This window comes from Microcoleus sp. AT8-B5, from assembly GCF_036705565.1.
Taxonomy (GTDB): Bacteria; Cyanobacteriota; Cyanobacteriia; order Cyanobacteriales; family Microcoleaceae; genus Microcoleus.
Genome location: NZ_JAUBUY010000026.1, coordinates 30050 through 87720 on the forward strand (window position 1 = coordinate 30050; position 57671 = coordinate 87720).

Sequence of the window (57671 nt, forward strand, 5' to 3'; positions counted from 1 at the left end):
ACCACCAAATTTATGAATTGTGGAACAGGCATCTTGCCTGTTCTTCCAAGCTTGTTGATAATGATACAACATATGAGTTTATCCTCACCTACTGAAAGCCAGAAATATTTTTTGCACTAAATTTGGTTTTTCCTCATTGAGATAACGATAATGTTTCCAAAGTTGCCAATAAGGACTACCCGATTTAATCGGTATTCCAGCCCAGTGAATATATTTTAACCTTTTGCCTTTGTCATAAAGAACATAATCTATTTCTTGAAAATGTTTAGAACCAGCCCAGCTTCCAGGTTCGGTTGCTGAATCTTTAACCAGGTTGCAGCGTTTGGGAATCAGTTTAAGAATGATATAATTTAGTATAGGTTGATCGGTGACATTTTGAGTAAAGTCAAAATATTCTCGATGCTGCGAACATTCTTGCAAAATTTCATACATTTGCGATTCTGTAATCGTTCCTTTTCTCGAAGCCCAAAAGCCGCTGTTGAATACATCTTGAAGCTGTGAGTCTGTAAAGATATTTTGTTCTTTTACAGCGGGTGAAAATACATTTCGCAGTTTTTCGCTGAGGTGGTGATAGTCGCAGCAAAAAAAGTCTACTTCTGATAGTTTGTTTAAGTTGGCTGCGATATCTTCAAAGACGATGATATCGGTATCGATGTACAGAAATTCGTCAAGGGGGCCAAACCAGGCGGCGAGTTTTCGCATTTTGTTGGGGAGGGCTAAAAAGTTGCGATCGAACATTTGGCCAATTTCTCTGGTAAACTGTTCCACAAACTCCAGATTTGGGAACAATTGCACACCGTGGAGACTGCTGAGTGCGGCTGCGACTTGCTGATAATTGTCGTCGAAGGGAATCAGAAAAACAGGTACTTGACAATTGTACAGACGTATGCTGTTTAAAAGGGCGATCGCACTTTCGATCACCTTATCATTCGCCACAATATAAATACCGCGATTCATACATTTATCCTCAACCTTCTCAATACCCTGGTTAACAAATTCGCCCCAGAAATCTCAGTATAAGACTTTGGCGGTTGGGCAAAAATCGGCCGCTTTTCCGGTTCCCGGAGATAGCGGTAATGCAGGAACAAATCGCGATAGGGAAACCCAATATTTTCGCCCGCACAAACTCTCCGAATTAAATCCGGCTGCACGCCAATATAATGAATGTAAGTAAGTCGGTTTCCCTTATCGTACAAAATCCGATCGCGCTCTTCAAAATGTTTGGAAGTGACGCTGCACCCGGTTTTTTCGCCATCGGGGAGGCTATAAGCAAAATTATAGCTATTCATCCCCGTTTTCATCACCATATAATTGAGCAACGGCTGTTCTCCCGCACCTTCATAGAGAATTTCTGCCTCGCCCGATTGCAGTTGAGCTAACAGCCATTCCCTAGTATCTTGCTCAAACAATCCTTGCTTGCTGGCGTAAAATCCAGAACAAAATATTTCCGAGTCTATCCGATTTTGCTCAAAAACTTCGAGCAGTTTTGGTGACTGAATATTGTATACTTTAGTTGAATCGCGAAATTGAAAATCATAAACCACAAAATCCGATTCCTCTAACTTATGAAAAACCGCCTCAAGGGAATTCATCACCAAAGTATCCGCATCCATATAGATAAACTTTTCAAACGGGCCGTCGAAAGCGCAAAAGCGCCGGTGTGCGCCGTAAAGCCGGAATTTTTTGCGGTTCAAACGCTCTGGTGCGGCTGCTTGCATGAATTTGTCCCATCGCTGAATTGAGGCGCTATCTTCATAAATAAAGACGTTGGAACGGTTCACAATTTCAGCTTTGATTTGCTGTATCTGGTCGTCGAAAGGATAAATACAGACAGAAGTATTTGAGCCTAAGATAACTTCAATACTGTTGAGCAAGGCAATTAGTTGGTCGTAAACTGTGTCGTTGGCTAGGGTGCAAATTCCGTTCATATCTATTAGTCCGCGAAGGCGGACTTGGTTTATGTAGTTGCGGTGTCCACCGCCGAACCATTTAGTAAAATGGTAGAGAAGTGCGATCGGGGAAGACTAAAGCATAGAACCGAAAACCAGAGCGACGCGAAAACCGATGTAATATTGGCGGTTGCCCGTCGAGTCCCTGACACGATAGGCACTGCGGCAACTGAACGCAGGGCTGTGCAAGGAACCACCACGCTGCATTCGGTATTCAGATGTGCCAGTTTCCCAGGAACTTCCGTCAGTTGGTGCCCCGTTATAGTTTTCGTGCCATCTATCACTGCACCACTCCCAAACCTGACCGTGGAGGTCGTAAAGTCCAAAGGCATTGGGGAGACAACCCCCGACATAAGTTGTGTGTCTGCGATATCGGACTAATTCCGGGGTAATAGTTTCCCCAAAATGAAATGGGGTTGTCGTACCCGCACGACAGGCATATTCCCATTCTGCTTCACTCAGGAGGCGATATTTTTTCCCGGTTTTTTGCGAGAGTTGGCCACAGAATTCCACTGCCATATCCCACGATACTTTTTCTACAGGACGTTTTTCACCTTGAAACCATGATAATGATGATGGGTTGTTTCCCATCACTGCTTGCCACTGTGCTTGGGTGAGAGGGTATTTGCCTGCAAAAAAAGCGGGTACTGTTACTTGATGCTGCGGACTTTCACAACTGTCTCTACCTTCTTCTGTTGCTGGCGAGCCCATCATAAATGTACCCCCGGGAATATAAACCATTTCCAGCACCACTTCGTTCCCTAAGTCTTCAGGAAAGAAATGAGCATAATGACGGCGACGACTGTTTTCTTTTCCTTTAGCATCAACTGTTATCACATCAAAGTCAAAAGTAGGCAAATATTTTTGGAACTGCTCTTTTAGATTTGGTTCATCTCTATCTTTCAGCAGCGAATAGGCTGCAAACTTCACCTGCATTGATTCATCTTGCAGCGCCCCAATTATTAAATCTAAACCTGCGCGCCCATGTCTGAGTGCTTCAGACAGTGCAGAAATTTTCACCTCGACAATCGGTGAAGCCAAACGACTCTTAACGCCGGGAATCCCGCCTAAGACAGCAGCACCGAGGGGGGGAGGATTTTGACCGCCGAGTACGGCATCGTATTCTCTGGGTTGATTTTGGTTTTCTGTCATTGCGCTATTTCCTAAGATGCAAACTTAGACAGCCAATTGAGCAAGTTCAATTCATGGAGAATGATTTGTCTGGCTTCGGCAATTTTTTCCCTCGCTTCATGCCAATAATCCGGCGTAGCAACAACCTCTTTAATAAATTCTACTCCTTTCTCATCCAAACTCGGCAGCCGCAGGAAACTCCCTGCAGGCAACAATTTATCGGCCGCCGAACCGCCGTAATAAATTGGCAAACACCAAGCTAACAAAGCATCCCAAAGCTTCTCGCTGACATACCAATCATTTTCGGCATAATTTTCAATAGCTAAGTTGTAATAGTATGGTGCGACGGCGTGCCATTTATTGTTTACAGTGCCGTTTCCACGCGCCCAAGTTGGCAAGTTTCGCCCGTAAAGGTCAAAATCTAATTCTCGTTCTTGCAGCAATTTGATAAAATCTAATCTCTGGCGGTGATTGGCGCTGCGGCTAACACCTGAAGTAATCCAAGAACAGGATTTAGTTTTCGGCAGCGCAGGCATTTCATTCAGTTCTCGAAACGAGTTAGAGTGATACCAAATCGCGGGCATATAATCTGGTTTTGGTGCGAAATTGTCTGGCCCGGAAACGTAACCGCAATAAAGTTTTGCTTGTTCGTAGTTGGCTTTGGTAATTTCAATAACTTCGGGTAATGGCGGCTCGCGGATCAGGTAAATTATGCGTTCTTTGGGGACACCGCGCAATTTGTCTCGAATGTCATTTTCTGGATTTTTGGGGCTTGGACGGCGAATTTTGTCGAGCCATGACTGCTTTTTGGGCGGCTTGGGAAAGTCGAATTGATACATGAGTAGAAAGTCTGGTTCTGGGTGGTTGGCTAGCATTTGAATGTTGCCCCATTTGCCGAAGTTTTGGGGGGTTTGTTGCCACAGCCAGTCGCTTTGATTCATGCCTGGGTAGGTGGTGATTGTGCCGATGATTTTTGGGTTCATAATTAGTCGTATGTAGGGTGCGTCAGCTTGGGTGATTTTCGCAATAATTGATAATTTAAAAGCTGACGCACCGCACAGTTAATGGTGCGTCAGTTTTGATAATTTTATCAATTGTCTGTCGCCTGCGGACTGACGCACCCTACCAATGACTCATCCACATAACTTAAAATTCTTTCTATCCTATTTTCCCACGAAAATTGCTTGACAAAATTCAATGTTTCTGCATAACCTTCGATTTTCCTCGGATATTTTGTTAAACAATCTCGAATGCTTTGCGCGAAATGGTGCGGGTTATCCGGTTCGCACCAAGTTGCTGCTATATTTCCCGATTTAAATTCCATTAAAGATGCAATCTCCGTCGCAACAATCGGAGTTCCCGATGCCATGTAATCAAAGAATTTTAAAGGAGATGTGAACGTCGCGGCTTCTGTCAAACAGTGCGGGTGAGTCAAAACATCGGCTGCTTGCAGCAAGCTAGCCAGTTGATTTTGAGGGATGTAGCCGAGAAATTTAATGTTGTTAACTTGCTTGTCTTTTGCTAATTGCTGGTATGCTGTTACTTGGGATGAATCACCGCCCGCGATCGCAAACTGAACCAGTGGCAATTCCTCAGCCACATCCACCAACATATCAACACCTTTAAACGGGTAAAGTCCTCCCGCATAAACTGCTAAATGCTGTCTGTCATCTTCTAATAATTTCTGTCGCCAATTCTGGGCAGCTTCTGTTTGTCTCGCGAGAAACAAATGATTGAAACCGTTGTGCAGTTTAATTACTTTTTCCGGCGGCATTCCATTCTTAATCATGCTGTCTCGGACTGTATCTGCAACAGTTACGGAAATCTGAAACAGAGGATTGCGGACAATTTCTGATTCAAATTGCTTGTTTTCATGGTGGTGCTGTTCGTAGATAGCGGGAATTCCGTTTTTAACTGCTGCTTTGACAAAGTTCCAGTCGCGGGTGTGGACAATTTTAGTTGATTTAAGCAGGTGAATCGGTAAGTAGTATTTTGATACTATTGTACTGGAACTCGTCCACTTGCTGTCCCAAAGGTCGATCGGCCACGGCATCGGTAAATCTGCTACTTTTAATTTATCTTGAATATTGTAAATATTGGCAAGTTTGTCATCTGGTTTCCTGGGTTGAAAAGGAAAAAGCAAATCAACCGGATTCAAAGCACTCCAGCCTTTACGGAGGTATACCAAAACGGCTCGATAACCGAGGTTTGCTGCGGCATTAGCAGAGTGTGCAACTTGAACTAAGCTCGCTACATTGGGTTGTGGCAAGACATTTCTGGTGAAAAATACATAATATTTAGACATGGTAATTGGGAATTGGGAATTTTTCCTATTGAATGTTGACTGTTGACTGTTAACTGCCAACTGCCAACTGCCAACCGACTAATGACTAATGACTACTTTTTAACAGCCTGACGCTTAATAGTCTTTTCTATAAATTCTAAAGTCGTGAAAATATTAGCAGCAGAATGAAATGATTCTCTGATTAATTCGTCTCTTTCTTCGGGAGAGTCTACCATTTCATCTACTAGCAATTTGAGGTAAGCTATCATGGGAGTCAGGCGGGTGCGAATTTCGTAAGAACCTCTAATTAGAGCTTCATCGCGAGCGGTTTCTTCGGCAAATTGCACTGAATACAAGCGAGTGTAGTATCCTCCTTTTGCTAGCAATTCTTCGTGGGAACCCATTTCTACTACTTGCCCGCGATCGATCACGGCGATTTTGTTGGCTTTTTGGACTGTGGAGAGGCGGTGGGCGATGACTAAGGTGGTGCGATCGCAACTCAATTTCTCGATCGCCGCTTGTACGTACCTTTCCGAAACCGTATCCAGCGAACTCGTTGCCTCATCTAAAATTAAGATTTCCGGGTTTTGCAGCAGGGCTCTAGCAATTGAAATTCTCTGACGCTGCCCTCCCGATAAAATCACGCCCCGATCGCCAATTTGAGTATCCAACCCCTCCGGCAACAGTTGGATAAACTCGTAAGCATTAGCTCCCTTCGCCGCTTCCACAATTTCTTCCTCAGTCGCTTGAGGCCTAGCGTAAGCAATATTTTCGCGCACTGAAGCATTAAACAAAAACGTATCTTGGCTAACAATACCCATCGCTTGTCTGAGACTTTTCAGCTCAAATTCGCGCAAATCTCTACCATCGATCGAGATATGACCTTCAGTTGGATCGTAAAATCTCGGCAGTAAATCTGCCAAAGTTGATTTGCCAGAACCCGAAGTTCCTACCAAAGCTAAAGTAGTGCCGTGAGGTAGAAATAAATCAATTCCTTGCAGAACTAAATTCTTGTGATTGGGATAACTAAAAGATATTTTATTAAAATGAATTCCCGATCGCAAATGAGTGTAAGGCACAGAACCGTTCAGCATAAATGGCTTGTCCTCGCAGCTCAAAAAATCATTAACCACCTCTACACTAGCCGACGTATTAGCAAATTGACTGCGCCCGCTATTCAACTGTGAAATTAAAGGAATTAACCTAAAAAGTACCAATAAGTAGGTTAATAAAATTGTAGCAATAGACTCTATCTCATTCGCAAATATGGTGCGGCCTATAAATACAATCAGAATTATAACTATCAAATTAACAACTTCGTTAATTGGGGCGATCGCCGCATAATTTACCTGAGCCTGAAAATCCGCTTGTTCTCGCCTTTGAATTAAATACTTGATCCGCTGATACTCCCTTTCCTCGTTCCCAGTTGACTTGACGAGCCGAATCCCCGTAATGGTTTCCAGCACCCTAACCGAATAATCTTTCGACATTTCAGAAAGCAGGTGGCCAAAATGCTTGGAACGGTTAATAATATATTGATTTGCCCAAGCAACTAACGCCAGCAAAACTGTAGCTGTCACCGTCAGTTTCCACGAGATAGAAAGTAGCAGGCCCAGAAACACCAAAACCGTGATTGACGTAGTAAACATTCCGATGGCCGTACCAACTGCACTAGCAGTCCGACCAATCTCTCCGCCCAATCTATTAATTAAATCCCCGACTTTTGTTTTAGAGTAAAAATCTAAATCTACTTCTAACAACAACCGCAAACCTGCTTCTCGCAAATCAAAAGTCAGAGAGCGCGTCAGAGAAGTAGCTACTAAAGTATTGATATAACTCGCAACATTTTTTAAAAAAATTGCCAGCACAACCGCCCCGGTCATCAACATTAAACGCTGATTTCCGGGCATTCCCTCAAAGGGATACATCAAAGTTTTAATTAGAGGTGGAGCACCCCGCAGCTCGATAGTTTCCTCTAAAAAACTTAAAAGCACTGGTACAATCAGAGTAGTGCTGATACCGTTGAATAAAGCGCCAGAAAAGCCCAGCATCACAGTTAAGAGAATCCTGCCGGGATATCGTCTGGCAAATTTTAGGAGTAGCTTATTGGCAGACATGAAGCATTCCCAGCTAAACAGTACGGCATCTTAAAATATTCTTTAATAACAGCCAGCTTTTCTTCCTCCATTGAGTCGTTTTAAAATAACATTTACATACCTGCGATTATCTCTGAAAGTATCGGTTTCATTGCTTGAATACTATATTTTTTCACACATCTTTCCCTAGCTTTCATTCCTTGTAAATTAGCCGCTGTCAAATTTTGAAATATCCATTGAATTTTTTGTGAAATTTGAGCGAGAGAACTCGGATCGACTAAATAACCCGTTCCTCCTAAAATTGATGGAATATCCCCCACTCGCGTAGATAAAACAGGCTTAGCCATTGCCATACCATCTGTCAGCTTGAGCGGAAACTGAGCCACGGCTGTGAGAGTTTCTCGCTGAGGAACAACGACAACATGAGCCGCCGCTACAACCGACGGCATCGTCTCCACTGGAAACCTTGGCAGTTTAATAATCCAACGTCCCCATTGTTTCACAAGTTTATCATCATAATCATCATAAGGACTCCCGCCGACGATCGCTAATTTTAAATCGGGTTCATTTAACTGTTCGAGGGCCATCAAAACATCCTCAACACCTTTGTGAGGTCGCGGCGCACCGGGAAACATTAAGATTCTATACCCGGACAAGCCGTAACGCTGTCTGCTCAATTCAGGATTGTATTTAGCAGGGTCGAACATTGCAGTATCCTTACCATTAGGCAAATATACACCACCAAAACGCTGTTGTAAAAACTCAGTATCAACGGTGACTGCATCCGCACGGTGAATGAGACCTTCCATCCACTTGAGATAGAGGGGATGATCTGGTTCTCTCAATTGACCGTTATGTTTAAAAATATCTCGATAAAGTTGTTTGAAAGAGGGACGGTATTGCCATTCATCTCCCCCGTACCAGCTCAGTTCCCAGTCGTCTATATCTAAAATTATAGAGTGGCGAGTCGCCAGTTTTTTTAGCAGTGATAATCCAAAGCTTGTAGGTTTAGGTTTAACTGCATAAATAATATCCCCATCTATTTTTTTCCAAAGTTTTTGAGCATCCATTAAAAACCCCGGATAATTTTTCCCCGGTATCGCACATACCGGGATGTCTCTGGGAGGAGTAGCGTACAATTCCTTGCCAAACTGAAATCCAACAACTTCTACATCACATTTAAGCTCTATCAAGACTTGAGCTAATAAAAAAGCACGAATTGCACCTCCTCCTGACAAATCGCTCACTACTAATGAAACTTTCACTGAGTATTTTGTTTAAAACATTTGTTTAATTTTCCTGCTTAACCGAGCTTTTGTCAAGGCGATGGGGACTCACGCACTCCCGACCAAAGCAACCAGGTTTTTAACCACGGGAAAGGGCAGCAACGCGTCTTTTGGTAAAAAAACACAATAATGAACCCAAGACTGTTATTCAAGCCAGCAATAATTCTTCTAGGTAAATTTTCGGATATGTTGAGGCTAATTTTTTTGTGTTTGGGCAAAACTTTGTTGCTTTTGATGCAGTTTGCCAACAAACTTTAATTATTTTAAACGCCAGGGATTGTTAAGTTGATTTGGTAAAAATATTTTAGCCGTGCGATCGACTATTCTAGTAAAGAGCGATCGCGTCACGTTCTTCGCGTACTGAGGGCGGTAAGGATAAGTGCAGTGCATTACTTTAATCGGTTTGTCGATCGTATAAACATCTTTCCACTTATCCAAGTAGTTGTAAACCGGGGACAAAGTTGTCATTTTCGGTTTCACTGATTCAACAGCCGCCGCAAAAGCTCCCTGGTCTTTCAACAGTAGCACATTTTGATGCGCCACTACCATCTCGAAATATTTCTTAAAGTTTATAAACAATTCCTGAGTTTTACTGCTTTTCGTAAAACCGATAAATCCGCCATTGTATTGAACGCTATTTTCATTTAGCGGCAACCCGACAGACTGCAAAGTTGACAGAATATCCTGCTTGACTCTTAATAAATTTGCAGCTTTAGCAATCGCAGGCTGCACATCTTCTGTTATCAGCAAATCTACTTCATCAAGATAGTCAAAAACTTCATATATTGGCGATAGCAAACAAATATCGCAGTCCAGATAAATAGTTTTCTCAAAAGGAGATTGTTGATACAAAGCCAGCTTAGCTAGCCGCGACGCTAAAACAGGATTTTCGTGAGACGGTGCAGGTTTCAATATGACATTTCCAAACACCTGAAGTAAAGGATATAAAATTAGAGGGACTCTATCTATTAAAATAATAATTGGTTCGCGGTGAAACTTCCTGACTGAAGCTAGAAAATGTATGCAGTCTTGAAATGAGTACAATCCAATTAAAATGGTGATAAATCCTCTATACATCTCTTTTCTCTAGCGATAGTAAAAATTGAAATTTAATAAGGCAATTAACTGTGTTTTTAATAACCTATAGAGATATTGCCAATGCTCAAACTGCAATTTATCCCAAACTTTATCCCAAAAGGTTCTTACTTGATTTTTTTGCCAGTCCCAATGAGCAAAAGAATGCTCCATACTTTGAGCGAGTTCCTGCCACCCGTCATTACGAATATTCCACCCAACTTTAGCAGTTGCTAACCCAATGGGATTACCGTCTTTTGTTTTGACTTTTTGCACTTCAAAAAATCTTCCAATCTTTCCCCATTCTTGAATAAACTGAATTTCTTTCCCATTGTCTCTCGCAATTACGAACAAATTTTCTTGAACAAAACTTACAGGTTCCAATGGTATTTCTAGCTTTTTTGCTAATTTATCAATTGCCTCTTTTCTACCTGGCAAAGATTGATTAGGTGGATGTTCTAGAATGGGAATAAACCCTTTACAAGTAATTCCTGACATCCATTCTCTCTCCGGCACTTTTCCTATGATTCTTGTATCTGCATCCACAAAGATTGCCACTCGGAATAATTCTAAGGCTTTTTTTAGTGCAAATCGTTTATCATTATAACAATAATCTACACCTTCGCGACTTTTTTTAAAAGCAAAAACATTCGTCAAATTCTGAAAGTCATTTGGGTAGTCAGTACAAACAACTAGCATCGTCCCTAGAGAATGAGTTTCTAAGTCTGCTGCTAGTTGTTTGGCTAATTCGCAATACTTTTTCCCAAAAGCTAAGGTGCAAAAACAAAAATCTTTGTGACTGTTTAACATTATTTTAGACTCAATTTTTGCACTTTTTTTATTTGAGTTTATGCTAAGTGTGACGCTTTTGATGCCACTGCCAAGCATGGGAGATAATATCCTTAATGTCGGGATATTCTGGAGACCAACCCAAGATTTCGATCGCCTTTTTGCTGCTGCCAACTAAAGCAGGCGGGTCTCCTGGACGCCGATCGCACTCAACAGCCTTAATCTCTTTTCCAGTCACTTGGCGAGCCGTTTCTATCACCTCTTTCACCGAAAACCCGCCCCCATTGCCCAAATTAAAAAAATCTGATTTGCCACCATTTAGCAAATATTCTAATCCCAAAATGTGAGCAGATGCCAAATCGTTAACGTGAATGTAATCCCGAATGCAAGTACCGTCAGGAGTATCGTAATCCGTGCCAAAAATCGCGATCGAATCTCGTTTACCCAAAGCCGCGAACAACACCAGCGGGATCAGGTGAGTTTCTGGATTGTGATCCTCTCCTAACAACCCGTTCGGGTCAGCCCCAGCCGCGTTAAAATAGCGGAAACAAACAGACTTGAAATCATACGCAGCGTCAAAATCCGACAAAATCCGTTCTACCATTAACTTAGTAGCACCGTAGGGATTGATCGGGTTTTGCGGGTGGTCTTCTGTGAGCGGGATTTTCTGCGGTACACCGTAAGTCGCGCAAGTAGAAGAAAACACAAATTTCTTCACGTCAGCAGCGATCATTGCTTCCAAAAGCGTAATAGTGCCGATGACATTGTTGCGATAATATTTAGCTGGGTCGGTAACAGATTCGCCCACGTAAGCGTAAGCCGAAAAGTGCATTACCGCATCAATCTTGTGCGTAGCAAACAAGTTATCGAGAAGAGTGCGATCGTTCGTGTCGCCAACTACCAACTCCACCTGCAAAGCCCGATCTACTAAATCTCTGTGACCGTAAACTAAATTATCCAAAATCACCACACCGTAACCGGCGTTTTTCAGCGCTAATACTGCGTGAGAGCCAATATATCCAGCTCCGCCCGTCACCAAAATAGTTGGTTTGTCTGCACTCATTTTATTCTGCCTGTTTTTGTAGCTGGGATTGCTAAGAGCCTTGTTAATTTGAGACTGCCACAACTGACGCCTTCACACTCCGCGTGAGCCGGAGAATTCAAGCGAAATATATAGGCTTTGCTGTGCCCGACGGGACGATCGCACTCCTAAAAAACGCTTTTTATACTCCAGATAGATGCTGACTGTGCAAGTCTTTGTTTTCAATCGATAAACTTGAGGCGACCAATTTGGATATAATCAAATATCCGATTGATTTGATGTCGATCCTCTTCTGAAATTTTATCATCTGACAGGATAGCCGAAGTCAAAACTAAGTGTTCCCTGCGAGTTATCTTACCAGACGCTACAATCCGATCGACTTTTTGAGAAATTGTTAAGTTTGATTTGTTGTGAGATGTTCGCATTTATTCGATCGCTTTTATGCCAAAATAGTTAAAGCCGATTGTAGTTATTGACTCAAAAATGGTGCGTACTCGACCGCAAATCAATTTGCTGGCACAGCAGAAATAACGTATCCGAGTTTTACATCCCAAGTTTTACATCCCAAGTTTTACATCCCAAGATAGATATGCGGACTTAATAAATCTGCAATCAGCCTTCGGATAGCGTTCAGAGTAACTTAATTATATAATATTTTTCCGAGAGAGGCACTTTTCTATGCAGGTTTATCGGCTTCCGGTACTGTCCGACAATTACATTTTTTTACTGCACGACCCCGATCGCCACACCGCAGCAGTCGTCGATCCAGCACGATCGCAGCCAGTATTAGAGCAACTGCGATCGCTCGGAGCCGAATTAACCGCAATTTTCATTACCCACCACCACAGCGACCACGTAGGCGGCAATCAGGAACTGATCGATCGCTTTCCCCAAATTAAAGTTTATGGTGGCGCAGAAGATAGAGGCAGAATACCCGGACAGCAAGTGTTTTTACAAGCGGGCGATCGAGTTTCTTTCGCCAACAGAACCGCCGAAGTCTTCTTCCTACCCGGCCACACAAAAGCTCACATCGCCTACTATTTCCCCCCCAGCAACCCCAGCGAAACCGGCGAATTGTTTTGCGGCGACACCTTATTTGCCGGCGGCTGCGGCAGGCTCAAAGAAGGCACTCCCGCCCAAATGTTAGCCTCTCTGCGGCAACTCCGAAACCTGCCCGATAGTACGAGAGTCTGGTGCGCCCACGAATACACGCTGAACAACCTGCAATTTGCCTTGAGTGTGGATGGCGACAATCCCGATTTACAGCAGCGCTTCGCCGAAGTCAAGGAAGCGCGCAGTCGATCGCAACCTACAATACCATCATCGATCGGCATCGAAAAAAGCACAAACCCATTTTTGCGCTGGGATTTTCCCAACCTCCAATCAGCCACCAACACCTCCGATCCAGTGCAAACCTTCGCTCGATTGCGCGGCATGAAAGACCAATTTTGACCCCCTCGCATCCAGGATACCCGCCACGTGATTCATCTCGCGCAAGTCAATGCTTCAATTCTAAAATCTAAAATCTAAAATCTAAAATTGATTGACCTTAACGTTTTTGTTTCTTCAGGTAACTCTTAAACTTGGTTGTCGGTTCCCTCAACCACTGGCCAAATGCTCTGTATTTTATCTTAAATCTCGACAACCAATTAAAATTCTTGGGAATTTTTTCCACTTCGTCCTTAAACGGTGTCTGAGACAACATATCGAGCCATAATTGATTGGGGGTTGAGCTTTCCCACGGTTTCGGTCTTGACATAAAGTGCATCACTTTACTTGACATATCATCAGTCTTGTGGTTTTTCCAGATTTGGTCTAATTGCTTCCACCTTCCCGCTAAAACAGAATTTAATGCACCCTGATCGTGATCCCCCCAAAGGTTTAATCGAGCGTTTTCCATCAACTTTTCGGACAGTTGCTCTTCCTCCCAAAGCTTCATGTTGTAAACTAAAACACCCGTATTGAAATAAGGGTTTCGATCTTGAGAATTGTTCGTATTTCCCCAGACATTGGGTGCGGCTGCTATCGGCATTGTTTGAAGATCGAGGTTCCACAGTGGATCTAAACTTCCCAGAACGATCGTGTCGCTGTCGAGCCAAATCAGCCTTTCTGTTTCCTTGGTATATTTTTCAGGCTGCAATTTAACGTAAGCAAGTTTAGAACCTGACAGAGAAAGAAGTTGGTCGTAACTAGATTGCAATTCTTGCCATTCAATCTGGTATTTGCAGCAATTCTGTAACTGTTCCTTTTGCTGTGGAGCTATGCCGGTAGATACAATGGTAATTTTTACCTGCTCCTGTCCCGATTTACTAACATTCAAATCTATAGACTTAAGAAGTGCTGCCAACCCCAGAATATAGTTGCGATCGCCGGCGGTGAATATGTGCATAGGATTAAGTTTGTGAAATTAACAAAGGTAAAAGGCGCGCGGTCAAACTTGACACAAACGTCGGCACGGGAGGAAGCAGGCTGCCCTGTATTGGGTAAATACGATCGCCCGTTTACCGTTGAGACGAACAGAACCTTGCCTAAATTTACCATCTGGTTTACGCAAAGAAACCGGGTTTTTAAGTAGGTAGGCGCAAATAAAGTTTACCACAATGTAACAGAAGGTAACGCGGGCGTAACCAGAGCGATTGCTTCGTTTCACTCGCTGCAAGAGAGGGCTTATTTATTTTCCAGCTTAATCTACTTATTTATCTGTGTGCAAGTGCCATCTGTTCGCGCGAAAACCAGCAACAGCAATGGGTAATATGCAGCAACACGGAAAACTGATGAGACGGACTAACCTGGTATTTGAAACAGCCAGAAAATTCCCCGTCGCCTCTGCCGAATCCCGCAAATGGTTCAGACGTGGGACTCTACGATAAAATAAATTGTCTAGATATCGATATTATTACCGCAGAACGATCGACATCCATCTTAGGTTTGAAGTGTCACCCTGCTCAAGTCAAAAGTTCCTCTGGTTATTTCCCTATTATTGAGCGCGATTTGCTTTTCCAAAAGTAAAATGATCGTTGTTAGAAACCGATGCAAAACCCACGCAATACTGAACCCCAAGCAAAAATCGACCCCTCTGTTTCAACGGATTCTAACAAAGCGTTTTACCCAGCCCCGCCTTTGCCAACTGATGTAGGGATGGTTCTGCAATTGGCAGATGGTAGCATTCAGGGGTGCAATTCTCACGCCCAGGAGCTATTGGGGATGACAGCAGAACAGATGCTCTTATGCACTTCAATCAACAGTCGCTGGCAGACTCTGCGTGAAGATGGCTCGGATTTTCCCGGCGAGACGCATCCGGCGATGGTGGCGCTGCAAACCGGGCAACCATGTTTAAATGTCATCATGGGCTTTTATCGGCCACAGGGAGAATTGATTTGGTTGACGCTCAATTCTCAACCTTTATTTCAGGGAGATCGATCGACTCCCTATGCGGTAGTAACAACCTTCACTCCTATCGCTCAACCTCAACCCGAACCAGTCTGTAACGCGCCCGCGGCCCAACTGTCAGACACCCTCGAAAGTATTTCCGACGGGTTCTTTGCTTTGGATCGAGACTGGCGATTTACCTACCTCAATTCGCAAGCGGCGCGGTGGCTGAATCGACCCTCGAAAGATTTGATTGGCAACAGCATTTGGGAAGAGTTTCCCGAATCAGTGGGCAGTTTGTTTGAGATCGCATCTTGCACCATTCTCAAGAACGGGCAAGATGCCCGTTTCACAAAAGATGAATTTTCTTCTTGTGGAACAGGCATCTTGCCTGTTCGGGAACAAATTACGGTGAGTTTTGAATTTTTTGATCCGCCACTCAATGCTTGGTATGCGGTACGAGCTTATCTCATCCCATCGGGACTTGCCGTTTATTTTCAAGATGTCACCGAGCAGAAAGCGGATCGGGCTGATTCAATTAAACAAGCACAAACTTCGCAGCAACAACTAACAGAAATCGAGGCGATTTATGCTAGTGCGCCGATCGGACTTTGCTTCCTCGATACCGAGTTGCGGTTTGTCCGCATCAACGATCGGCTAGCAGAAATAAACGGAGTTCCAGCCGCCGCCCACATCGGCAAAACATTGCGCGAAATCTTGCCAGAAATGGCAGATGATTTAGAGCCAATTTACCGACAAGTTATTGAAACTAAAGTTCCACTTCAACAGCTCGAACTTAGCAGGACGAACTCAGCACAGCCGGGAGTCGATCGCGATTGGCTGTTGAGTGTCTATCCACTCAGGGCCGAGGACGATCGCGTCCTGGGAGTGAATGTGACGGTGCTAGAAATTACCGATCGCAAAGCTACCAAAAAAGAAATTGAACGGCTCAACCAAGAACTAGAGCGACGAGTCAATGAACTGGAATCGATACTTGATGCTGTACCCGTCGGCATTACGATCGCCCGCGACCCACAGTGTAAAGTAATTCGCGCTAACCGATTTGCCCAGTCGATGTTGATAGTGCCGCCGGATACCAATGTTTCTGGAACCGGAGAGCAAGCCGCAACCCTTCCGTTTAGACGATTCCGCAACGGAGAAGAAATTCCAGGAGAACAACTCCCAATGCAACTAGCTGCGGCTTCCGGCGTCCAAGTGCGAGATGTGGAAATTCAAATGGTGCGCGAGGACGGGGTAGCCTTTGATTGGTTGGTGAATGCGGTGCCGTTATTTGACGAAGAGGGCGCAGTTCGCGGCTGTGTGGCGGCGTTTATGGATATTAGCGATCGCAAACAAGCTCTTGCTGCTTTGGGTCGTTCCGAGGAACGCTATCGCACTTTGTTTGAGTCCCTAGACGAAGGTTTTTGCGTCATCGAAATGCTGTTTGACGCCAACGAAAAGCCGATCGATTACCGCTTTTTGGAAGTCAATCCTGCTTTTGTGAAACAAACCGGACTCGAACAAGCTACAGGTAAAACGGTGCGACAGCTCCTTCCAAATCACGAAAATTATTGGTTTGAGATGTACGGCAAAGTCGCGCTCACGGGGGAACCATTGCGCTTTGAACACGGCTCGGAAGCCATGAACCGCTGGTTTGAGGTTTCGGCGTTCCGCACTCCTGAGCCGGACAGCCGCAAAGTTGCCATACTTTTCAAAGACATCAGCGATCGCAAACAATCGGAGAATCTCCTGCGGCAACAGTCCGAGCAACTGCGACTGTTCGTCAAACATTCGCCTGCGGGGGTGGCGATGTTTGACCGCCAGATGCGGTATATGCTGGTGAGCGACCGCTGGCTATCAAGTTACGGGATCGGCACTCAAAACATTGTGGGCCGATCGCACTACGACATCTTTCCCAATTTGCCCGATCGTTGGAAACAAATCCACGAGCGCTGTCTGGCGGGAGCAGTCGAAACCTGCCCTGAAGATCGGTTTACCCGCCCTGATGGCTCCATCGACTGGGTGCGCTGGGAAATTCACCCTTGGCGAACCAACACTAATGAGATTGGCGGCATCATGATTTTTTGCGAAATCATCACCGAACGCAAAAACGCTGAACTCGCGCTCTCTGGGGCCAACCAACAAGTCAGCAATATTATAGAAAGTATTACCGATGCCTTTATCGCGATCGATTCACAATGGCGCTTTACCTACGTTAATGCCACAGCAGAAAAACTGCTTTCTCGATCGAGAAACGACTTGCTAGGTCGATCTATCTGGGAGGTATTCCCCGCCGAAAAAGAATCCTATTCAAGGGCATATCAAGAATTTCATCGAGTCGTTAACGAGCAAGTTTCTGTCAAGTTTGAAGAGTTCTCGCCCTCGCTCCAAATGTATATAGAAGTGAGCGCCTATCCTGCGGCCGAAGGACTTACGGCTTATTGGAGCGATATTAGCGATCGCAAACGCACGGAAGAAGAACTGCGACAAAAAAATGCGATTTTGAACGTAATTAACGAGTCAGCACCCACGCCCATTTTTGTCAAAGATCGAGAAGGACGGATTATTTATGCCAATCCAGCCACGCTGGAAATAATGGGCAAATCTGCTTCTGAAGTAATTGGTGGTCGCGATATCGATTTATACCCAGTAACAGAACTTGCAGTCGCAGTCACGGAAAACGATCGGCGGATTATGGAGTCGGGACAAACAGAAGTCCTCGAAGAATCTCACGATGGCATTCGCACATTTCTGGTAATGAAAGCTCCCTACCGCAATCAGGCGGGAGAAGTCATCGGCCTGATTGGCATCTCCAGCGACATCACAAATCGCAAACGAGCCGAAGTCGCCCGGGAAGAACAAACTAAGTTACTGCAAGTCATCATTGACAGCATTGGCGATGGTTTAATTTTGGCAAACCAACAAGGGGAGTTTGTGTTGTTTAACCAAGCCGCAGTCGGGGTATTCGGTCAGCTATCGAATGAAAAATCTTGTGAGGAATGGTCGAACACCTACGGACTATTTTTGGCAGACCAAAAAACCCTTTTCCCCGCCGCTGAACTACCTCTAGCCAGAGCAATAAAAGGTGAATATGTCAATGATGTAGAGGTATTTGTCCGTCGCCAAGATACCGAAGGTCGCTGGATCAGTATCAGCGGTTATCCGGTAGTTGATATTAGCAACGAAATCAAAGGCGGAGTGATTGTCTGTCGGGATATCACAGAACGCAAACAAGCTTTATCAGCGCTCCAAGAAAGCGAAGAACGATTCCGCACTATGGCTAACAATGCTCCTTTTATGGTATGGGTAACAGACTCCACAGGCTATTGCACTTTCTTGAGCGAAACCTGGTATGAATTCACAGGTCAAACTGAGGAAACAGGTTTAGGATTTGGTTGGATAAACGCGCTGCATCCAGAAGACCGCGAACAGGTCAAGAACGCATTTTTTACCGCCAAGGAACGCCAGGAACGGTACAGCGTTGAATATCGCGTCGGGCGCAAGGATGGCGGATATTCTTGGGCGATCGATGCGGCGGCTCCCAGATTTTCCGAAAGCGGACAATTTGAGGGTTATATCGGCTCTGTAATCGACATTACAGAACGCAAACAAGTGGAAACCGACCGTGATATAGTTCTCCAATTAGAACAAACTGCCCGCACGGAAGCCGAGCGAGCTAACCGCATTAAAGATGAGTTTCTGGCTGTGCTTTCTCACGAGTTGCGATCGCCCCTGAATCCGATTTTAGGCTGGTCGCAACTGCTCGTCGGCGGCAAGCTGAACGCCAGTCAAAGTGCCAAAGCTTTTGAGACTATTGAGCGCAACGCCAGACTGCAATCTCAATTAATCGAAGACTTGCTTGACGTATCTCGGATTCTGCAAGGAAAACTCAGATTGAATGTTGCTCCAATGAATCTGGCAACCATTATTCCATCTGCTGTGGAAACCGTGCAATTAGCAGCGGAAGCTAAAAAAATTCAAATCCAAACAATCTTAAATCCCGATGTCGGGCAAGTTCTCGGTGATACAAGTCGCTTGCAACAAATTGTGTGGAATTTGTTATCAAATGCTGTGAAATTCACGCCAGAAGGCGGTCGAGTAGAAGTTCGATTAGGGCAAATCGAACACCAAGCTCAAATTAAAGTTACGGACACGGGTAAAGGTATTCTTCCCGATTTCTTGCCTTATGTTTTTGACCATTTCCGACAAGAAGATGGCGCAACAACTCGCAAATTTGGCGGCTTGGGACTGGGATTGGCGATCGTTCGCCAACTGATCGAACTTCACGGCGGAACGGTGTTTGCAGAAAGCGCAGGAGAAGGTCAAGGAGCGACGTTTACGGTGAGATTACCGCTATTAAATGATGATTCTAGAAGGCAGGAGGATGAAGCCCTCAATTGGTCTGCTTGTCCCGCTCTCTCATCCTTGCCCCTAGCTGGATTGAGAATTTTGGTGGTAGATGATGAACTCGACTCGCGAGATTTTGTGGCTTTCGTGCTTGAGGAAGCGGGTGCAGAGGTGATTTCCCTGTCATCTGCTGCTGAGGCGCTAGAGTCGATCGAACAAACTGCACCGGATTTGCTCGTCAGCGACATCGGAATGCCCCAGATGGACGGATATATGTTGATCCATCGCATCCGCACTCAGCTTGCGCCTGAGTATCGGCAGTTGTTGGCGATCGCCTTAACGGCCTATGCTGGAGAAGCCAACGAGCGCCAAATTTTGCAAGCCGGATTTGACAAACACTTAGCCAAGCCGATCAATTCGACCCAGTTAGTTGCTACTGTAGCGCGATCGATCGCCCGTGAGCGCCTTGAAAATAAAGCCTGAGCGATCGGTAAGACATGGCACTGTAGTTGATTTAGCTCATTACAGCACCCGCGTTTTGCGTAATTTCAAACTGAATTTGCCCCTTAAAAATATTATCCCTGTTTCTTCCCTCGAACGTCGAATCTCGAACCTCGAATCTCAACATCCATCCATTAAATCCGTTAAATCCCTTACATCCGCTACATAATCCGTTGCCGAACTCCCTTGCGATCGCCCCTAAAACTTCGCTATTATAAAAAGTTGCAGTTAAAACCCCACAACCCACGATCATGGCCAAGCGCGTTCAATTAGTTTTAAATAAAGATGTCAGCAAACTCGGCAAAGCTGGCGACGTAGTAGAAGTAGCCCCAGGCTACGCCCGCAACTACCTAGTACCCCAAGGCATGGGATTTAAAGCCACTCCAGGCATTCTCAAGCAAGCAGAGCGCCGCCGTGAAGAAGAAAGACTGCGCCAGCTAGAGCTCAAGCAGCAAGCTGAAGTCCGCAAAACCGCCCTCGAATCGGCTGGGCCTTTCATCATTTCCAAGCAAGTTGGCGAAGCTGACGCGATTTTTGGTACTGTTACCAACCAAGAAGTAGCAGAACTAATTTTCAACTCTACCAGTCAAGAAGTCGATCGGCGCGGCATCACCCTACCCGAAATTCGCCAAACTGGTACATACAAAGCTGAAATCAAACTACACGCAGAAGTTACCGCCGAAGTTGATATTCAAGTGGTTCCGATGTAATTAAGAGTTATCAGTCATTAGTTGTTAGTCATTAGTCATTAGCTAACAACTAAGCACTGCTAAGTAAGGACTCAGTAACGCTAACTTGCAGATTGAGAACCGGAGCATCTCTGCAGAGAGTAAGAAGCATTTTTTCAGGAGTGCGAGATCGAGAGAGCGTGAGTCTGGTATAAACGCGAGCTCGCGACAGATCGCACTCCTACAAAACCTTACACTGATAATAACTAATGACCCCGCCGGAAAAACGGACACAAGCCCCGACGCTCCTGATGGTCGAACCTACAATTTTAGGATATTGTTCAAGCTCCCAGATTCATCTGTAGAGTAAATCTAAAATCGAAAATCGAAAATCGAAAATCTACAACCTAAAACCTAAAATCGAAAATCTACAACCTAAAACCTAAAGCCGAAAATCTAAAACCTAAAACCTAAAACAGAAAATCTAAAATCTAAAATCTAAAATCTAAAATCGACTGACTGAGGACTATTGACTAATGAGCGATTTGATGCCGACAAATATAGAGGCAGAAGAAGCAATTTTGGGCGGGATTTTAATTGACCCCGAAGCTATTTCCCGAATTGCCGAACTGCTGCGCCCGGAGTTTTTTGCCATCACCGCTCATCAAGTCATTTATCGATCGGCATTAGGGCTATTTTTACAGGGCCAACCTACCGATTTAATGACGGTAACAACTGCGCTAACCGACCGCAACCAGTTAGAGCAAGTAGGAGGACTAACTAAATTAGCACAATTAGTCGATCGCACAGTTTCCGCAGTCAACATCGACCAATATGCAGTTTTAGTTGAAGACAAATATCAGCGCCGCAAATTAATCGAAGCTGGCAACAACATAGTACAATTAGGTTACGAGACAGCAGTACCGCTAGAAACAGTCTTAGACCGCGCCGAACAAGAAATTTTCAGCATAACTCAAGAACGCCCGCAACAGGATTTAGTGTCGATCGGCGAAACACTAAACCAAACATTTCAAGACCTAGAAAATCGCAATGAAGGCCTCACACTTCCCGGTATTCCGTGCGGTTTTTATGACTTAGATGCTATGACAGGAGGCTTTCAGCGATCGGATTTAATCATCGTTGCAGCCAGGCCGGCGATGGGCAAGTGCCAAGCAGCCTCTACCGTAATAGTAGAAAGTGATGGAACTGTTTCTAGTATAGAACAAATCTATCAAAAACGTCAAGCTGAATTACTAACATTAGGAGAAGATTGGCAATTTCACCTAACTAGACCATCAGCTTTTATAGATGATGGAATTAAGCCTGTATTTCGGGTTACAACAAGACTGGGACGATTTATAGAAACTACAATTACACACCCATTTTTAACAATTAAGGGCTGGCGGCAGTTGAGGGAAATACAAGTAGGCGATAAGATTGCTGTTCCCCGCAGGATGAATGTTTTTGGTAAAGAAACCATCCGAGACTGTGAAGTTAAATTATTGGCTTATCTAATTGGCGATGGGTGTTTGACACGCAGCGCGCCACACTTCACCAATGGAAATACTGCTATACTACAAGATTTTGCTGAAGCTGCTACTAGCTTCGGAGGTCTTAAGCTGCGATTTAACGATAAAGGGAGACGCGCACCAGAATATTATGTCATGGGCGATCGAGAAAGTTACACAGATAGTATAAAAAACTTTGGTTATAATTTAGAACTAATCCTTTTAAAACGAAATTTTGACTCTAAAAAATTAGCGCTAGAATTGAAAGTTCCACCGCGATTAGTCCGGTCTTGGGTGGAAGGAATAGCATTTCCCAATCAAGAATTATTTAGTGGCATTTGCAGAGTTTTAAGAGTAGATCCAGAACACCTTGCCGATGAGGGAATGGATGTTATTAATACAAGTCATAAAAATCCCCTGAGAAATTGGTTAGAAAAGTTAGGTCTGATGGGAAAAAATGCTCATGAGAAAACCGTACCGGACATAGTGTTTAGATTGCGGCGATCGCAAGTTGCCCTTTTCCTCAACCGCCTCTTTTCAACTGACGGCTGGGCAACCCTACTTACCAGCGGTCAATCTCAACTAGGCTACTGTTCTGTCAGCGAAGGACTAGCCAGACACGTACAGCATCTACTGCTGAGATTTGGCATCATTGCAGCCCTCAAAAAGCGTTCTGTCAAATACAAAAATACTCGTAGACCAGCTTGGCAAATCGATATTACTGATGCAAAATCAATCAAAACATTCATATCAGAAATTGGCATTTTTGGCAAAGAGGTAGCCTTATTCAAAGTAAAAGAAGCATTAGAAAATAAAGAATCTCACAATAACCGCGATTTGATTCCTGTAGAGGCGTGGGAATACCTAGCATTAGCAAAAGGCAACGAATCTTGGGCATCCTTAGCAAAACGCGCAGACATCAAAGGTCACTCAAATATCCACGTTGGTAAACGTGCGCTGTCCAGAGAAAGATTTTTAGTTTTAGCAACGGCTTTAGATAATTTATGGCTGAAAAAACTGGCAGATAGCGAGGTTTACTGGGATGAAATAGTTTCTATCGAACCGATGGGAAACAAGCAAGTTTACGACTTAACTATCCCGGAGACACACAATTTTGTGGCTAACGATATCTGCGTTCACAATACAGCTTTCTGTACCAACATCGCCCATCACATCGCCGCCGGACAGCAAAAATTGCCGGTTGCCGTTTTCAGCTTAGAAATGTCGAAAGAACAGCTAGTGCAGCGTATCCTGTCGAGTGAAGCCAAAATAGAAAGCAACAGGTTGCGATCGGGTAGAATCAGTCAAAACGAATGGGAACCAATCAGTACAGCCATTGGCAATTTATCAGAACTACCACTATTTATTGACGATACTCCCAATATTACCGTCACAGAAATACGATCGAAAGTCCGCCGCCTCCAAGCAGAACAAGGCGGAAGCCTAGGATTAGTCTTGCTAGATTACCTGCAATTAATGGAAGGTACTAGCGACAACCGTGTGCAAGAACTATCTCGAATTACCAGAAGTCTTAAAGGTTTAGCCCGCGAACTCAACGTGCCGATTATTGCCTTATCTCAGTTGAGTCGGGGTGTGGAAGCGAGGACAAACAAGCGGCCTATGATGTCTGATTTACGCGAAAGCGGATCGATCGAGCAAGACGCGGATTTAGTAATTATGCTCTACCGCGATGAATACTATAACCCTGACTCGCCCGATCGCGGAATTGCAGAAGTAATTATTACCAAACACAGAAACGGGCCCACAGGAATCATCAAACTATTATTTGACGCCCAATTTACCTGCTTTCGCAATCTGGCATCTCCGAAGCGATCGTAAATCAACCAGAACATACACAGAAACCCGGTTTCTTAAAAAAAACCGGGTTTCTAAATACCGTAAAAGTTTTACGTTGAATGAGATTGAGCTACCTAGCCACCGATTCTCAACAATTCCACATCAAAAATCAGCGTAGCATTAGGAGGAATCACCCCGCCCGCACCGCGAGCGCCGTAACCGAGTTCAGGGGGAATAATCAACTTGCGCCGGTCTCCAACTTTCATCGTACCGACACCTTCATCCCAACCCTTAATTACTTGACCCACGCCAATTTTGAACTGAAAAGGTGAATTGCGATCGCGCGAACTGTCAAACTTCGTGCCATCCTCCAAAGTTCCAGTGTAGTGTACGACAACCGTCTGCCCGGTTTTTGGAGTCGCCCCCTTACCCTCTGTCAATTCAACATATTTCAGACCTGAATCTGTGGTGACAGTTTTCTCAGTATTAACAGTTTTCTCAGTATTATCAGTCATGTTATTGCCAGCGATAGTAGCTGGTACCTTCGGTAAAGTAGCATCAGCTACTAGCAAGCTATTTTCATTCAAAGACTGCGCTGACAACTTCTCAATAGCAGTCTCGGGTAAAAGATTGTTCAATTCGGCTGCAACTGCTTGGGACCCAGAACCGCCCATTTGAGCGACTATCAAAAACAAAAAGCAAACCAGCATTACTCCCAAGCTGACTAGAACTCCTCGCAAAATTAATCCTCCTAATACTTTTAACCGCGATATCTCAGATATCTAAGACATCTAGTACAACAAGAACTACCAAATTTTATCTGAACTTTTCCACCAAAAAACGGCAGGTATCAGATAATTTTAAAGGCAAAAGTATGAAGTCAAAATGTTTGTTATTCTACATAAATGGCTTCTACATAAGTGCCTTTTTTAGCCTTCTGCCTTCGGGTGACAATCTTATCACAAGATAGCAGCCAACTTCTCGCGGGCGTTAGCGAAGCTTGCAGAAGAGGAGCGAACTCAGCGCCAGTTACGGTTTTCTAAATCCCGCATCTGACGTTCCAAACGATCGAGCCTTCCCCGCAACTCATCCATTTCGGACTGTCGGGGGACTCCCATATCTTGCAGCATATTCCGTAGTTGCCGCTGCAACTGCGTCTCCCAATTCCCCTGTTCAGACTTGATGTGCTCCGTCATGTCATCGACAAAGGTTTTGGCTTGCTCAGGATTGATTTTGCCATCTTTGACCCATTGCTCGCTGACTTCCTGCAATTTCTCTGCCACCAGAGAGGTAGTACCAATGCCCAGCATTACCAGTTGTTTGAGTAAGTTGCTATTGTTATCCATAGATTTTTCCTAATGTTTGCCCTTTGATACCCGATCGGCTCAGGTCGCCTGCAGTCGCTGCGAAACCATCTGTAAACTTAAAGTTACATCAGCGCACACCTACCTTTCTATTTTGGAGCATCCAGCCGCCTGATGGCGAGCCGATCGCCCATTCTCGGCGTTCGGAAAACCCGCTAATGAGCCTACCCACCACATTACCCCATCACCCTGCTGTCTATGCCTGATTGCCCCCGCTGTCACCAACCTGTAGACGCCCAAGCGCTCGCCTGTCCACACTGCAAAATCCCCCTCAAAGCTTTCGGTCATCCGGGTATCCCTCTTTATCGATCGAAACCCGAAGAATTTCTGTGCGCTACCTGTATTTATCACGAAGACGATACTTGCAACTACCCGCAGCGTCCTTTTGCCAAAGAATGCACGCTTTATCACGATCGAGCTGAGCCACTTGTGCCACAGACGATTCCTTACAGCAGCGGCGACGGGCTGCAATCAATCAAAAATTGGTGTCAGCGCCATCTGGTTTGGTTAGCATTATTAGGTTTAATTATTATTAGCATTGCTCTGTCGATTTAATCTCACATCTTGCACCATTCTGAAGAACAGGCTTTCCGGTCTGTTCCACAGGAGATTAATTTTCTTGTGGAACAGGCCGGAAAGCCTGTTCATAAAAGGCTTATTGACAATGGTACAACATCTCAGTTTAATCTGATTGTACAAAGCGTAGAATAGAGAGATATCTGTTAATCTGGGTTGCTCTATTATTCTCTAAATTATTCATGAGCTACGTATTCGGCATCGACGGCGGCGGCACTAAAACAATCTGCCTTTTAATGGATGACAACCACCTTGTTTTAGGACGGGGTGAAGCAGGGCCGTCCAATTATCAAACCCTGGGAATTGAGACAGCCAAAGAATCCATCCAATTGGCGATCGAACGAGCAGTTCTGTCCGCTAAAATCGAGACGAATAGCAATCTCAACATAGAAGCAATTGGTCTGGGACTAGCAGGCGTCGGGCGTCCAAAAGATCGTGAAATAGTGCAATTTGTAGTGCAGAACTTGCAGTTGACGAATACTTTACCAGTAACCCGATCGTTCCTGCCCAGGAATATAGTAATTAGCAGCGACTGCGCGATCGCACTTGCTGGCGGTACAGGTTATCCAGTAGGTATCGCCGTTATTTCAGGAACAGGTTCGATTGTTTTCGGGCAAAACCGTCAAGGAAAAACTAAACGAGTCGGCGGTTGGGGATATATTTTAGGCGATGAAGGCAGCGGATATAACATTGCCCTTCAGGGTTTGCAAGCTGCTTTGAAGTTCTATGACGGACGCGAAGATTTTACCGTGCTTGCGGAAAAATTTCAAACGCATTTAGGCCTCAATAACCTAGAAGAATTGGTAGAAGTCGTTTACGGGCGCGGTTGGGGAGTCAAAGAAATTGCTGCTTTAGCGCCGATTGTCCAACAAGCCGCAGCAGAGGGCGATCGCGTCGCTGACTGCATTATCAATAATGCTGTAGCAGAATTAACCTATTCAACCAAAATAGCCATTTCAGCGCTATTTAACCAAACAGAAGAATTTGAAATTGTGATCGTAGGAGGTGTGTGGGGTGGAGAGGCAAATTGCCGAGGTCGGTTTGAAGCAGCCATAAGTGCGATCGCCCCAAAAGCTAAGGTAATTTCGCCCCGATACGAACCAGCTTTCGGTGCTGGATTGCTAGCCTTAAACGCTCTCAACAATTAATTGTTGACTGTTGACTGTTGACAAGCGAAATATTTTACACCTACTTTCCAGCTTCCAGATTCATCTGTGGAGTCAAGTCTAAAATCTAAAATCTAAAATCTAAAATCTAAAATCGACTGGCTGTTGACTATCTTCCTTATCTTCCCGATCGCCCCTGTATTGGGGATTTTCTCGATTTTTCCAAATTTTCAACTTCTTGATTATCAACCTTATCTTCCCAACTGGTAGAATTCCAGCCTGCCATAATCAAAACATCAGATGAATGCGAAACCAGAAACAAATTTAGCAGTAGTGCGTTCCTAAGTAAACAAAAACCGAAGCAAGGAGACAATTTATATGATTACTTCTCAAAAATGGCGTTCAGCAACAGCAGCAATCCTCGCACTGGGCATTACAGTGGGAACCAGCGCGCCGCTGGTGGTAGCTACTCCCGCAGAAGCCCAACAAAGAATTTCCCAATTTGATAGCATCCGAATTCCGTCGGGCAGTGTAATTCCAGTTAGGTATGAAAAAGACAAAATAGTTGTCACCCGCGAAGAAACTTCACCTTTAACTTTAACAGTAGCGCAAGACATCCGCACACCTCAAGGCAGAGTGTTAATCCCCGGAGGCAGCCAGATAGTCGGGGCACTGCAACCTGTCAGAAGAGGCAATCAAATCGGTACTCAATTTGTTGCCAGAGAGTTAATTATCAGCCGCCGCCAACGCTATCGGATTGATGGCTATTCGGGAATTATTACCCGAACCGAAAGAGTCCAAAAAGGTGCTGGCACAGGTTCAGTAGCGCAAGGTGCAGCCTTGGGTGCTGCTGCTGCGGCTGCACTCGCAGGCATTACCGGCGACAAAGCGATCGCGACTGAAGAAGTATTGGGAGGCGTTGGGATCGGCGCTTTAGCTGGAGTATTGTTGGGGCGGCGCAGCGTTGACGTGCTGGTGATTCGCCCGGAACAAGATTTGGCAGTGAGATTGCGATCGGACATCGTGCTCCGCTAATATTGGTATCTTCCGAATCAATTATTTGCAGTAAAACATTGTCGATCGCTAACTTGTGGTCTCCCGATAATTGGCTAGGCATACTTTTAAGGTTGTGCCTAGCCATGTTTGTTGGCGGAATTATTGGATGGGAGCGCCAACTCAGAAATAAACCAGCGGGATTGAGAACTCATATGCTAGTTAGTATGGGTTGTGCGCTGTTTGTTTTAATGCCGCTGGCAATGGGGAAAAATGAAAACGGAGGAGATGCTGTAGCGCGCGTAATTCAAGGCGTTGCTGCCGGGATTGGGTTTTTGGGAGGCGGAGAAATCCTGCGGCAAAATCGACATGAAATAGGCAAAGTTGAAGTTCACGGGCTCACATCTGCCGCCGCTATTTGGGTGTCAGCAGCTTTAGGAACGGCTGCAGGATGCGGGTTGTGGCAACTGGCCTTAATTGGCGCTTTAATGTCGCTCTTTGTTCTGAGAGGAATTAAAGAGTTAGAGCGTCGAAGTCGTAGGAAATAGTCTCAGTGATGATAGAAAATCGGGTATTATAACCGTTATAACGTTTGGAGTGACGACGGAAGTACGAGCTAGTTTTATGACGGTTAAATTACTCACTACGAACTAACTTTATTACGGTCGATGGAGGGAAAATAATATTAGCTGTTTCATACCAACCCCAGTTAATCATTGATCGTAAATTGTTTGCCATTATCCCAGCCATATCTGTCAATAAGGTGAAAAAGGAGCGTTACACAATTTGAGGATGATTATTGTGGGCATTGGTGTTAACTTAACGTTAAACCCTTATTCCAGCACGGGTTTCAACAAGAGTCTCCATCAAAGCGAAAGTCCTCGCTATGAGGACTAATGAGTTCTTCAGTCCTCTTTGAGAGGACTTTTGCTCTCTCGACAGGGAATTCATTCCCTGGCGGACTGACGGGTAAGCGGGAGGACTGGCGGACTAAAAGCTTAAGTTGACACTAATATATTGTGGGGGGTTCCGCCTGCGGTGAAAATACACGCTTTCGGGCTAAGCTGTCGCGCATTTAAATTGTATATTCAGGGCGGGCGGGACGCCCACCTCACAAGACTTTGATTTTTTTTGACATACAATTTAAATGCCGCAACAGCTTACGAGAGCCCATTCCACAAAAAAACAATCAAAATCATCCCGCAATTATGCAACGGCTAAAAAGTGGCTAAAACGCTGGAAATCTCTGCTTGGGGCGAGCGAGAAATATTCTCGATTTGATAGATAATTAACCATAAGCTGTCGCGCATTTAAATTGTATATTCAGGGCAGCCAGGACGCCCAACCCCTACTCCCCACAAAACTTTGATTGTTTTTTAACAGACAATTTCAAGGTAGAACAGCTTAAACAACATCTCAATAATAATGCTCAAATTTTACGAACCAAACACTGTGACTACGCCTTGACAGGTCTGGTCATCCGGTCATCCAGCCTGACCTTTGATGAGTGAAGTCCTCACTATCCACTTAAATCTTCATTTTAATATTTATTTCAATTTTAGTGAATTTGCTTAACACCCCTTGAAGCAAAATACCAATATTTTTTAAATTAATTAGTATATAAATCAGCCAATAATTATATGCTTTCACCCTTTATTTTAAATAAAGCTTAATATTTATATCCCCAGATGATTGAATAACAAATTAATTCCTATCATGGAAATTTGGCATTTTAATCACTTCCAAAGACTCTTGCCTCACCCGACCCGCCATCGCAGCTAACTGCAAGCTCATAAAAGCATTCAAATCTTCCAAATCACACTTGGCTGAGGAAAAAATCTTCTGCATTTCATTTTCTGCTTCCAAACTCAGATATCCAGCGGCAATAGCTTGTTTTACAACTTCACGAACCTGCACGGTAAAAATGTCCCTTACTAAATTTTAACTAATCAAAAGCCAACTAATTACTAACAGGAAGTTTCGGAAGCCGTCTCGCCAAAGATTTCAAACTTTTTTAGCTCGCGAGACTCTTGTTTCACTCCTCCAGACATAGCTGCTAGTTGCAAAGCCATAAAAGCATTTAAGTCTTCCAAGTCATAATGGGTGGTAGTTAACATCCGCCGCAGTTGATTTTCGGCTTCAAGGGTTAGATAGCCCAGAGCCAGAGCTTGCTGGGCGAGGTCGCGAATTAGTACCATAACACTTCGGGATTTTATTGGTTCAAGCCTAAGTATCGAATGTTTTCACAGAATCAGCAGTGACGGCTATTGCTCAATAGGTGTGACATTGTGACGGGCCACTCGTGACAGCCGGAGTCGCAGAGTGTGACTAAGTATTTGCACTGTTGTGACGGAGATCACGCGGGGGATACCAGAGGAGGAGTCGGAGAGTGGGGAGTCGGAGAGTGTCCGGGTGTCTGGATGGGGGAGTCGGAGAGTATCCGAGTGGAGGAGTCGGAGAGGGGGAGCATTTTTCTTCTTCCCTGGGACTAATGACTAAGGGTGAGAATTAAATAAAATCCACTTTTCATGACTGTTGTGGGATGGGCCTAAGAGCCCGTCCCACAAGAAAAAAGGGAAATTATTTAATTGACGATCCTAATGACCGAAAGCGTCTAGGATACAAGCCCCCGGGTTCATCCGTCCAGAAATAAAAAACCTGTATCCGATAAAGGAGCCCCCGAATTTATCCGTGCGGTCAAGGCTTCAATCTAAAATCTCAAATCTAAAATCTAAAATCCATTGACTACTGCCTTCTACCTTCAGAAGACGCTCAACGTCTATAATCAGCAAGTTAAATATTTACTGCAAGACATATGGAAGCACCACATAAAGATTTGCTACAACAAATAGCCCGACTATCGGAAACTTATGCTAATTTGGCCGATCGCCTATCAATGGCAGCAAAACAACTGCAAGACTCCGGCCTTCCTCCCTCCGACAGCTTGCTGCAAGAAGTTGCCGCCTACAGTCGCAACTTTGCCGCAGTCCAAAAACAAGCTCTCGATCTCAACAAATCCGGTATCGCACCGGGGGAAATTACTTCCCTCAAAGACATTCAAAACTTAGTCGAGACTGCCTCCGCTTCTGAAGGTAAAGCAGAAATTCGCGATGCAGCATTGAAAGTGATCGATCGAGTATTGGCGATCGCCCACCGCGAACAAAGCGACTTCGCACCCTTACAATCAGTTCATGCCAGAGCCCGCGAACTGCAGCGCGCGATTTCCGAATCCACCCCAACTCAACTGCATTCCGACGCAGAATCCTTAGTCAGCGGCAAACACCCAGTTTCAGCAGTCCTCGCCCTGGTGGAACAGCAAGACAAATTAGACGACGAACAGTGGGTAATTCTCGAAGAAACAGTCAGCGCCGCTTTTGGCAAACAAATAGCCGTAGCCATTTCCAGAGGCAAATTAACCATTGCTGAGATGGTAAAAGCAGCACCTGCAAAAGTCGAACCCGCATTTAAACCAGCGCCAGAACAAAAAATCAGCGCCGAACCTTTGCCAGAAGTGATTGTCATCCCGTCAGGAAATGTGGCACCGAAACAAGTTACAGTTGCGCCACAGATCCAGATTTTGGAATCCCCCGCGCCTTCTGTCCCCATGCACGAGGTAATTATTGTTCCCAGCGTGGAAGTACCTAAGTCTCTTCAGACAACCGGTTCCGGGAACATTGTTTTTGGGGCACCTCGGGACATTCAACAACCGGTGGCAGTAGAGGGCGGTTTGGGAATCAAAGTTTTGGTGCACATTCAGGGAATTGGCGATCGAACTTTCGGTTCTCAAGAATACGCGGGTTCTAAGGGTCAAGGGCGGCGCGTCGAAGGATTTCAAATTAATATCGATCCCCCAATTCCCGGCTTAAATGTCGAGTACATGGCTCACGTCGAAGGTGTTGGCGACACTCCTTGGCTCAGCCAGGGAGAATTGGCGGGTTTTAGGGGTCAAGCGAAACGAATTGAAGGATTTGCGGTGCGGTTGAGCGGGCCGCAAGCTGATAAGTACGACGTATTTTATAGCGCTCACATTCAGAATATCGGCGACACCGACGTGTCCTCCAATGGCGAATATTGCGGTACTCGCGGTAAAGCTTTGAGAATAGAGGGTATCAAAGTTTGGATTGCTCCGTCTGCCAGTGCCCAAAAAGCTGCACCTGTGGGTTTAAAAGTGTTGGCGCATATTCAAGGAATTGGCGATCGAACTTTTAGCGATCGAGAATATGCGGGTACTAAAGCTCAAGGCCGCCGCGTGGAAGGATTTCAAATTAAAATAGAGCCGCCCGTTGCCGGTTTAAATTTGCAGTACATGGCTCACGTTGAAGGAGTTGGCGATACTGCTTGGATCTCGGAAGGGGAGTTAGCTGGATTCCGGGGCAAAGCCAAGCGCATTGAGGGATTTGCCGCCCGCCTGACAGGGCCGCAAGCTGATAAATACGACGTATTTTATACGGCTCATATCCAGAATGTGGGCGATACTCCTGTTACTGCTAACGGTCAATATTGCGGCACTCGCGGCAAAGGTTTGAGGGTTGAGGGGATGACTATTTGGGTTGAGCCGAAAGCCTAAAAAGTGAGAATGAATGGAAAATTTGCAGGGGATTTTCCCTTCATTGAAAACCGGGTTTTTTCACCAAAATATGCCATGACAGTCAGGGGTATTAGGTGAAAAAATCCGGTTTATCGCCATCCAACGACAGGAATTATAGCGCACGATCTCAGAAACCGGGTTTCTGAGTGTATTTTTCGTACTCAACCGAAATTTGTCGCAGAAACCCGGTTTCTCGTCACCTGCAAAGTCTTGGCGCACGCTAATCTCACTACTATTTGTTAAATTGGTTGAAAATAATGCTTGAACAATAGGTAAAAGCTTCAAAAACAATAGTTAAGTTTAATCAAATTTTGTATATTAAACTGATCAAAGTGCTATGACACAAAATCATAATGAGCCTAAAGAATACGATGCCGTCCTTGGCGGTCAATCCTCAATACCAACTAACGCTGCTGTTTTGGGAGGTATTGAAGGTGTAAAAAAACGCTTGGTGAGTACAATTATTTATCAAAAAATTGCCGCTGTTTCCGAAGCGCTTAAGTATGGAGAAGCTGGTTTAGATTTGATAATTCGTGCTTTAGAAGATGAATCAGAGCAAGTAAGAAAAGCTGCATATTTGTCGCTTCGAGATAGATCGGAACCGAGAGTGGAAGATATTTTAAAAGAATACAACCTGTGGAGGACGGGAGGGCAATCGTATACTTTTGGTTGGCATCTAGGCTTAATTGATTTCGTTGTTATCTGCCCGGACGGACAAACTTTTGTCAGTGGAGGTCGCGACGAAAAAACCATCAAAGTTTGGAACTTGCATACTGGAGAATTGATAAGAACTCTTACAGGACATTCAAACTCGGTTACATCCATTGCTATCAGCCCGGATGGGCAAACTCTTGTCAGTGGTAGTTACGATTGCACCATCAAAGTCTGGAATCCACACACCGGAGAATTGATGAGAACTCTTACCAAACATTCATCCCCCGATACAACATCTATTGCGATCAGCCCAGACGCGCAAAGTTTTGTCAGCGGTAGCCGTGACGGTACCGTCGAAGTCTGGAACCTGCATAGCGGGGAATTGATAAGAACTCTTACAGGACATTCATCTTCGCCATATTCATCTAGGGTTACATCCATTGCTATCAGCCCGGATGGGCAAATTTTTGTCAGTGGGAGTTACGATTGGACCATCAAAGTCTGGAATCTACATACCGGAGAATTGATAAGAATTCTTACAGAACATTCATGCTCGGTTTATTCTCTTGTCATTAGCCCGGATGGGCAAATTCTTATTAGTGGGAGTAATAATAATACCATCAACGTCTGGAATTTGCATAGTGGGGAATTAATAAGAACTCTTACAAAAAACCCACGCTTGAACTCGGTTTTTTCCATGGCTATCAGCCCGAATGGGCAAACTCTTGCCAGTGGCAATGACCGTACAATCAAAGTCTGGAATTTGCATAGCGGGGAATTGATAAAAACTCTTATTAGAGAACATTCAGGCTCGGTTTTGGCTTCTTCCCTTGCCATCAGCCCGGATGGACAAACTCTTGTCAGTGGGAGTTACTATAAAATCCAAGTCTGGAATCTACATAGCGGGGAATTGATAAGAACTATTGAAGGATATTTAACATCGGTTAATTCTGTGACTGTCAGCCCGGATGGGCAAACTTTTATCTGTGGGAGTCGCAACAAACTCGGAATTTGGAATCTGCATACTAAAAAATTTAGCGCAATTATAGAAGGACTTTCAACTTCAGTTAATTCTTTAGCTATTAGCGCGGACGGGCAAAGTCTTATCAGTGGGAGTAAAGACTGCACTATCAAAGTTTGTAACCTGCATAGCAGGAAATTGATAAGAACTCTTGCAGGACATTCAGGCTTAGTTAATTCTGCCACCATCACCCTGGATGGACAAATTCTTCTCAGTGCAAGTAACGACAAAACCATCAAAGTCTGGAACCTGCATAGCGGACAATTGATAAAAACTCTTGAAGGACATTCATCTTCGGTTAAATCCATTGCTATCTGCTCATACAGACAAACTATTGTCAGTGGCAGTAGGGACAAAACCATCAAAGTCTGGAGTCTGTATAGTGGAGAATTGATAAAAACTCTTGCAGGGCATTCAGGTTCAGTTAATTCCATTGCTATTAGCGCGGATAGGGGAACTATTGTCAGTGGCAGTGAGGACAAAACCATCAAAATCTGGAATCTGCATACTGGGGAATTGAGTAAAACCCTTACAGAACATTCAGGGTCAGTTAATTTGGTAGCCATTAGCCAGAACGGAAAACTTATGGTCAGTGGAAGTAGCGATCAAACCATTAAAATTTGGAGCTTGCCGGACAAAAAATTGATAAAAACTCTTTCAGCTTCAGAGTTGGGTAAATACATTGCCATGAGTGCCGATGGCAAAACTATTGTTAGTGGGGGTAATGATCGAACAATCCAAGTGTGGGAAGTGCCGTAAAGTTTCAATCACCCTTTAACCATCAAACTCAGAAATTAAAAAACAATGACATAAATTTCCTAGCATAATTAGGAAAGTTCCTTAATGAAGCGCTGTATTGAAACGCTCGAAATCAAACCTATAAAGTGTGTAAAATAAAAAAATCATGCCATACAGTCAATTTACTACGATCGCCAAAGCGAAACAAGCTTTCGGTCTCACAGTCCAAGAGGGATCTCGCTTTATACCTCCGCTAAACCCGATCGCACCCTCAGACATCCTCAGCGGTACTCTCAAAGATAGCCTCCCCATCGTCGCCACATCGGGAAGTGAAAAAGCGCGATCGGAAGGAATCATCTATCCCGTACTGCTGGAAGTGAGGCGGATTCTCGATCGCCAAATTAGCCTTTTTTCCGGCGAAGATTTCACCATCGACGAAGCTGTCGGACTGAATGGAGTGTTTGATTTTCTACTGACGCGATCGTCCGAAGTGCTAGAAATTGAAGCCCCCGCCGTTGTAATTGTCGAAGCTAAAAAGACCGACCTCAAAAGCGGATTGGGTCAGTGTATTGCCGAAATGGTTGCCGCTCAACGCTTCAATCAAGCCAAAGAAAAAAACATCCCCATCATTTATGGGAGTGTGAGTAATGGCATTCAATGGCAATTTATCAAACTCGAAAACCAAACTGTGACGATCGACTTATCCGTCTATCCTCTGCCCCCTGTCGAGCAAATCCTCAGCTTTTTCGTTTGGATGATGCAGAATGATGCCGTTAACTCAGAAACAATGTAACCGTTAATCAACCTTCCAAAGCAGCCAACAGACACAGCAACAAAGCCTCCGTCCACTCGACTACAGCACCGTAAGTATCGCCCGTGTGGCCGCCCAAACGGTAGTTAAACCAGGCTCCGGCAAAAATTCCGATCGCACTTCCCCCCAAAGCCATCCCCACCGCCAACAGCCACCGATCGCCATCCAAGACAACTTGCACCACGCTCAAACTCAGCAGCAACAGCACTCCCGGTATAAAATCAAAAGGAGAATAAATCGATTCCTTGTGAAAAGCTCCCTTACCCTCGGCCCGGAGATAGGGATAGCGGGCGATCGCCACCAGTTGGGCCCACCTCCCCCAACCCGCGACACCCATCAAAGCCAGCCACCGATAGTTATTCAAGTCCGAGAGAGCGGCAGTTTTCAGCAGCACGATCGCGATCGCAGCCATCGCCCCAAAGGCTCCTGTAACGCTGTCCCGCATGACTTCCAGCCGACGCACGGGGTCGGGTACAGCCAGTCCGTCCGCCGCGTCCATTGCCCCGTCTAGGTGCAGCCCGCCAGTCACGGCGATGCCCAAAACTACCACCAAGGCCGATCGAGTCAGAGCAGGCATTCCCAACAACTGCAACCCAACATCCCCCAGTCCCAGCATCCCCCCAATCAAAAGCCCGATCGCCGGTGCCAAGCGGGCAATGCCCCGAAACTCCAAAGTCCAGGACACCGGTACCGGCAAACAAGTATAAAAAGCGACTGCGGCTGCGATGGCAGCGCCTTGATTCCGGAAAAAGTCGATCGTAGAGCGAACCCATTTATCATGCACCATAAGATAGAAAATTTTTCATCAGGTATGCAGTTGTCAATCGATTAGCGTGTGCCAGAATTGGACTGTAACACCCTAGTTTTTTGGATCGAGCATTCCTCCTGTCGCCGGCTCTTTTCCCAGGAAAACCTCTGTCGGCAGCGATCCCCAAGCTCCCTATCTAAAAAGACTAAACTCAAGATCCGCGTTTCCCGTACCAAGAATTCTAGCTAACTCCCTGATTTTCAAGACGGGAAAATACTACAACAGAGGCTTTTACTCCATGAGTCACGATCAATTGAATAACAGGGTAGTTGCTCCTTGCATCATCGATACAGGGATCGTCGTCAACAAACGCGATATCAAAAGATTGCTGTTTGATTTAGGACGTGTCCGCTACCTTCACATACAAGATGGCCAGATTTATAGCGAAGGGGAAGGTTATGTACTCGAAGTCTTCGCCAACCCCCAGCGTTCTACCCTGATTGCCAACCATGCGCTTTATTTGAACGTGTATAGTTTTGATTACCTGGAACTGAAACAGTCTCCTGAAGATGGTGCTTATTTTGACCTGGTTCAAGACGGACGGCTGTTGCGGTTAATTCCCCTCTCCAATCCTTTGCAAGAGCAATTCGCCCGGAATTTAAATGCTGCGGCTTTGGATGCGGTTGTCGATCAGGTACTCTCAGGCAACTGGGATCTGCAATTGGACGAAGATGATTCCCCCTTTTAATGGTCAGTCAGTCGATTTTAGATTTTAGATTTTAGATTTTAGATTTTAGATTTACTCGCAGCGCCGTGAATCTGGGAGATAGAACTAAGGTCTAAAATTTTTTGCCCTCCACGACGATTGTCGGAAAGTTGTCTCCGTTTTTGGGCGGGGTCATTCGATTTTAGATTTTCGATTGTCGATTTTGGATTGACTTGCGCGAGATAAATTCGGGGGACGCAAGGATTTTCGATTGTCGGTTTTGGATTGATTTGCGCGAGATAAATCACGTGGCGGGTACCATCTAGAAATTCTCGGTCATGAGTTTTTTGTCGCGATGTCATCAACAATAGATTAGATAACACTCACATCTTGCACCATTCTCGGTTAACAGGCTTTTCGGCCTGTTCCACAAAGAGTGAATTTTCTTGTGGAACAGGCCGAAAAGCCTGTTCCTAAACAAGTAATTGAGAATGGTGCAACATCTCAAATAACACGGACGGCCGAGTAGCGGTTAACGAGCATCGAGGACTAATGACTGAGGACAAGGCGAAATTTTCTTTTAAATGTCAGGCTAATTGCAGCCATACCCAAGCGCGTGCAGGGGTTTTTGCCACTCCCCACGGTGTGGTGGAAACACCTAAATTTATGCCAGTGGGGACGCTAGCTAATGTCAAAACTTTGACGCCGGCACATCTTGAGGCGGCGGGTTCTCAAATGGTTTTGGCAAATACTTATCACTTGCATTTGCAGCCGGGGGAAGCAATTGTCGCAGGCGCAGGTGGATTGCATAAATTTATGGCTTGGCCGGGCCCGATGCTGACGGATTCGGGCGGCTTTCAGGTGTTTAGCTTGAGCCAAATGCGGACTATTTCTGAGAATGGGGTGACTTTTCGCTCTCCCCGCGATGGCCGCATGATTAATTTGACGCCGGAACGATCGATCGAAATTCAGAATCAGTTGGGCGCCGATGTGATTATGGCCTTTGACGAGTGTCCCCCTTACCCCGCTACGCGGGAGGAGGTGGAGGCTGCCACAAATCGCACTTACCGCTGGCTGCAACGCTGCATTCAAGCTCACTCGCGCCCGGATCAAGCTTTGTTTGGCATCGTCCAGGGGGGCGTTTTCCCCGATTTGCGATCGCGCGCGGCGAACCAGTTGGTAGATTTGGATTTACCAGGCTATGCCATCGGCGGGGTTAGTGTGGGGGAATCGGGGGATTTGATCGCAGAGATTGTGAAGGTGACTGCGCCTCTGTTGCCGGCAAATAAACCGCGTTATTTGATGGGGATTGGGACTTATCGGGAAATGGCGCTGGCGGTGGCGAGTGGCGTAGATATGTTTGACTGCGTGATTCCGACTCGGCTGGCCCGCCACGGGACGGCTTTTGTTCGTGGGGAACGCTGGAATTTGAAAAATGCTCGGTTCCGGGAGGATTTTGCTCCGCTGGATGAGTCTTGTCCTTGTTATACCTGCCAAAAATTCAGTCGGGCTTATTTGGCTCATTTGGCGCGGGCTAACGAAGTGCTGGGCTATACTTTGCTGGCGATTCACAATGTGACGGAGTTGATTCGCTTTACTGGGAGGATGCGGGAGGCGATTTTGGCAGATCGATTTACTGAAGAGTTTGCCTACTGGCTTGCACCGACAGTCGATCGATCGTGATTGCCTTGGGTGAAGATATGCGACAATTATCTGAAAATTGGGTTTAAAACCCAGTCGTTGTAGGACGGCTTTTTCCACACCGTGCGAAGTCAGAAATCCTAGGTATTTGGGTAAACATATCCACGCGCTTTGTGTGGTATGCTATCGAGATCAGACAAGATTTAAAAACCTACCCCCGGACTGGGGGAAAGTCTACGCCCAAAACATTCTTGAGGAGACATGACTACGCACGTAACGTGCATACGTGGTCAGCCTGGGAACCCTAGCAATAGGGATATTAACTACCAGCCGGGAAGTCCCTCGGTATATTTAGAGGGGATTAATCAGAGCGCTGCGCGAAGTACCCCGAATAAATTACGCCCGCGTGATGAAAGGCGTGTTGGGTGTAGGTACGGAAACCGACAATTATTCTTGTACACCCCAAGATGATCTGGAAATACTCTGATACTATATTAGCAAGTGGGGGTGGAACTACCTCACTATAAAAAGCCTTTGAAAAAAAGGAAAAAGAAGCCTCCGGTCTAACTGTACTCAGTTGACCGTCAGGTTTGTTCACGACTCAAAAGTCTTAAAAATCCTCACGCCTTTAGGCTGAGGAGTGTCAAGAAAATTCTGTTGGATAGGTAGGTTGATTCATGGAAGCTGCATTACTCTTAGCAAAACTGCCCGAAGCTTATTCGATTTTTGAGCCTTTGGTTAATGTTTTGCCAGTCATTCCCGTATTTTTCTTGCTGCTGGCTTTTGTTTGGCAGGCGGCTGTCGGATTTAGATAAGTTTGATTTTAATAAAAGCAGGGGCAATTCTGGAATTGCCCCTGATTTTACGTGTTGAGTTTTTGGGCTGATCTCGTTTACGGTTGTTTCGGAATGATTTAACCGCAGAGACCGCAGAGACCGCAGAGGAAGAGAAGAGAGAGATGAATAATTAATCCGTGTAGTGCCTTCCTTCAGCTACCGCCGATCGCACTTTTGAATGCCGGTCTTTCTGAGATCCGCTTGATGTAATCTACAACGGCCGGATAAGCACTGAGGTCTAGTTTTAGCATCATCGGAATGTAGGCCAACATTGAGCCGACTGCTGCGTCAGCGACGCCAAATTCATCGCCCATTAAAAATGGCTGTTTCTCGAAGATTTCATTTAACGGTTTTAACAACTTGGGAGTTTCGCGATCGCGAGTTGCTTCTGTAAATATTCCCGGCCCCAACGTAGCGTTAGCAAACGTTACCCACTGCACGATTTGAGCTTGCTGCTCCAAAGTGTCTGGCATCTTACCATATTTTTGAGCTAAATACAGCAGAATTGCGCCGGATTCCCAAAGTTTAAAATCTCCGTCGGCGATCGCTGGTACTTTGCCGATCGGGTTAATTTCGAGAAACTCTGGCTGCAAGTGTTCCCCTGCTTGCATATCTAGGGTGACGAATTCGTAAGGAATTCCTATTTCTTCTAGATACCACTTGACAATTGAGGCCCGGCTGCGGGCTGCTCCGTAAAGTTTCAGCACGAAATTTTTATCCTTTAACACAATATTGCTGTTATAGCATTTTTTGGTCAGTTGTCAGTTGTCAGTTGTCAGTTGTCAGTTGTTAGGAAAGCAGTTGTCAGTTGTCATTTGGGAAAATTCCCAATTACCTTTTTGCCAATTACCTTTTTCCCAATTACCCATTCCATTACCAATGACTACTGACTAATGACTACTGACTAATTACTAATTGCCGATAACTAATGGCACTTCTGTCAAGTGCATAAACAAGATTCTGCTGCCAATGAAAATCAAAATTGCTCCGCCCAATATCTCAATCTTATTAGCAAACAAGTTGCCGCACTTGTGTCCGATAAACACGCCAGCAAATACGACAAAGAAAGTAATAAATCCGATCGCAGTCACCGCAGGAGCAATAGAATCTTTCAGGACAGCAAATCCGAGGCCAACTGCGAGGGCATCGATACTCGTCGCCACCGACAGCGTTATCAAAGTCCCAGTATCTAAGGGATTGAACTTTTTCTCGCATTCTTCGCCTTGCAGCGATTCGTAAATCATTCTCCCGCCAATGAAACTCAAAAGCCCAAAAGCTATCCAATGGTCGATCGGTGTTATCAAAAAACTAAAACTAAGACCGATGAGCCATCCTATTACGGGCATTAAAGCTTGAAAACCTCCGAAAAATAAGGCAATTTTTAAAGCTTTATTGACCTTCATGTGTTTGATTGCTAAACCGCTCGAAACAGCGACAGCAAAAGCATCTGCTGCTAGTCCCAAGGAAAGTAATATGGTAGTGGCTGCATCCATTTTTGTAAAGTGTTAGGTGTTATAAATAAAGTGTTCCTCTTGACTGTTTTAGTTTACACTAAATTTTGATATAAGTGCGTTTTTATCATAATCTATTCATTTTTGACTCACATTTATTTCACAATTGGCGAAGGTTGAAAAAATCAGCGGTTAGCTGTATTGTGTAAAAGATTATTTATCAAGTAGCAGAATTGACTATGCCGCAATCTAGACCCTACCAGCCATTGCTGCTCAGGTTACTGCACGGGGTTAACGCTGCGATCGCCCTTTTAGCAATTTTGAGCGCATTTCTGGTTTACAACACCTACGATGGGCGGTTTGGCAAAGTCCCCGTGCCTCAAATTGCAGATATTATCGGGATTCACGGCACTTTTGGCAAGATGTTGCTGTTAGGAATAATGCCGGCTTTTGCATTGTACAGTTTCCACGCAGGTCAAAAACGCTTGGTGCAGCCGGATTCTTTTGGGAAACTAACGCAGTTGGGAAAACCGATTTGGTGGTACAGTTTGCACCGGATTGTGAATACATTGATGTTGCTAGCACTGACTTGGGCGATCGCTTCTGGCAGTATGGTTAAGGAAGAATGGCTGCCGGCTGGGGAATTGACGCGGGTTTGGTATTATTTACACGCTTCTGGTTGGGTGGTATTGGTATTTTGTCTGGCAATGCACTTGTTGATGAGTGCGAAGGTGGGGGGTTTGCCGCTAATTTTGTCGATGTTTGATGCCGCCTATCGCCCGGAAGATTCGCCTGCTGCTTGGTGGAAGAAAATTCGCTCTTTTGTCGATCGCTCTTAATGTGAAAATGCTTAATGTGAAAATGAACAGAAATAATTTATTAATTGTTGCGGAAGTCTTGGTAATGGGAGGCTGGTTGTTTGCTGTGGTTGCACCTTTATTATTTCCCTAATCCTAGGCTATCAATTTTTCTTAACAAATGATAGTTAGCTCTATACTGAGGACTTCAGCCCTCCGTTTTATGACGACTAAAGTCTTGACTATGGGATGAGAATTAAATAAAATCCACTTTTCATGACTGTTGTGGGATGGGCGTCCCGCCCGTCCTTTCTGGGCGGGCGGGACGCCCATCCTACAAGAAAAAAGGGAAATTATTTAATTGACGATCCTATGAAGCCAAATTAAGCTTTTCGCGCCGCTTACTAGCAAGATTTGCGACGGGTTTTCCTGGCGGCAAAATGCGATATCAAACGATCGGCAATTTTACCATAAACTCAGCACCGCCCCCAGTTTGAGATTTAATTTGAGGTTGCACCGGAGATTCAACTTTCAGCCTGCCACCGTGCAATTCTACAATAATTTTATAGCACACCGACAGATCCAATCCTGTAAATTTTTTAAAGGATTTAGTAGGGCCAAACTCCTCAAATATTATTTGTTGAATTTCCGGCGGAATTGTTGAACCATTGTGGGCGATCGATACAACAATAAACCTACCTGTATCATCCTCGAAAATATCGGTTTTGATAGTAATAATTTGAGCCGAGTTTTCAATACTTTTAACTGCATCTATAGCATGGCAGATCAGACTCGCGAATACCTGGCTCAGTTGAGCGGGATAACACAAAATTGGCGGCAGGTTGTGGTATTCCTTGACTACTAATATTTTTTGCTCCAGTCTGTGAGCCAGCAACAGCAAAATATTGTCGATGCTCTCATTAACGTTGGCGTGTTCTTTGTTGGCTTCGTCAGGAAGTGAAAATTTTCGCAAAGCTAGGACTATCTGGCGAATGCCATCGGCTCCTATTTTCAAAAAATTGAGGATTTGTGGCAACTCTTTGCTGATAAAATCTAGGTCGCAACGCTCTATTTTTTTGGCAATTCGCGGCACAGGTTCGGGATATTGTTCGCGATAGAGGCGAATTATACTAAGCAAATCTTTGATATAATCGTTGAGGTGTATCAGGCGACCGTAAATAAAGTTAATTGGGTTATTGATTTCCTGGGCAACTTCGGCGGCTAGTTGACCCACCATTGTAATTTTTTCGCTTTGTACTAAATGCTCTTCGGTGATTCTGAGTTTGGCTAATACTTCTTCCAAAAGTTTGAGTTCTTCTTGAATTTGCCCGTGGAGTTGGGATTGGGAAATTGCGATCGCCAGCGAGTCGGCAATTGCTTCCAAAACTTGCACCTCGTCGGGACTCGCAAATCGGCGGTTTGCACAGGCGAACAGATATCCAAGCCGATGATTCTCGGTTAGTACGGGTACTGCTGCGTAGTGACTATTTGTAAGTTCGATATGGGCGTGTTCCTCAGACGCTGTGGCATCAGGGGCGGCGGTTTTATGTAGCAGTATCGTTTCGCAGCGGTGAAGCCGTGCAGCTAAATCTCCAGAGGGCCCTCCTGGAACACCAAAGATTCCCAAGCGCCCCGGCAAACCTTCCCGGCAATATTCCCAGCTAAATTCTAAAGTATCTTGTCGGGGATCGTACCAGGCGAAAATTGCTCGATCGAGCTTCAGTAAAGTACCGAGTTCGTCTACTGTAGTTTGGAGGATGCGATCGAGGCCCAAGCAAGCGCGAATGCGGCCAGTCAAGCGGTGGAGAAGGGCTTCTGTGCGACTGCGAATGCCATTTAGGGCAAACAGCTTGAGCGCCACAATTGCACAGAAAATAGCTGCTGCTGCAAGTACGCCGGCGGCTACTGCTAGTATCTTGAAAGGAAGGAGTTCTTTTTCGAGATTGTCGCGGGGAATTACGAGGGCGATCGACCATTCAGCTTGTTCTAAAGGAAGATAGGCAACATAAACTCTGGCGTCGTTAATTTGAGTCAGCACAATGCCAGTTTTTTGATAAACCATCTCCCGCGCTACATTTGCCAAATTAGCATCTGCAGACTCTAAAAGACTGGGAGCCGAATTGTCGATATTTCCGATTAATCGAGCGTCGGGATGCACAATCGGCACTCCTTGAGAATTGAGAACAAAAGCGTAAGTTCCGGGGCCATATTCCAGCTTTCTTACTACTTGGGCAATTCGAGCCATGCTAATGACGCCGTTCATTACGCCGATCGGCTTTTCGGTTGTTTTATCAATAGAATTTGCTGAATTTGACCACACAGGAGCCGAAATGGGAACAATACTTTGTCCTTTGAGCGTGCGAGAAATGGTAGGATCGGAAACATAGACTTCCCCAGCCATTGCCTTTTTGAAGTGTGCGCGGTCGCTGACATTAATCAACGCTCTGCCGACTTTTGTGGTGAAATAAGAACCGTCAGGATCAATTAATGTGAAGTATTGGAATTTTTGTAGTCGATTTACTTCCGATTTTAAATAAGGCTCTGCCACTGACCAATTCATCGAACGAACGGGAGCAGTATTGGCGAGGACTTCGATCTCAGCCTTTCTAGTGCCGAGCCAGCGATCGATCTTGTTGGCCCGCTCCCTAACTTCTAACAAAGCATTTCGCTCTAAATTTGTGATAATCAAGCGACTAACGCTTTGATAGCTCATACAACCAGTGATGCTAGCTGCCAGAATTGTTACGCCCAAAATTAAGAGCGCAGTTTGGTACCCAAGAAGGTATTCGCCCTTTAATCCCGCTGGCAATAGTCTAGTTAATTTCCACCACTTTACTCTCGCAAAGCTTCGCATGGTTTGACCAATTTGTGAGATTGAAATCTTTAGCTCACCTACGATCTACTCGCCCGCCTGCCAGTAGTCTTAAACTACTAGCATTCAATAATTGCGGGGATTTTTTAATTTTTTCCCGCCGAGCGGCTCCTATCGTTTGCGGTTACACTCCTTATGATATAAAGGACACGGCCGTGCCGTTTCCCTACCCAGATTAATTGTAAGGACACGGCACTGCCGTGTCGAAAGCGGTGGGTAATATTAATTCTGATGCTACTCGATTTGATATCACTTTGTTAAACAGGAATAATATTATACCACTTCTTTGACAAAATAAAAAAAATCATCAACTACTTAATTCTTTTTGACAGGCGTTAATAATTGATGTTATTTAGGTGATGTGAGAAGTAGACTTTTTAGGTTGAGATGCTTGGTGTGTGTCTTAATCAAAAGTCCTGACTGTTTTTACTTCGTAGTCTGAAACCCTAGATTTTCAGTTGATAGTTCGATTGCTGAATCGCCTTAAAACCCTTATTCTACGGTTGTCATCAAAAACTGTCAGCACTATTGCTTGATAACGAAATATTGAAAATTTTTCGTTCATTATTAATGAAGGAAAAACTTGTTAAATATTTTATTTACATCTCAAAAATCAAAACTTTTTGCGGTGCATCCGCTGGCTGAGGCACTGTTAAATTGCCCCAGTTGCGGGATTTGTTTAAAGAACCTTGTGAGTGTGTTCGTGCTGTTTCACATTATCTTCAGTGCGAATGACGCGCTCGGAGTTGAGCACCCTTTTGCGTTCTAAGGAATAAGTAAAGTCGTTGCGAACTGTTCCCAAGGGAATGTGAAGTTGAGCTTGGGGGCGGATTTTGTAAGTGCGGGCAGCAGCGATCGCCCGAAAGCCAAATTCTTCACTAAACTGAGATGATGTCGGGAATTCTGGCAACATTTTGGGTGTTTCGCCGTCGAGCACTGCTCCCAAAGTCGTCCCGCAAATCATTAAATAGGATGTGGGAATTCCCTTCAAAATTGCTTCTAAAGCTGCTGAGGGAATAGCTTCTATTACTTGCACTTCAAAAACTTCGCCTTCTTCTTTGATGAAGCAGGTAGCTACACCGACTGCTATGTAGTCGTCGGTGCAGAGATCGGGAGCGTTGGGATAAACTGTTGCAGTCGTCATAAGAAAAGCTTGGTAGTGTGGAAACCGGAAACGAGAAATTAAGCGATTTTAGATTTGAGATTTGAGATTTATTCCACGATTTTTTTCGGGGATTTTACGTTAAAAATCTCAAACCGGCGGTTCTAATAGCTAAAATTTTTGGTTAAGCTCCAAGGAGCCGATCGCACGATTGTGTCGATCGTACCACATCAAGGTAGATGCCGGATGATTCGGCAAGGATTCCCCGCCGCCACGACGTTTGCGGGAATATTTTTGACAACAACACTGCCTGCGCCGATCGTGCTATTGTCGCCAATAGTGACTCCTGGACAAATAATACTGCCGCCGCCAATCCAAACATTATTGCCAATATTAATTTCAGCGGCGATTTCCCGGCCAGAAAGTCTAATTTCCGGGTCTGTGGGGTGAAAAGCGGTGTAAATTTGTACATTTGGCCCGCACAGCAAATTCTCGCCAATGTTAACTCGATTGCAGTCGAGAATCACGCAACCAAAATTCATGTACAATCCGTTTCCCGCATAAATATTACTGCCGTAGTCGCAGTAGAAAGGTGGCTCGATTTCAACTTTTGGGCCAACTGCACCGAACCATTCTGCGAGAATTTCTAACCGTTTGTCTGGTTCGTCTTCGCCGGTAGAATTGTAAGTTCTGGCGAGGCGGCGGGCTCGCTGGCGCTCTAAAATTAATTGCTCATCAGCAGCTAAATACAATTCACCGGCGAGCATTTTTTGTTTTTCGGTTTTTTCCACAGTTTTTTCCACGGTAAGAATCGGCGGTTTCAACCGCTACTTCACCAACGAACTTCATCTCTAAGAGACTGAAAAATAATGTAGGGTGCGAAGGGCGCACCTTACCGCTATAAGCTGTTGCGGCATTTAAATTGTCTGTCAAAAAAAAATCTTGTGGGTGGGCGTCCCGCCCGCCCTGAATATACAATTTAAATGCGCGACAGCTTAATTAGCGCGTCAGATCATTTTTTGATGTTGTAGCATACATTTAGGGTTCAGGTTTTGACTGCAAACAAACAGCTAAATCCAGATTGGCTAATTTCTCAAAAGCTCGATCGATCGATCCTTTTCCCCGCAAAAAACCAGTATTTGCACCGGGGCAAATATATTGTAAAGTTTCCGGCGAAAATCGATCGATAATTGACTTCACGCTGTTAATTTGCCTAGGCCAGTGAAAAGTTTTTGCCGTCAACAGCGGTACTGGGGCGGCTTCTCGGTTGGGGAGCAAGTGCCTACCCGAAAACAGCACTCCACCGCTGCCACTATGATAAAGGCAAGAGGAACCAGGAGAATGGCCAGGAGTCCAAAATGCTTTGATTCGATCGCTCACAACAAATTCTCGCTCAAAAACCGTCACCTTCAAACCCGGCAGTAAATAAGCTTCCTGCTCTTGAATCAGGATCTCGCACCCCGTGGCTTCCTGAATCTCCCGCGCCTTGGCGATAGCGCCACGGTGGGTGAGAAACAGCAGTCGCACGCCGCCGTGTTCCCGCAAAAATGTTTGGTTAATCTCATCCCAAGCGGGACAATCCACCAGGATGTTAGTTTGGTTTTCTACAATGAAATAGGCTGTTGCACCCAGGGTATCCCGGTTAGGGGGGAAAGCCAGGATATTGTCGAGCACGGGCCTGGGTTGTTTGGAGACTGAACTCTGTTGTTTCAAGGAAGTATTTCAGAAGGGAATGGGATAAATATTATGTTCTTTTTACTATGGTTGTTCGTATTGGGGCTGATATCCTACTACTTGTTGCAAAACGGCACCAGCCGCATCACCAAGACTCCGATATGGCTGCTGTGGCTGGTAATGATGGCGCCCGCGCTGATTTGGGGTGGTTGGATGTTAGTTTACGGCACGAGCAAAACTGTACCGCCGGAGTTGGTAATTATACCTTTTCTGGTTTGCCCTTTTTTGTATTGGTTTTTGGTACAGTTGGGGCGCAAGAAAATTACCGCCGAAACTGCACAGCAGGTAGCAGACTCGGAGACTGAACCTGCAAAGCCAAAACCGCCCGTGCGGCCGATCGATGCAGCAGAAGAAGCGAGTTTGCGCGATTGTTTTCCTTGGTCAATTTACTTTTTGCGAGATTTGGAATTTCGGCCCCAGGCTGTAATTTGTCGCGGACAGTTGCGGACGAACCCGGAGGCGGCTTATGAGGCAATTCGGGAGAATGTGGAGAGGCTGTTTGGCGATCGCTTTTTAGTAGTATTTCAAAACAGCTTGAGCGGTCAACCTTTTTTTGCTATAGTTCCCAATCCCAGCCACCAATCAGGCGAAACTCCTGTCAAAACCGAATCTGTAACCAGGCCATTTTTTGCATTAGCTTTGCTGCTGATCACGGTGTTTACGACTACACTTGTCGGGACGCGACTTGCCGGAGTTAGTGAACAAGCTTTGCAGTCTAACCCATCAATGTTGCTGCAGGGTTTGGCTTACTCGCTGGCTCTAATTACATTTTTGGGAATTCACGAATCCGGCCACTATTTAGCGGCCCGATTTTACAAAATTCGCACGACTTTGCCTTATTTTATTCCGATTCCTTTTTTCTTGGGAACTTTTGGCGCCTTCATTCAAATACGGAGTCCCATTCCCAACCGCCGAGCTTTATTTGATGTTAGCATTGCCGGCCCCCTGGCGGGTTTAGTGGCGACAGTGCCATTATTAATTTGGGGTTTGAATCATTCGACTATTGTACCGCTGTCAGACAAGTCGGGAATGTTAAATTTTGACTCTTTCAAACCCAGTTTTTCGCTGCTGATGACTTTGTTGAGCAAGTTAACCTTGGGTGGTGCTTTCAATGCGGAAACTGCGATCGATTTGCATCCGGTAGCGGTGGCGGGTTATTTGGGTTTGATCGTGACGGCGTTTAATTTGATGCCGGTGGGACAACTCGACGGCGGGCACATTGTACACGCGATGTTCGGCCAGCGAGCGAGTATGGCGATCGGGCAAGTTGCTAGACTTTGTATGCTGCTGCTTTCTTTTTTGGAACAGGGTTTGCTGCTGTGGGCGATTATTTTGTTTTTCACGCCGCTAAACGACGAACCGGCGTTGAATGATGTCAGTGAATTGGACGATCGGCGGGATTTTTTGGGGCTAATGGCGATCGGGCTTTTGTTAATGATTTTGTTGCCGGCGCCCAGGGTACTCCTTGAGTGGTTAAATGTTTAGCAGGAAGAGGGAAGTTCGGCAACGGATTCGCTCGACGGATTTAACTAACGGATCGATGTCGAAGTTCGAGGTAATAGAGAGGAAGGAAGAAAAGAGAGGTTGACAAAATCCTGCAAGGGTTGCTATACAAGCGAGTTTAGAATTTATCGACTCGCTTTCTATCTCGAAGTAATCTTTATTTTCACCGACTGATTAGAGAAATATGTCTTACAAATCCTTTACTTTCCAACAATTAGAAGAGCGCTTTGGATTGGAGCTATCACTCAGTCCTCTTTTGAGTGCCAAGGTGGTTCCAATAGAACCCTCCGAATGGCTTTGGAGAGCAATCGAAATTAGTTCTAACACTGCTGTTACAACTGTAAAAGAACGTTCGGAACGGATTATTTCTCCTATTCTGTTAGAATTTAGAGAAAGGAACAACAGACAATTTTCTCTTTTTTCTGGTTGGTCATTTGATGTAGATCCTGAGCGGGGATTGAATGGGGAATGCGACTTTCTATTGTCTTCCGTTCCGTTTGATTTGGAAATTAAAGTTCCGGTTTTTGTATTGAGAGAAACTAAAGGCGGAGAAATAGAATCTTGTCTGCCACAGTGTGCAGCACAAATGGTAGCGGCTCAGCTATTTAACGAACGCGAACACAGTTCCATACCTGCAATATATGGCTGCGTAACTACTGGGGTTGTCTGGCGGTTTCTTAAATTAGAAGGAAATAATTTAATTATTGATGTTGATGTTTATTGTCTAGATAATGTTTCTATGATTTTAGGTGTTTTGCAAACAATCGTTAATTTATACCAATAAGTTGACGAATCTAATAAAATAGGTTTATAGGAAAAATCCCTGGTTATTACCAACTTAATAATATTTTTTTCCCAGAGGCGAGAGCGAAAAAAATTACCGAAAATCAAATAATATCAAATCCGTTGGCATCGGAATGATTCATCTGTCTCTTCCGTTTCTCTGTATTCTCTGCGCCCTCTGCGGTTTAATCATTCCAATACAACCGGAATTCATTTAATATAGCTGTACCAATAATCGCAATGACTCCAGAAAAAACAGCGCTAATTCCGATTTATCGCGAGCAGTGGCGACAAATTGGACTTTCGATCGCACAGATCGATCGCCCGCAAGCGACAGCGGCCATCAACACCGCCTACAAGGGAATCAATCCAAAATCGAAAATCGAAAATCCTCAAGCCCCCGCATTTATCCGTGGAATCGCCTCTAAAATCTAAAATCTAAAATCTAAAATCTAAAATCGATTGACAGCCCTTACATAGCTTTGCAAGCAGTTGAACCGCTAAGGATACGCGATTCTGGTCTGGGAATGGCCAGCGAAATCAGAAACAAAATTCATAATGAATTGTACGATATATTAAGAAGTCAACTGGACAGGAAATTAGAAAATAAGATTTACAGCCAACTCTATAATCCGCTGTACGCTCAACTGATGAATCAACTGCACCTTCATGTTAAAGACGAAGTTTACGTCAAATTAGCAAGGAAGTTGGGCGGGAGATTTCAGATGGAAAACTGCGGCTGGATTTACCCGTTTGAGAAAATGTGCTTTGTGTGCGATCGCTCGATCCAACTTCATTTTGACAACGAATATTTGCTCCACGCTTTATGTCAACCAGCGGTTGAATTTGCTGACAAGTTCAGTCTATACTCTTATCGTGGCGTCCGACTGCCGGAAATAATCGGTCAAATTCCGCCCCAATCTTGGCAAGCTTCATGGCTGTTAAAAGAACAGAATGCCGAAGTGCGGCGAGTTTTGATTCAGGCGATCGGCTATCCGAAAATTTGTCAAGAATTGCAAGCAACTGAATTGGATAAGTGGGTAGCCACGGGGGGCTACCCCTACCAAGAATATACTTTGTTGAAAATTGAGAATAATATTGACATAGAGCCAATTTATTTGTTAAAGATGACTTGTCCGAGTACGGGACACCTTCACGCTTTGCGAGTGCCGCCAAAAGTGTGCTCCGCTAAAGAAGCGATTAGCTGGGTAAATTGGGGAATAGATCCCGAAGAATTTCAAGTCCAGACTTGAGGCGAAAGTTTAGAGTTTTGAGTGCGCGAGTTTACAGTTAAAGAATTACAGCGCCACAAAAGCAGCGTTGTGCACAAGTCCAGAACAATTAAAAAATGTAGAATTGCAGCCACCGCTTGATACTATGTACTCTGGCAGCTAAAACCCACAACTTCAAATCGACATGAGCCAGCATTCAGACCGCATTGCCCCTCACGGCGGCACCCTGGTCAACCGCATTGCCACACTAGACCAAAGACAAGAATTTTTCGACAAAGCAGAGTCCCTGCCGCGAGTCCAGTTGTCGGATCGATCGATCTCCGACCTGCAAATGATCGCTATCGGCGCCCTGAGTCCCCTCAAAGGGTTCATGAACGAAGCTGATTATCGATCGGTCGTTAAACAAATGCGCCTCTCCAACGGCCTTCCGTGGTCGGTTCCCATCACCCTCTCGGTAACAGAAGAAGTCGCCGCCCCCCTGAAAGCAGGAACTTTAGTGCGCCTCGACACCCAGGCGGGCGAGTTTGTCGGCATCTTGGAACTTGCAGAAAAATATCACTACAGTAAAGAAGAAGAAGCCATCAACGTCTACCGCACCGACGACATCAAACACCCAGGCGTCCAAGTAGTAGACAAATCCGGGCCCGTTAACCTCGCAGGCGACATTTGGCTGCTGGAACGCGAACTAGATGTTCGCTTCCCCCAATACCAAATTGACCCGGCGAAATCGAGAATGCTGTTCACAGAAAAAGGATGGAAAACCATAGTCGGTTTCCAAACCCGAAACCCCATCCACCGGGCCCACGAATACATTCAAAAATGCGCCTTAGAAACAGTAGACGGCTTGTTCTTGCACCCGCTAGTCGGGACGACAAAAGAAGACGACATCCCGGCTGATGTGCGGATGCGCTGCTACGAAATTCTGCTAGAAAAATACTATCCAAAAGATCGCGTAATTTTGGCAATTAATCCGGCGGCGATGCGCTACGCCGGGCCGCGAGAAGCAATTTTTCATGCTTTAATCCGCAAAAACTACGGCTGCACTCACTTTATCGTGGGGCGCGATCACGCTGGAGTTGGCGATTATTACGGGACTTATGATGCCCAATATATTTTTGACGAATTTGAGCCGGGAGAATTGGGAATTGTGCCGATGAAATTCGAGCACGCTTTCTATTGCACACTGACGGAACAAATGGCTACAACTAAAACAAGCCCCAGCACTCCCGAACAACGGGTGCATTTGTCGGGAACCAAAGTGCGGGAAATGCTGCGCGCTGGAAAATTGCCGCCGCCCCAGTTTTCCCGGCCGGAAGTCGCTGCTGAATTAGCCAAGGCAATGAATATTTTTAGTTACGAGATTTAAATCTTGAACTTTGGTGGGGGCGACATTCTGAAGAGTTTTGAATTTTGAGTTTTGAGTTAAAATTTTATAATTTTAAACTTAAAGCTCAAAACTTAAAACTTAAAACTTATCTTAATACTAAACACTCACAACTTAATTAAATTCCCTAAAATTATTGCGGGGAATTTAACTAAAAAGTCACAACTTAAAATTCAAAGCTATTTAAAAATGGGACTCAAGCGGCGGGAATTTTTGCAGCAAGCTGGCCGGGTGCTGGCCGCCATCGGAATCAGCGAGGCCCTGTGGCTGCAGTTGGGCGATGGCTACCTCCAAGCCTTAGCGCAACCGACAGCCAGGAAATTGGCTTTGTTGGTGGGCGTTGACAAATATCCAGACTCGCCCCTGCACGGCTGCGTCACGGATGTGGAAATGCAGCGGGAACTGCTGATATATCGGTTTGGGTTTGTGCCGTCGGACATTTTGACTTTGACTGACGCTCAAGCTACGAGGGAGAATATCGAGACGGCTTTTGTGACTCACTTGACTCAACAAGCAAAACCCGGTGACGTGGTAGTTTTTCACTTTAGTGGCTGCGGTAGCCGAGTCAGTTTGGGCGAGTCTCCCGGAAAAATCCAAAACAGTTTGGTGCCGGCGGATGATGTTTTGCCGTTGTTAGCCAACCGGGCGGTGAACGATATTTTAGAGGAAACGCTGTTGCTGTTGATGCGATCGCTCGCGACAGAAAATGCGATCGCCATCCTCGACACCAGCTACCCCTATCCGGGTTTCTCCAAAAACGGTAACTTTCGCATTCGCTCCCGCCCCCGCCCCACCATCGGCCAGCCTCGCCTCGCAGAATTAACGTTTGCCCAAGGCCTCCGAACCCGCAAAAATCTTCGTCCTGCCGCCGCCGTAGTTGCCGCAGGCGCGAATTCCCAACTCGCCGCCGAACAAGAGTGGGACGGATTTACCGCAGGTTTGTTTACCTACGCCCTCACCCAAACTTTGTGGTGGGCAACTCCCGCTAGCAGCTTCAGCGTCAGTTTCAGTCGCGCTGCGGGCAATGTTTACAGCAAGCTGGCGGGGTTATCGCAGCAACCGCAAATTCTCAATCACGATTTAACAATCGCGCCGGCGGTGAATTTTTCAAATTTAATCTTCAATTCCCCTGCATCTGACGGCGCTGTGACGGCGGTGGAAGAGGGGGGCAAAACTGTGCAGTTGTGGCTGGGGGGGTTGTCGCCCTCGGTTTTGGAGTGCTCCGGGGGTTCTGTGTTTGCTGTGGATTCTTCCGAGGGCGCGAGGCTGTTGCTGCGGGGACGCACGGGCCTCTCTGCTAAAGCCCAAGTTTTAGATGGGTCTGCTCAAACAGACGGCCAATTAACAGTCGGCGAAGTGGTGAGGGAAGAAATTCGGGTTTTGCCGCGAAACATCGGTTTGACAGTAGCTTTGGACTCGGGTTTGGAACGCATCGAGCGGGTGGACGCTACCAGCGCCTTTGCGACTGTGCCGCAAGTTTCGGCGGTAGCCAGCGAGCAATTGGCTGACTGTCGGTTCGGCAGAGTCCCGGAAACGACTTTAGCCGAAACTTCTTCGGCTCACGAGCCTGCTTTGTATCCCAGCCGTTACGGTTTGTTTTCTTTGGCTCAAACGCTGATTCCCGATACTGAGGGCGACGGGGGAGAAGCAGTTAAGGTGGCGGTGCAGCGCTTGACTCCGCAGTTGAAAGCGCTGCACGCTGGGAAGTTGCTGCGGCTGACAGCCAATGAGGGGTCTTCGCGCCTGAAGGTGCGGGCGGTTCTGGCAACTACCGCACCGCAAGCGCGGGCTGTGGCGCAGCGAGAGCCGGTGCGGGCCGGCGGTGATTATCGGCTGGAACCGCTGAGCGGAGAAAGTGAGAAATCCGCCCGCGATCATATATTAAGTGTGAGCAACAGCAGCCGAATTCAGTGCAGATTGTATAACGACAGCGATCGCCCGGTTTACTTTGCGGTGTTTGGCTCGGATAGCGCAGGACGGCTTTCAGTGCTCGGCGCTGAGGGCAAAGACGCTGTGGGGGGAATGTCGCGGGCGATCGCTCCTGGGGAGAATTTGACGGTGCCGGCGGCTGGGGGGAGCGGGTGGGCGGTATCTGGGTCGATCGGACTTGCGGAAATTATGATTATATTTAGTGAGACTCCCTTCGCTCAAACTCTAGCTGCAATAGAAGCCGAAACCCAGCAAACGAGGGATTCCCTGCCAATTCGAGTGTTGTTGAATCCTTTAAATGTGGCGCGGGCGGTACTCGAAGATTTGCACGCCGCTAGCATTCCGGGGGTGCAGAAAGCGGGGATATCGACGGACGATTTGGCTTTGGATGTGAATGTTTGGGCAACTCTGAGTTTTGTTTATCGGGTCGTTTAATTTGGTAATTGGGCATGGGGCATTGGGCATGGGGCATGGGGCATTGGGCATTGGGCATTTGTTATGACAACTAACAACTCATATCAAGTCCGGTGCTATTAAACTGGTATAGTGGGGGTGTAGTGGATATCAAATCCGGTGGCATCGGAATTATGTAGTACAATTTCAATAAAAAACGCTCATGAAAATCGAGGCAAATGATAAAGAAGTTCGAGATATTTTTTCTCTGGGTTATTTCAAAATACCAAGATTTCAAAGGCCTTATTCTTGGAGTGAAGAGGAAGTAAACAATTTTTGGGATGATGTTGTTATTGAAGATAACGATCAATATTTTATTGGCTCGATGGTTGTCTATCAAACAGAAAAACCATATTTTGGAATAGTAGATGGGCAACAGAGATTAACAACCATTACATTAATGCTCGCTGCTATACGAAATGCTTTTCGTATACTTGGTGACGAAAACCTCTCCATAGGCGTTCATAATTATATTGAAAAACCAACTATAGATAATGTAAAGGAATTTATCCTTAACTCTGAAACTTCGTTTCCATATTTACAAGCTCATATCCAAAGCTTTGAAGGAGCAAAGGTTAATTGTAAAGTAGGACATGAAGAGTTGAAACTTAAAAATGCCTTTGAATTAATAAACAAAAAGCTTTCTTCCTTTATTCCAGGATGGAAAGAAAACAATGCCAAAATTGAGTTATTGGATGAAAGTAGGCTTGCTATAATAGATCGCCTCAAAACCATAAGAAATAAAATTCTATCACTGAAGCTGGTTTTTATTCAATTAGATAATGAAGATGATGCTTACTTAATTTTTGAAACACTAAATACTAGAGGTAAAGATCTAACTACACCTGATTTAGTTAAGAATCTATTCCTCAAAAAAGTTCAGTCTTCCAATAAAACATTAGATAACGCTAAAATTATCTGGAACAACATATTGGACAAGTTTGATGACTATGGCATAGAAAATGCAATGACATCATTTTTACACCACCATTGGCTTTCCAAATATGCAGATACTACTGAACAAAAGTTATTCGGTGAAATAAAAAAACATATTCCTAATTCCGATGCAGCTTTTTCATTGTTAATTGAATTTCAACAAAACGCTGATTACTATGCTTCTATAAGAAGCCCAAATAATTATTCATGGACTCCAGAAGAAAATGACCTGAAAGAGTGTTTGGAAGCATTCAATATATTGAGTGTTAAGCAACAAATGCCAATGGTTCTATCCCTTATTAGAGCATATAGAGAGCAGAATCTAACACTGAGAGCTTTATTGAAAATTCTCAGGAAGATTGAATCATTTCATTTCATTTTTAATAAAATAACTTCTCAACATTCCTCCGGCTCAATATCCAGTATCTATTATAAAAATGCTAGAGATCTTACTCAAACTAATAACCATGACAAAATTCAGTCCATATTTTCATCTTTAAGTACAAGTCTTAAATCTAAGCTAGCTGAGTTTGAAGAATTTGAAATAGAATTTACCAAACTTATTTATACCAAAAGCAAAACTAGAAATAGGAAAGTTATTACTTATATACTAAGTCGCTTCATGGGAAAAAATATTAATGGCTTACCTATAGATTATGAATTTACCAGCATCGAGCATATACTACCACAGTCTAAAGAATGTAATGAAGATGTAGTGGGAAGTATAGGTAATTTAATACTCGTAGATAGAAAAACCAATAGTGAAGAGTTAAAAAATTTAGATTTTCCACAGAAAATTAATATTTTACGTAACAAAGGTTATCCTATTGATTCGGATTTATTAAATGCCAATCAGTGGACTGAAACAGAAATAATTAATAGAGCTAAATCAATGGCTCATAAAGCATTTTATGAACTTTGGAGTATATGAATAGGTGAAATCAGCCCACTATACAAGTCCGGTGCAACCGGACTTGATATAACAACTAACAACCAACCAATAACACTAACTACTTACTGCTGACGGATAAACCTTTTCTACCATTTGAGCCAAGCGTTTCATAGCAGTTTCAATCTCATCATTTGTTGCAGTCAAACTGATGCGTAAACACTCATGTTTGTGCTGCCAATCTTGTCGCAAACCAGGGAAGAAAGAACTTCCCGGCACGACAATTACGCCGACTTTTTTCAACTCTTGATACAGTTCCCAATCAGTCATTGGCAAATCTTTCAGCCATAACCATGCGAAAATTGCTCCTTCGCCCCGGTGCAAAAACCACGGCAAATCCTTCGGCATTGCTTGTTCTAGAGTGCTTTCTACGATCGCAAATTTGCTTTGATAGTACGGCCGAATTACGTTGATGGAAATATCGGCAAGAGCACCCGAAGCAATGGCACGAGTTGCGATCGCCTGTCCGTATCTTGGCGAATGAATGCACATATTGGTCTGAAAACATTCTAATATTTGAATGATTTTTTCATCGCCGATCGCAATTCCGATTCTTTCTCCCGGCAATCCGGCTTTCGACAAACTCATACAGTGCACTATATTGCCGCCAAAAATCGGCGTCATTTCGGTAAAATTCAAGGACGGGAAGGGAGGGCCGTAGGCAGAATCCACGAACACCGGTGCGTCAAAAGCGGCCGCTAAATCGGCAATTTTCTTAACTTCGTCGTCGCTGAGAACGTTGCCGGTGGGGTTGCAGGGACGGGAAAAAATGACGCAACCGGTGGTTTGGTCGATCGACAATTGGCTGAAATCCGGGCGGTATTTGAACCTGTGGGCGGCTGCATCAATATCGAGGGTGGGTTTGCAAGCGACTACCGCTTCGGGAATCAAGCTAACGCCGCCGTAACCCGTGTAGTCTGGGC

Annotated in this window: 45 protein-coding genes and 1 pseudogene (1 of these 46 cut by a window edge); 22 read left to right on the forward strand and 24 right to left on the reverse strand. The window is 45.1% G+C overall.

Annotation, left to right across the window (positions count from 1 at the left end; all coding sequences use genetic code 11):
- Positions 1 to 84 precede the first annotated feature (84 nt).
- From QUB39_RS18310 to QUB39_RS18360, 11 genes are all read right to left on the reverse strand, one after another.
- The gene (locus QUB39_RS18310) at positions 85 to 957 is read right to left on the reverse strand and encodes an Npun_R2821/Npun_R2822 family protein (protein ID WP_333053818.1); all 873 of its coding nucleotides are present in this window, start codon (positions 955 to 957) and stop codon (positions 85 to 87) included.
- Positions 954 to 1928, reverse strand: coding sequence for an Npun_R2821/Npun_R2822 family protein (locus QUB39_RS18315; protein WP_333210321.1), 975 nt, complete (start codon positions 1926 to 1928; stop codon positions 954 to 956). Before QUB39_RS18315 ends, QUB39_RS18310 begins: the two co-directional genes overlap by 4 nt.
- Before the next feature lie 96 nt (positions 1929 to 2024).
- A complete protein-coding gene (locus QUB39_RS18320) occupies positions 2025 to 3101 on the reverse strand; it encodes a formylglycine-generating enzyme family protein (RefSeq protein WP_333210319.1) in 1077 nt (358 codons plus the stop codon).
- Positions 3102 to 3112: 11 nt separating this feature from the next.
- Positions 3113 to 4063, reverse strand: coding sequence for a glycosyltransferase family 10 domain-containing protein (locus tag QUB39_RS18325; RefSeq protein WP_333210317.1), 951 nt, complete (start codon positions 4061 to 4063; stop codon positions 3113 to 3115).
- Positions 4064 to 4170: 107 nt separating this feature from the next.
- Positions 4171 to 5385 carry a glycosyltransferase family 4 protein gene (locus QUB39_RS18330; protein WP_333210315.1) on the reverse strand — a complete coding sequence of 405 codons (1215 nt, stop codon included), beginning with the start codon at positions 5383 to 5385 and terminating at the stop codon, positions 4171 to 4173.
- A 92-nt stretch (positions 5386 to 5477) separates the two neighbouring features.
- A complete protein-coding gene (locus QUB39_RS18335; protein ID WP_333210313.1) occupies positions 5478 to 7481 on the reverse strand; it encodes an ABC transporter ATP-binding protein in 2004 nt (667 codons plus the stop codon).
- A gap of 92 nt (positions 7482 to 7573) precedes the next feature.
- Positions 7574 to 8725, reverse strand: coding sequence for a glycosyltransferase family 4 protein (locus QUB39_RS18340; protein WP_333053824.1), 1152 nt, complete (start codon positions 8723 to 8725; stop codon positions 7574 to 7576).
- A 279-nt stretch (positions 8726 to 9004) separates the two neighbouring features.
- On the reverse strand, positions 9005 to 9823 hold the full coding sequence (locus tag QUB39_RS18345; RefSeq protein ID WP_333053825.1) for a hypothetical protein: 819 nt from the start codon (positions 9821 to 9823) through the stop codon (positions 9005 to 9007).
- 9 nt (positions 9824 to 9832) lie between these two features.
- The gene (locus QUB39_RS18350) at positions 9833 to 10708 is read right to left on the reverse strand and encodes a hypothetical protein (RefSeq protein ID WP_333053826.1); all 876 of its coding nucleotides are present in this window, start codon (positions 10706 to 10708) and stop codon (positions 9833 to 9835) included.
- Complete coding sequence (galE, locus tag QUB39_RS18355) at positions 10674 to 11672, reverse strand: UDP-glucose 4-epimerase GalE (protein ID WP_333053827.1); 999 nt, start codon at positions 11670 to 11672, stop codon at positions 10674 to 10676. The genes QUB39_RS18350 and galE overlap by 35 nt, the downstream gene beginning before the upstream one ends.
- Positions 11673 to 11872: 200 nt before the next feature.
- Positions 11873 to 12076 carry a hypothetical protein gene (locus QUB39_RS18360; protein ID WP_190659093.1) on the reverse strand — a complete coding sequence of 68 codons (204 nt, stop codon included), beginning with the start codon at positions 12074 to 12076 and terminating at the stop codon, positions 11873 to 11875.
- A gap of 253 nt (positions 12077 to 12329) precedes the next feature.
- Between QUB39_RS18360 and gloB the strand changes: the two genes are divergently transcribed.
- On the forward strand, positions 12330 to 13103 hold the full coding sequence (gloB, locus tag QUB39_RS18365; protein ID WP_333053828.1) for a hydroxyacylglutathione hydrolase: 774 nt from the start codon (positions 12330 to 12332) through the stop codon (positions 13101 to 13103).
- A gap of 97 nt (positions 13104 to 13200) precedes the next feature.
- Here gloB and QUB39_RS18370 read toward each other — a convergent pair whose 3' ends face one another.
- The gene (locus tag QUB39_RS18370) at positions 13201 to 14040 is read right to left on the reverse strand and encodes a glycosyltransferase (protein ID WP_333210310.1); all 840 of its coding nucleotides are present in this window, start codon (positions 14038 to 14040) and stop codon (positions 13201 to 13203) included.
- Positions 14041 to 14447: 407 nt separating this feature from the next.
- On the opposite strand from QUB39_RS18370, the gene QUB39_RS18375 reads away from it, so the two are divergent.
- From QUB39_RS18375 to dnaB, 4 genes are all read left to right on the forward strand, one after another.
- Positions 14448 to 14660: a hypothetical protein gene (locus QUB39_RS18375; protein ID WP_333210308.1), complete on the forward strand. Its 213-nt coding sequence runs from the start codon at positions 14448 to 14450 to the stop codon at positions 14658 to 14660.
- A 21-nt stretch (positions 14661 to 14681) separates the two neighbouring features.
- Positions 14682 to 19850 (forward strand): PAS domain-containing protein, encoded by a 5169-nt coding sequence (locus tag QUB39_RS18380; RefSeq protein ID WP_333210306.1) that lies wholly within the window; start codon positions 14682 to 14684, stop codon positions 19848 to 19850.
- Positions 19851 to 20119: 269 nt separating this feature from the next.
- Positions 20120 to 20578 (forward strand): 50S ribosomal protein L9, encoded by a 459-nt coding sequence (gene rplI, locus QUB39_RS18385; RefSeq protein WP_333053831.1) that lies wholly within the window; start codon positions 20120 to 20122, stop codon positions 20576 to 20578.
- A gap of 494 nt (positions 20579 to 21072) precedes the next feature.
- Entirely contained in the window at positions 21073 to 23883 is a 2811-nt protein-coding gene (gene dnaB, locus QUB39_RS18390) for a replicative DNA helicase (RefSeq protein WP_333210304.1), read from the forward strand.
- A 92-nt stretch (positions 23884 to 23975) separates the two neighbouring features.
- Here the strand turns inward: dnaB and QUB39_RS18395 are convergent, their stop codons facing one another.
- Together QUB39_RS18395 and QUB39_RS18400 are read right to left on the reverse strand one after the other, a co-directional pair.
- On the reverse strand, positions 23976 to 24581 hold the full coding sequence (locus QUB39_RS18395) for an FKBP-type peptidyl-prolyl cis-trans isomerase (RefSeq protein ID WP_333053834.1): 606 nt from the start codon (positions 24579 to 24581) through the stop codon (positions 23976 to 23978).
- A 279-nt stretch (positions 24582 to 24860) separates the two neighbouring features.
- Positions 24861 to 25187, reverse strand: coding sequence for a phasin family protein (locus tag QUB39_RS18400; RefSeq protein WP_333053835.1), 327 nt, complete (start codon positions 25185 to 25187; stop codon positions 24861 to 24863).
- A gap of 216 nt (positions 25188 to 25403) precedes the next feature.
- Here QUB39_RS18400 and QUB39_RS18405 point away from each other — a divergent pair, with 216 nt between their 5' ends.
- The 4 genes from QUB39_RS18405 (at position 25404) to QUB39_RS18420 (ending at position 28428) form a co-directional block, all read left to right on the forward strand.
- A complete protein-coding gene (locus QUB39_RS18405; protein ID WP_333053836.1) occupies positions 25404 to 25760 on the forward strand; it encodes a zinc ribbon domain-containing protein in 357 nt (118 codons plus the stop codon).
- Positions 25761 to 25963: 203 nt separating this feature from the next.
- The gene (locus QUB39_RS18410; protein ID WP_333053837.1) at positions 25964 to 26929 is read left to right on the forward strand and encodes a BadF/BadG/BcrA/BcrD ATPase family protein; all 966 of its coding nucleotides are present in this window, start codon (positions 25964 to 25966) and stop codon (positions 26927 to 26929) included.
- A 336-nt stretch (positions 26930 to 27265) separates the two neighbouring features.
- Positions 27266 to 27922, forward strand: coding sequence for a hypothetical protein (locus tag QUB39_RS18415; RefSeq protein ID WP_333053838.1), 657 nt, complete (start codon positions 27266 to 27268; stop codon positions 27920 to 27922).
- Between the two features lie 2 nt (positions 27923 to 27924).
- Positions 27925 to 28428: an MgtC/SapB family protein gene (locus tag QUB39_RS18420; protein WP_333240567.1), complete on the forward strand. Its 504-nt coding sequence runs from the start codon at positions 27925 to 27927 to the stop codon at positions 28426 to 28428.
- Positions 28429 to 29584: 1156 nt separating this feature from the next.
- On the opposite strand, the gene QUB39_RS18425 is transcribed toward QUB39_RS18420, so the two are convergent.
- Together QUB39_RS18425 and QUB39_RS18430 are read right to left on the reverse strand one after the other, a co-directional pair.
- A complete protein-coding gene (locus QUB39_RS18425) occupies positions 29585 to 29797 on the reverse strand; it encodes a hypothetical protein (RefSeq protein ID WP_333053841.1) in 213 nt (70 codons plus the stop codon).
- A 50-nt stretch (positions 29798 to 29847) separates the two neighbouring features.
- Positions 29848 to 30078, reverse strand: coding sequence for a hypothetical protein (locus QUB39_RS18430; RefSeq protein WP_333053842.1), 231 nt, complete (start codon positions 30076 to 30078; stop codon positions 29848 to 29850).
- 617 nt (positions 30079 to 30695) lie between these two features.
- Here QUB39_RS18430 and QUB39_RS18435 point away from each other — a divergent pair.
- The 3 genes from QUB39_RS18435 (at position 30696) to QUB39_RS18445 (ending at position 35674) form a co-directional block, all read left to right on the forward strand.
- Complete coding sequence (locus tag QUB39_RS18435; RefSeq protein WP_333338630.1) at positions 30696 to 32447, forward strand: hypothetical protein; 1752 nt, start codon at positions 30696 to 30698, stop codon at positions 32445 to 32447.
- 358 nt (positions 32448 to 32805) lie between these two features.
- Positions 32806 to 34902: a beta-propeller domain-containing protein gene (locus QUB39_RS18440; protein ID WP_333338627.1), complete on the forward strand. Its 2097-nt coding sequence runs from the start codon at positions 32806 to 32808 to the stop codon at positions 34900 to 34902.
- 145 nt (positions 34903 to 35047) lie between these two features.
- Positions 35048 to 35674: a hypothetical protein gene (locus QUB39_RS18445; protein ID WP_333210299.1), complete on the forward strand. Its 627-nt coding sequence runs from the start codon at positions 35048 to 35050 to the stop codon at positions 35672 to 35674.
- A 7-nt stretch (positions 35675 to 35681) separates the two neighbouring features.
- Here QUB39_RS18445 and cobS read toward each other — a convergent pair whose 3' ends face one another.
- Complete coding sequence (cobS, locus tag QUB39_RS18450; RefSeq protein WP_333272757.1) at positions 35682 to 36479, reverse strand: adenosylcobinamide-GDP ribazoletransferase; 798 nt, start codon at positions 36477 to 36479, stop codon at positions 35682 to 35684.
- Positions 36480 to 36738: 259 nt separating this feature from the next.
- Here cobS and QUB39_RS18455 point away from each other — a divergent pair, with 259 nt between their 5' ends.
- From QUB39_RS18455 to QUB39_RS18465, 3 genes are all read left to right on the forward strand, one after another.
- Positions 36739 to 37188, forward strand: coding sequence for a hypothetical protein (locus tag QUB39_RS18455; RefSeq protein ID WP_333053847.1), 450 nt, complete (start codon positions 36739 to 36741; stop codon positions 37186 to 37188).
- Positions 37189 to 37698: 510 nt separating this feature from the next.
- The gene (tgt, locus tag QUB39_RS18460; protein WP_333053848.1) at positions 37699 to 38829 is read left to right on the forward strand and encodes a tRNA guanosine(34) transglycosylase Tgt; all 1131 of its coding nucleotides are present in this window, start codon (positions 37699 to 37701) and stop codon (positions 38827 to 38829) included.
- A gap of 635 nt (positions 38830 to 39464) precedes the next feature.
- Positions 39465 to 39602 (forward strand): photosystem II reaction center protein K, encoded by a 138-nt coding sequence (locus QUB39_RS18465; RefSeq protein WP_006634808.1) that lies wholly within the window; start codon positions 39465 to 39467, stop codon positions 39600 to 39602.
- 173 nt (positions 39603 to 39775) lie between these two features.
- Here the strand turns inward: QUB39_RS18465 and QUB39_RS18470 are convergent, their stop codons facing one another.
- Together QUB39_RS18470 and QUB39_RS18475 are read right to left on the reverse strand one after the other, a co-directional pair.
- Positions 39776 to 40330, reverse strand: coding sequence for a glutathione S-transferase family protein (locus QUB39_RS18470; RefSeq protein ID WP_333264019.1), 555 nt, complete (start codon positions 40328 to 40330; stop codon positions 39776 to 39778).
- A 204-nt stretch (positions 40331 to 40534) separates the two neighbouring features.
- Positions 40535 to 41116, reverse strand: a complete 582-nt coding sequence (locus tag QUB39_RS18475) for a manganese efflux pump MntP family protein (RefSeq protein ID WP_333264012.1) — start codon at positions 41114 to 41116, stop codon at positions 40535 to 40537.
- Between the two features lie 197 nt (positions 41117 to 41313).
- Between QUB39_RS18475 and QUB39_RS18480 the strand changes: the two genes are divergently transcribed.
- Positions 41314 to 41913: a cytochrome b/b6 domain-containing protein gene (locus tag QUB39_RS18480; protein ID WP_333053851.1), complete on the forward strand. Its 600-nt coding sequence runs from the start codon at positions 41314 to 41316 to the stop codon at positions 41911 to 41913.
- A 406-nt stretch (positions 41914 to 42319) separates the two neighbouring features.
- On the opposite strand, the gene QUB39_RS18485 is transcribed toward QUB39_RS18480, so the two are convergent.
- The 4 genes from QUB39_RS18485 to QUB39_RS18500 all read right to left on the reverse strand — a co-directional run bounded on the left by QUB39_RS18485 (position 42320) and on the right by QUB39_RS18500 (position 47558).
- The gene (locus QUB39_RS18485) at positions 42320 to 44584 is read right to left on the reverse strand and encodes a cache domain-containing protein (protein ID WP_333053852.1); all 2265 of its coding nucleotides are present in this window, start codon (positions 44582 to 44584) and stop codon (positions 42320 to 42322) included.
- An 838-nt stretch (positions 44585 to 45422) separates the two neighbouring features.
- The gene (locus tag QUB39_RS18490; RefSeq protein WP_333053853.1) at positions 45423 to 45887 is read right to left on the reverse strand and encodes a hypothetical protein; all 465 of its coding nucleotides are present in this window, start codon (positions 45885 to 45887) and stop codon (positions 45423 to 45425) included.
- A 188-nt stretch (positions 45888 to 46075) separates the two neighbouring features.
- Positions 46076 to 46636 carry a sugar O-acetyltransferase gene (locus QUB39_RS18495; RefSeq protein WP_333053855.1) on the reverse strand — a complete coding sequence of 187 codons (561 nt, stop codon included), beginning with the start codon at positions 46634 to 46636 and terminating at the stop codon, positions 46076 to 46078.
- 247 nt (positions 46637 to 46883) lie between these two features.
- Positions 46884 to 47558, reverse strand: a complete 675-nt coding sequence (locus tag QUB39_RS18500) for an MBL fold metallo-hydrolase (RefSeq protein ID WP_333053856.1) — start codon at positions 47556 to 47558, stop codon at positions 46884 to 46886.
- Between the two features lie 33 nt (positions 47559 to 47591).
- On the opposite strand from QUB39_RS18500, the gene QUB39_RS18505 reads away from it, so the two are divergent.
- The 6 genes and pseudogenes from QUB39_RS18505 (at position 47592) to QUB39_RS18535 (ending at position 56730) form a co-directional block, all read left to right on the forward strand.
- Positions 47592 to 49064, forward strand: coding sequence for a site-2 protease family protein (locus tag QUB39_RS18505; protein ID WP_333053858.1), 1473 nt, complete (start codon positions 47592 to 47594; stop codon positions 49062 to 49064).
- Positions 49065 to 49266: 202 nt separating this feature from the next.
- A complete protein-coding gene (locus QUB39_RS18510; protein ID WP_333210286.1) occupies positions 49267 to 49866 on the forward strand; it encodes a hypothetical protein in 600 nt (199 codons plus the stop codon).
- A gap of 230 nt (positions 49867 to 50096) precedes the next feature.
- Positions 50097 to 51118 (forward strand): annotated as a pseudogene (locus tag QUB39_RS18520) (DUF6745 domain-containing protein).
- Between the two features lie 163 nt (positions 51119 to 51281).
- Entirely contained in the window at positions 51282 to 52463 is a 1182-nt protein-coding gene (sat, locus tag QUB39_RS18525; protein WP_333053865.1) for a sulfate adenylyltransferase, read from the forward strand.
- A gap of 207 nt (positions 52464 to 52670) precedes the next feature.
- Entirely contained in the window at positions 52671 to 54845 is a 2175-nt protein-coding gene (locus QUB39_RS18530; RefSeq protein WP_333053867.1) for a caspase family protein, read from the forward strand.
- 181 nt (positions 54846 to 55026) lie between these two features.
- Positions 55027 to 56730 (forward strand): DUF262 domain-containing HNH endonuclease family protein, encoded by a 1704-nt coding sequence (locus QUB39_RS18535; protein ID WP_333053868.1) that lies wholly within the window; start codon positions 55027 to 55029, stop codon positions 56728 to 56730.
- A gap of 75 nt (positions 56731 to 56805) precedes the next feature.
- Here QUB39_RS18535 and QUB39_RS18540 read toward each other — a convergent pair whose 3' ends face one another.
- A protein-coding gene (locus QUB39_RS18540; protein WP_333053870.1) for a valine--pyruvate transaminase crosses the window boundary here: on the reverse strand, positions 56806 to 57671 show its 3' portion. It continues 415 nt past the right edge of the window; 866 of the gene's 1281 nt are visible here — the last part of the coding sequence; its start codon lies off the right edge, out of view — the gene reads right to left on this strand; the stop codon is at positions 56806 to 56808.

Excerpts from the sequence above, each read along its gene's own strand:
- QUB39_RS18310 (WP_333053818.1), bottom strand. The coding sequence starts at position 957 with ATGAATCGCGGTATTTATATTGTGGCGAATGATAAGGTGATCGAAAGT.
- QUB39_RS18315 (WP_333210321.1), bottom strand. The coding sequence starts at position 1,928 with ATGAACGGAATTTGCACCCTAGCCAACGACACAGTTTACGACCAACTA.
- QUB39_RS18320 (WP_333210319.1), bottom strand. The coding sequence starts at position 3,101 with ATGACAGAAAACCAAAATCAACCCAGAGAATACGATGCCGTACTCGGC.
- QUB39_RS18325 (WP_333210317.1), bottom strand. The coding sequence starts at position 4,063 with ATGAACCCAAAAATCATCGGCACAATCACCACCTACCCAGGCATGAAT.
- QUB39_RS18330 (WP_333210315.1), bottom strand. The coding sequence starts at position 5,385 with ATGTCTAAATATTATGTATTTTTCACCAGAAATGTCTTGCCACAACCC.
- QUB39_RS18335 (WP_333210313.1), bottom strand. The coding sequence starts at position 7,481 with ATGTCTGCCAATAAGCTACTCCTAAAATTTGCCAGACGATATCCCGGC.
- QUB39_RS18345 (WP_333053825.1), bottom strand. The coding sequence starts at position 9,823 with ATGTATAGAGGATTTATCACCATTTTAATTGGATTGTACTCATTTCAA.
- QUB39_RS18350 (WP_333053826.1), bottom strand. The coding sequence starts at position 10,708 with ATGCTTGGCAGTGGCATCAAAAGCGTCACACTTAGCATAAACTCAAAT.
- galE (WP_333053827.1), bottom strand. The coding sequence starts at position 11,672 with ATGAGTGCAGACAAACCAACTATTTTGGTGACGGGCGGAGCTGGATAT.
- QUB39_RS18360 (WP_190659093.1), bottom strand. The coding sequence starts at position 12,076 with ATGCGAACATCTCACAACAAATCAAACTTAACAATTTCTCAAAAAGTC.
- gloB (WP_333053828.1), top strand. The coding sequence starts at position 12,330 with ATGCAGGTTTATCGGCTTCCGGTACTGTCCGACAATTACATTTTTTTA.
- QUB39_RS18370 (WP_333210310.1), bottom strand. The coding sequence starts at position 14,040 with ATGCACATATTCACCGCCGGCGATCGCAACTATATTCTGGGGTTGGCA.
- QUB39_RS18380 (WP_333210306.1), top strand. The coding sequence starts at position 14,682 with ATGCAAAACCCACGCAATACTGAACCCCAAGCAAAAATCGACCCCTCT.
- rplI (WP_333053831.1), top strand. The coding sequence starts at position 20,120 with ATGGCCAAGCGCGTTCAATTAGTTTTAAATAAAGATGTCAGCAAACTC.
- dnaB (WP_333210304.1), top strand. The coding sequence starts at position 21,073 with ATGAGCGATTTGATGCCGACAAATATAGAGGCAGAAGAAGCAATTTTG.
- QUB39_RS18400 (WP_333053835.1), bottom strand. The coding sequence starts at position 25,187 with ATGGATAACAATAGCAACTTACTCAAACAACTGGTAATGCTGGGCATT.
- QUB39_RS18405 (WP_333053836.1), top strand. The coding sequence starts at position 25,404 with ATGCCTGATTGCCCCCGCTGTCACCAACCTGTAGACGCCCAAGCGCTC.
- QUB39_RS18410 (WP_333053837.1), top strand. The coding sequence starts at position 25,964 with ATGAGCTACGTATTCGGCATCGACGGCGGCGGCACTAAAACAATCTGC.
- QUB39_RS18415 (WP_333053838.1), top strand. The coding sequence starts at position 27,266 with ATGATTACTTCTCAAAAATGGCGTTCAGCAACAGCAGCAATCCTCGCA.
- QUB39_RS18430 (WP_333053842.1), bottom strand. The coding sequence starts at position 30,078 with ATGGTACTAATTCGCGACCTCGCCCAGCAAGCTCTGGCTCTGGGCTAT.
- QUB39_RS18435 (WP_333338630.1), top strand. The coding sequence starts at position 30,696 with ATGGAAGCACCACATAAAGATTTGCTACAACAAATAGCCCGACTATCG.
- QUB39_RS18440 (WP_333338627.1), top strand. The coding sequence starts at position 32,806 with ATGACACAAAATCATAATGAGCCTAAAGAATACGATGCCGTCCTTGGC.
- QUB39_RS18445 (WP_333210299.1), top strand. The coding sequence starts at position 35,048 with ATGCCATACAGTCAATTTACTACGATCGCCAAAGCGAAACAAGCTTTC.
- cobS (WP_333272757.1), bottom strand. The coding sequence starts at position 36,479 with ATGGTGCATGATAAATGGGTTCGCTCTACGATCGACTTTTTCCGGAAT.
- QUB39_RS18455 (WP_333053847.1), top strand. The coding sequence starts at position 36,739 with ATGAGTCACGATCAATTGAATAACAGGGTAGTTGCTCCTTGCATCATC.
- tgt (WP_333053848.1), top strand. The coding sequence starts at position 37,699 with ATGACTGAGGACAAGGCGAAATTTTCTTTTAAATGTCAGGCTAATTGC.
- QUB39_RS18465 (WP_006634808.1), top strand. The coding sequence starts at position 39,465 with ATGGAAGCTGCATTACTCTTAGCAAAACTGCCCGAAGCTTATTCGATT.
- QUB39_RS18475 (WP_333264012.1), bottom strand. The coding sequence starts at position 41,116 with ATGGATGCAGCCACTACCATATTACTTTCCTTGGGACTAGCAGCAGAT.
- QUB39_RS18480 (WP_333053851.1), top strand. The coding sequence starts at position 41,314 with ATGCCGCAATCTAGACCCTACCAGCCATTGCTGCTCAGGTTACTGCAC.
- QUB39_RS18485 (WP_333053852.1), bottom strand. The coding sequence starts at position 44,584 with ATGAGCTATCAAAGCGTTAGTCGCTTGATTATCACAAATTTAGAGCGA.
- QUB39_RS18490 (WP_333053853.1), bottom strand. The coding sequence starts at position 45,887 with ATGACGACTGCAACAGTTTATCCCAACGCTCCCGATCTCTGCACCGAC.
- QUB39_RS18505 (WP_333053858.1), top strand. The coding sequence starts at position 47,592 with ATGTTCTTTTTACTATGGTTGTTCGTATTGGGGCTGATATCCTACTAC.
- QUB39_RS18510 (WP_333210286.1), top strand. The coding sequence starts at position 49,267 with ATGTCTTACAAATCCTTTACTTTCCAACAATTAGAAGAGCGCTTTGGA.
- sat (WP_333053865.1), top strand. The coding sequence starts at position 51,282 with ATGAGCCAGCATTCAGACCGCATTGCCCCTCACGGCGGCACCCTGGTC.
- QUB39_RS18530 (WP_333053867.1), top strand. The coding sequence starts at position 52,671 with ATGGGACTCAAGCGGCGGGAATTTTTGCAGCAAGCTGGCCGGGTGCTG.
- QUB39_RS18535 (WP_333053868.1), top strand. The coding sequence starts at position 55,027 with ATGAAAATCGAGGCAAATGATAAAGAAGTTCGAGATATTTTTTCTCTG.